Raw genomic sequence first — 56,894 nt, 5'->3', positions numbered from 1 at the left:
ATGTCGATGTCCATGGGTTCCTCCTCTCGGGGTGGCGTGGTGTGCGGGGTGGCCGCGTGCCGTCGCGGGCACGCGGGCGGGTTCCCTCCGCGGTCAGGGGCGGTCCGCCATCCAGGGGCGCGGGCCGCCGTGGTCGAGCCGCAGGAGGAAGCTGATGACGCCGGCGGTTCCGGTCTGGTAGCCGGCGGTGAAGGCGCTCGCGCCCTCGTCCGGGACGAGGCGCAGGCCCCCCACGACCGCGTGCCGTGCGTACAGCACCGTGGCCAGGTCCTCGGCCCAGGCGCGGTAGGGACCCTCCGGCCGGGCCGCCGCGAGGTCGAGCAGGAACTCGCCGTCCCCGGCGAGGCCGTGGCAGACGGCGGTGGGGGAGGTCCAGGCGGCGGCGCGGACCGACTGGGCCGCTTCCTGCGCGAGCCGGAGGTGGCGTTCCTCGCCGGTGGCCTGCCCCAGCCGCAGCAGGAAGGTGCCGACGCCGGAGGAGCCGCTGCACCAGTGGTAGATCAGTCCGGTGCCGGGCTTCTCGTCCAGGTCGGAGCGCCAGCGGGCGCCGACCTGGCCGCGTTCGGCCTCGGCCGCCAGGGTGTCGCCGGCCATGACCGCCAGGTCCAGGGCGGACCGCTGTCCGGTCGCGTCGGCCGCGGCCAGCAGGAACGCGCCGATCCCGGCGACGCCGTGCGCGAACCCGAGGTGCCGGATGCCCGCCAGCTTGGAGTCGAAGTCCGGGGGCACCTGCCAGACCACCCGGTCCGCGGTGCGGTCGGCGGCGGCGACCAGCGCGTCGGCGCACCGCGCGACCCGTTCCAGGAACTCCCGCCGCCCGGTGGCCTGCCAGAACTTGAGGTGGGCGAGCCCGGAGCCGGCCGCCCCGTGGCAGATGTCCGGGTTGGGCCACACCACCGGGAGCGAGAGCGCCAGGTCGGTGGCGTGCGCGGCGAGCGTGTCGTCGCCGAGGTGCCGGGCGGCGTCGTACAGGGCCCAGGCGGTGCCGGCGCGGCCGAAGTAGAGGCCGGGCAGCAGTTGCGGCACCTCCGTACGGCGCCGGTCGATCCAGGCCGCGACGCGCCGGACGGCGACCCGCAACTCCTCCCGGTCCAGCGCCCGGTCGGCCCGCACCAGGGTGCCCAGCACGCCGGCCGCGCCGTACTGCACGTTGCACGGGTCGGTGCCGTCGCCGAACGCGCTGCCGGACCAGAGGCGTTGGGCCGGGCCCTCGGGGTCGGCCATGCCCCTCAGCAGGTGGGTGAGGCCGTCGTCCACCAGCCCGGCCCGGATCTCGCGGCCCGCGGTGGGGCGGTCGGGTCGGCCGCCGCGCGACCAGACCGGGACCGGCACGGTCTCCGTCTCGGCCGCGTCTCCCGCGGTCTCCGCGGTGGTCGGCCCGGCGTCAGTCGCCGCACCAGCGGCTGCCTCGGTCACCTCGGCTGCCCCGGTCGCCCGGGCTGTCCCGGCTGCCGCGTCCGCGAGGAACCCGGCCAGCCGGGCCGACGTCCAGCGGTCCTCCGGGCGTTCGGCCATCAGGCCGAGGATCGCCGGGGTGAGCAGCCGGGCGGCCGGACGCTCCTCACCGAGCAGGGAGAGCACCAGGGCGATGCGCTCGCCTGCCGTGCGGCCGGCGGGGGCGTACGGTCTGTGCGAGCCGTGCGCGCCCTGCGGGTCGTCCGAGCTGTCCGAGCTGTCCGAGCTGTCCGGGGCGAAGGACGGCGGTATCCCGGTGGCCAGGAAGTACAGCACGCCGCCGAGGGCGTAGCGGTCGACCTCCGTCCCGAACGCGGGCCCGACCCGCGGCTCCGCGGTCTGCTCGGGCGCGCCGAACCCGGGGGTGTGCACGCGCAGGATACGGGTGCCGGGGGTGGTGGCCCACTCCGCGTCGATCAGCACCAGCCGGTCCTCCGGCGTGACCATGATGTTGTTCGGCGTGAAGTCCTGGTAGACGACGCCGCGTCGGTGCACCTCGTCGAGCAGCGCACGCAGCTTCTCCGCCAGCGCCAGCACCTGCGGGACGGGGATGAACCCGGGCTCGGCTCGCCGGTCGGTGACCCAGGAGGCGAGCGCCTGCCCGGGCACCAGGCTCTGCACCAGGAAGGCGTGGCCGTCCTCCTCGAAGAGGTCGACCAGCTCGGTGCAGAGCCCGGTGAGCGCGGTGAGGTTGGCGGCCTCCCGGCGCAGGCAGGCCCGGGCGTCCTCGCCGGTCACGTTCACCGCCACGTGCGCGCGGGCCTGCTTGACGATGACCTCGGCCCCGGTGCGCTGGTCCAGTGCCCGGTACACCCCGCCGCGGGCCGAGTGCCGGATCGCCTCCCGCACGACGAACCGGTCCGCCAGCAGCACCGGTTTGGCGCTCTGCGCGGTGGCCGGACGTCCCGGGCCGCCGGGGAACGGCAACTCCGCCCAGGGCGGCGGGCTGAACCACGCCTTGCGGTGGTCGTCCACCAGCGTCCCGTCCGGGGCCCGCAGGCGTACGTCGAAGGAGCCGTCGTTGCCCAGCACCCGTACGCCGTGGAAGCCGCCGTAGCGGTAGTGCACCAGGCCGCCCTTGCGGTAGGGGCGGTCGGAGAGGATGGCCGGGCCGGGCAGCCCGGCGGTCGCGTCGTCCAACCGGGCGGCGAGTTCCCGCAGTTGGTCGTCGTCCCGCGGATACGCGGTGATGATCTTGCCGCACTGGGCGCGGTCGTGGTTGCCGGAGGTCATCTCCTCCACGGTCTGCAGGTCCCGGGCGGTCTTGAAGGCGCATCCGGCCCGGACCAGTACCCCGGCGGCCCGGTGCAGGACCTCCGGCGCGGACAGCCGGGTCGCCGAGAGGTGCAGCTTCCACCCCTGCACCCGGGGTTCGTGCTGCGGAGGAGTCACCCGGCACCAGACGCCGTCCTCTTCGACCTGCCAGTCTTCCTCGTCCAGCGCGGTGAGCACGGAGCGCACCACGTCCCGCAGAGAAAATGTGAGCAAGAGGACCCACTCCCAACGCCCGGCTGACGGAGCCGGACGCCCGGCTCGCGAACGGGTCCACTCTCGCCGCGGCCGGCGGCGCCGAGCATTGGGGGAATCCCTATGCTCGGCGCCGCCGGCGGCCCCGGGTGCAGGCCGTCAGCGTCGGGCCGTCAGTGTCAGACCGTCAGCGTCAGGCCGTCAGTTCACGGACCCACCGCTCGGGCCCGGTTCCCGCGGCAGGGCGATCCCGCCGGCACTGGCGAACGGCCGGCCTTCGGTCGCCGACGTGGCGGTGAGCCCCCGCCCCTGACGGCCGCGACGATGCGTCCGACCCGGCATCGGGCCAGGTCGGACGCGTCCTGCGGCTTTGGCCGCGGTGCCGGGCACCGCTGCCCGCAATGGGCCGATACCGGCCGCGGCGAATTCCTTCCGGCCGGTCCGAGATGCCGAGTATCCAAGGGCTCCTGCCCCTTTCCGTGAATGGCCGCACCGGCAGCCATTCCTGGCGGCACAAGGGCGCGCCTGAGCGCGGGGGAAGCCGAGCCGTCCCTCTTCTGGACATGGGATGACCTGCTAGTATCCCGGCGGGAGCAGGGGAAGGCGTGGTTCGATCGATGTCGCTGACCGACAAGGCAATCGCCCGGATAAGGGAACTCATTCGGTCCGGCGAATTGTCACCCGGTGGCAAACTGCCGCCGGAACAGCAGTTGGCGGCCGAGTTGGGCCTTTCCCGGAACCTGACGCGGGAGGCGGTCAAGGCCCTTGTCGTCGCGCGCGTCCTGGAGATCAGGCGCGGAGACGGGACCTACGTGACCAGCCTGGAACCGGCCCTGCTGCTGGAGGGCATCGGCTCCGCGGTCGAACTCCTCCGCAGCGACACGGTGCTGGAAGTGACCGAGGTGCGCAGGCTGTTCGAGCCCGCCGCGACCGGGCTGGCCGCCGGCCGGATCTCCGATGGGCAACTCCTCGACGTCAGACGGCACCTCGACGCCATGATCCGGGCGCGCGACGACGTGGAGCTTCTGAACGAGCACGACGCCGCCTTCCACCGCGCGGTGATCGCGGCCGCCGGGAACGCCACGCTGGCCAGCCTGCTGGACGGCATCTCCAGTCGTACCATCCGTTCCCGCGTGTGGCGCGGGATGGTCGACGACAACGCCGCGGGCCAGGCCGTCGCCGAACACGAGGCGATCTACGCGGCCCTGGAGACGAGGGACCCGGTCATGGCGCAGGCCGCGGCCCTGATGCACGTGAGCACGACCGAGCAGTGGCTGCGCCGCCACCTGGGTTCCGGGAGCGCCGACCGGCCCGCCACCGAGGAGTAGCCGTACGGCAGCCCCTTGGCGGGCCCGGTCGCGGCAGCCCGGGCACGCGGTCATGTGGGCACGCGGGCACACGGTCACGAGGGGGCCGTCCTCCGATGCGACGACCGCCTTGCGTCCGGCCTCCGGATAGACTGCTTGCAGAATGTGCATGGAAGTTGCAGAGGAGACCGGAATGGCGGCAGAACAGGGGACCAACCAGAGCGTGGAGCGGGCCGCCGCCGTGCTCCGGGCCCTCGCCGAGGGGCGGCCGGAGCGCCGGGTGTCCGATGTGGCCGCCGGCGCCGGGCTGGGTGCGTCCACAGCCTCGCGCCTGCTGGCCACCCTCGAACAACTCGACCTGGTGGAACGCGACCCGGTCAGCGGCCTGTACCGGCTGAGCCTGGGTACGGTGTCGCTGGCCGCCGTCGCGCTCAACGCCGACCCGGTGCACCGGGCCTCCCGCGTGGTGCTGCAGGCGCTGGCCGCACGGACGGGTCTCGGCGCCAATGTCGGCATCCGGCGCGGCGGCGAACTGATGTTCCTCGCCAACTTCGAAGGCGCGCGCACACCGCGGGCCTATACGCAGGCCGGCCACACCGCGCCGCTGCACGCGACGGCGATGGGCAAGTGCCTGCTGTCCCGGATGACCGGGGCCGAGCGCCGGGACCTGCTCGGCCCCGACCTGGAAGCCCCGACCGAGCACACGATCACCTCCCACGACCGGCTCGACTCCGTGGTGGACGAGGTGCGCCGTACCGGCTACGCCACCGAGGCCGAGGAACGCGCCCTCGGCCGCGCCTCGGTGGCCGCACCCGTCAGGGACGCCGCGGACCAGGTGGTGGCGGCCGTCTCGCTGTGGGGCCCGGCCTCGCTGCTCGCCGAGGAGAACGAGGGAGCCGGCCGGAGCGGTGACCTGACCCGCCAGGTCATCGAGGCGGCCGACGCGGTCAGCCAGGCGCTCGGCGCACACTGACCCGGCCGGTCCGGCAGGTCCCGTCACTTCTGGCAGGTCCCGTCACTCCTGGCGGCTCCGGTCAGTCCCGGTAGGCCCGGACCGCGAACAGGTGCGCGCGGGGCGCGCCGTGCGTGGCGTCCACCACCACGCGCAGGGCGGTCGTCCGCAGCGGTTCGTCGGTGAAGCGGTGCACCCGGTGGCGGCGGCGGTTGCCCTCGACGACGGCCGCGGTCCGCCACCCTCCGTCGGCGGTGCGGGCCAGCAGGCGGTAGTCGCGCACCAGTTCCGGCATCACCTCGAACGGGGTGCGGTGCCGGTGCAGGTTGTTGAGGTACTCGTCCACGTCGTCGTCCCACACCAGGTGGACCGTCCGCAGCTCCTGCTCGCCGTCCCATTCGAGCTGGAGGTGCTCGCTGCCGCGGCCCGACCCGGCAGTGGTCTGCGAGACCCACATCTGGGGTCCGCCGTAGGGCCGTTGGTAGCCGCCGACCGCCTTCGTGGGCGCGAAGGCGGAGGTTTCGGGGGAGACCCGGAAGCAGAACGAGCGCCGGCGCAACTCGCGGGCGGACCACTCCACGAGCGGCTGGCCGCGCTCCTCGGGTATGTCGTGATCGACGGCGGCGTCACCGTCCGCCTTGCGGCGCAGGGCGAGCACCCCCTCGGTCCGGTCCGGCACCAGGTACAAGGCGACACCCGGGGCCGCGCGCACCACGAGGACAACGTTCGCGGGCGACGCCGGGCGGTAGGGGAGAGGCGCCGTCACCCAGCCGGGGCCGCCTGGCGGCACCGCCACCCGGGTGCCGGCCAGGCGCTCCAGCGGGACCCCGTTCTCCGGCAGGAGGGTGCCCCACAACTCCACGGTCAGGTCGGCGCCGCCGGCGGCGGACACCAGGAGGTCGACCGACTCCAGCGCCGGATCGACGGGCAGCAGGATGCCGATGTCACGCTCCAGGGCGAACGGTTCGCAGCCGTCGCCCGGCGCGGGCTCGGCCGCCAGCCGGCGAAGGTGCGAGGACGCGGTGACCCGGGTGGCCGTACGGGCGAGGTCCGCGGGGTCGGTGTTGGCGACGCCCATGACCGACGCGTCCTGGCGCAGCAGCACCTGGCCCACCAGGTCCGTGTGCTCGGTCGCCAGCGTGCGCGGGCTCAGCTTCTCCGCGACGCACAGGGCCGCCGCCGTACCCGCCGCCTCGCCCAGCGTCGCGCAGGTGGCCATGACACGGGTGGCGCCGAACGCGATGTGCGTGGCGGAGATGTTCCGGCCGGCGAAGAACAGGTTGCCGACGTTCGCCGAGTACAGGCAGCGCAGCGGGATGTGGAAGACCCCGTTCGCGTACCGCTGCCGGGCGCCGGGCCCCTCCGCGTACATCCCCTGCACCGGGTGGAGGTCCACCGACCAGCCGCCGAAGGCGATCCGGTCGGCGAACTGCCGCTGCTCCAGGATGTCCTGCTGGGTCAGCACGTGGTCACCGGCGAAGCGGCGGTACTCCCTCTTGCCGGGCACGCTGCCCGCCCACTCCAGGACGAGGTCGTCGGCGTCGAACTCGCCGGAGTTCTTGATGTGGTCCCAGATGCCGGCGATGACGGCGGACAACTCGTCGCGGATGCGCTCGTTGTCGTGGACGGTGTCCAGTTCCCCGCCCCACTCGACCCACCAGTAGTCGCAGCCGTTGTCACCGGTGCGCAGCACGCGGTTGCGCAGGATGGGTGTCGTCGCCAGGTCCTTGGCGTAGCTCGGGGGCACGAACTTCACCGGCCGGTCGGCCTTCTTGGTGTAGAAGAGCAGCGTGGAGCCGAGCAGTGCCCCGTCGGCCTCCTCGGGGGCCCACGGCTCACCGAATTCGCGGCGTGCCTCCCGCCCCAACCGGTACCGGGCGCCGGCGAGATGGCCCACCAGACCGTCGCCCGTGCAGTCCAGGAACTGCTCGCCGGTGAAGGTGAGGACGCGCTCGGAGCCCATCATCCAGCCGGTGACCGAGCGAACGGCGCGGGCGTCCTCGGGGCCGTCCGCCTCGACCTCGCGTACGTCCGTGTTGAGGTAGAGGTCGATCAGCGGCTCGGCACGGACCGCGTCCAGGACGACCTGGTCCCAGTAGTACGGATTGCCCTCGGGATTGCGGAACTGGTTCTCCGTGTACAGCTCGCCCATGATGCCGCTCTCCCGGGCGAACCGCTGTACCCCGTGAGCCGTCGCGCCGCAGACCCACACCCGGACCTCGCTGCTGCTGTTGCCCCCCAGCACGGGCCGGTTGTGGACCAGTGCCACCCGCGAGCCCAGCCGGGCGGCGGCGATCGCGCCGCACACGCCGGCGAGTCCGCCGCCGATCACGACGATGTCGTGGTGGTGGTGTTCGTGCCGCATGGTGCTGTGCTCCCTCACGTCGGCGGCGCGCCCACTGTCACCATCACTGCAACTGGCATCCATATAACGCGCTCGATGTGCACAGTATGCATCCGAGCGAACGGTCTCCGGTAGTGGGTGCGTGCGATGCCGGTCAGGTCGTCGCCGCCCGTGCCTCGGCCCGGTCGTATCGCCGTACGCCGGCGGCGCATCGGGGTCGGCACCGGGCCGCGAGGCGGGCGAGCCATGGGATGAATCCACCGGCGCCCGCCCTTCGTTCGGCACGTGGGCAGGGGAAGCCCTCTACGCGCGGCCGGAGAAAGACGACTTAATGGGATGTTATGACCAATCCGCGAGAACCCTCTTGCCGAGAAGCGGATTTGGACATGGGATGTCACCGGCGGCGGCTGCTGGGTCAGGTGGACGCGTTGCACGCGGAAACCCCTCATGTGCATGTGACATGCAGAAGCGGAGGGATTTTGCTGTCGGATTGGTTGACAGCATCCGTCGGCGGCACCTAGCGTCCTGGCCGTTCCGGATATTCGCAGATTGCGACATGTACCCAAGAGAGGTCCTATGTCGGACCAGACCGTTCTCGAACCGGGCGGCACACGGCCGGCCGGAGCCGCGTCGTCGCGCGGCCTACGCGGCGACTTCGGCTTCGTCGCCCTGCTCGTCCTGCCGGGACTCGCCCTGTTCCTCGCCATCGTGGCCTACCCGCTCGTCGCGTCCATCGTGAGCGGCTTCTTTCGGCAGAGCCTCGTCACCCCGGGGCGCAGCTTCGTCGGACTGCGCAACTTCCGTGCCGTGCTGGACGGGGACTTCTGGCCGGCGCTGGAACGCACAGTGGTCTTCACCGCCGGCACCACCGCGCTGTCCTTCGTCCTCGGACTGGGCCTGGCACTCGCCCTCAACACCGGTATCCGGGGGCGAGCGGTGCTGCGCGGGGTCTTCCTCCTGCCCTGGGTCATGCCGAGCGTCGTCGTCTCGTTCCTGTGGCTGTGGATCTTCAACGCCAACTACGGTGTCCTCAACGGCGTCCTGCTCGACCTGCACCTCATCGACCACAGCGTCGCCTGGCTCGCCCGGCCCGGCACCGCCATGATCGCGGTCATCGTCGCCAAGAGCTGGGCCAGCTTCCCCTGGATGATGGTCATGCTGCTCGCCGGGCTGCAGACCGTGCCCGGCGAACTGTACGAGGCGGCGGCCATGGACGGCGCGGGAGCCGTACGGCGCTTCTTCTCCCTCACGGTGCCGCACCTGCGCCCGATCGCGGGCATCGTGCTGCTGCTGGAGTTCATCTGGAACTTCCAGCACTTCGACACCATTTACGTGCTCACCGGCGGCGGACCCGCCAAGGCCACCACCACGCTGGCCGTGGATCTCTACCAGACGGCGTTCACCGGCTTCGACGTCGGACGGGCCGGGGCGCTGGGCGCGCTGTGGATGGTCATCCTGCTGGTGCTGACCGCGGGATACGTGTGGCTGAGCGAGCGAGGAGCATCGCGATGACCGTGGCCTTCAGCAGTGCGGCGACCGAAACACGCGAGGTGGCCGGGAAGGAGCCCGGCGCCCGGCGCCGCCGACGCGGAGGTCGCGCCGACCTCCGACGCCAGCGCGTGGCGGCATGGGCGGCCGTCGCCGTCATCGGCTGCTTCGGGCTGCTGCCCGTCTACTGGTTCGTCGTGACGGCGATCACGCCCGACGGAGCCGTCTTCAGGTTCCCGCCGCGGCTGTTCCCGACATCGGTGACGTTCAGTCACTTCACCAGTCTGGGTCACAACGCGCAGCTGCTGCGGTATCTGCTCAACAGCGCGATCGTGTCCCTCAGCACCGCGGTGCTCAGCGTCATCGTGGCCGCCTACATGGCCTACGCGTTCTCGAAGTTCCGCTTCCGCGGCCGGTCGACGCTGATGTACACGATCCTCGCGTCCCAGATGTTCCCGCAGGCACTGCTGCTGGTGACGCTGTACGCACTCTTCAACGCCTACCACCTTCTCAACACCTATTTCGCGCTGATCCTGTCGTTCTCCACGTTCACGCTGCCGCTCTGCGTGTGGATGCTCAAGGGCTTCTTCGACGGCATCCCGGACTCCCTCATCGAGTCGGCGCGGATCGACGGGGCCTCGCGCTGGCGGACGCTGCACTCGGTGGTCCTGCCGCTGACCCGACCGGGTCTGATCGCGGCCGGACTGTTCGCGTTCGTCCGCGGCTGGAACGACTTCATCTTCGCGCTCACCTTGTCAGGACCCAGGACACAGACCCTGCCACCGGGCCTGGTCAACACCTACATCGGCGAATTCCAGACCTCCTGGGCCGATCTGATGGCGGCTTCGCTCGCGGTGTCCGTCCCGGTCGTCGTGGCCTTCGCCTTCCTGCAGCGCTACCTGGTCGCCGGACTCACCTCCGGCGCCGTCAAAGGCTGAAAAGAATCCTGATCGGAGAACCACCATGGGCACCGAAACCCTACTCACCCGACGGTCGCTGCTCGGCCTGATCGGGTCGGCGACCGGGGCGGCCCTCGTGGGCGCCTGCGCGCCCAGCAGCAGCGGGAGCACCCACGGCGACGCACAGGCCACCGGCTTCGGCTTCACCGGCTGGTCGCTGAACGAGGCGTCGTCGAAGGACGCCCTCAACTCCCTGCTCGCCACGTGGGCCGGCAACAACCACGTGAAGCTCAGAAAGACGGCGTTCCCCTACGACAACTACCTGAGCCAGTTCACACTCCAGGCGCGTGGCGGCGAGTTGAGCGGCGCGGCGCAGATGGACATCGCCTGGCTCGGCCAGGCCGCGGCCCTCGGCAGACTCGTGGACCTGGGCACCCCCGCCGCCCAGGGCGGCTACACCCCGGCCGCGCTGACCAGCGGCAAGGCCGACGGCGTGCAGTACGGACTGCCGTGGACCACTGCCTCGATCGGCCTGATCGCGAACCAGGACATGCTCGACCAGGTCGGTGCCAAGTCGCCGCCGGCCACGATCGACGACTTCGAAGCCCTGCTCACCGAACTCAAGGCGACCGGTGTCACGCCGTACGCCGGCTCGACCAAGGTCACGCAGCTGAAGGACATCGAGCCGTGGATCTGGACCTTCGGCGGCAGCATCATCGCCGACGGCAAGGTGACCCTCGGCGACGACGGCAGCGTCGAAGCAGTGACCTGGTACAAGAAGCTCTACGACAAGAAACTCATCGCGCCGGACGTCGACCGCTTCGACGCACGCGCGCTGTTCGCACAGAAGAAGGCCGCGATCTACGACGACGCGATCAGCGGCCGTGGAGCCGTCGCCGCGGCCTCCAGCGACAAGGAACTGGCGAAGAAGCTGACCCCCGTTCCGCGGCCGGTCGTGCACGCGGGGGACACCCCGCAGGCCATGCTCTGGGGCCACGTCCTGGTGGTGTTCAAGGGCACGGGCTCGGACAGGGCCACACAGCTTGCCTCATGGCTGACCACTGACCAGGCCGCCCTCACCACCTGGTTCGAGAAGACGTCGTACCCGCCGGCCACCTCCGCCGGACTTGCTCGGCCCGATGTCGCCAAGGACACCTACACCTCCCGGTGGTCGTCCCTGATCACCAAGACGGCGCGCCCCGGGCCGTTCTGGGGCTATCCGAAGGGCGCGCAGATGGACACCGCGCTCGCGACCCAGGTCCAGGCGGCGCTCACCGGGCAGGCCAGCCCGAAGCACGCCATGCAGCAAGCCGCGTCCGACATCAAGGCACTCATGAGCTCCTGATCGAGATTCATGAGGTTCGGCACCTGGAATCCCCTCCACCCTCCCAGAAGGGACCTTTTCCCATGTCCACCAGCACACGCTCCCCCAAGTGGCGCGCCGTGGTGCGCAGACCGAGCAGGATGCTCCCGCTCCTCGCGGGGTTCGGGCTGCTCGCGCTCACCGGCACGGCGGTCGCGTCGGCGGCCCCGTCGGACGCCGCCCACCCGGCCCTCCAGCACGGCGCTGCCGCCCTGCCTGTGGGCGGCGGCTACACCCTCGCCTTCGACGACGAGTTCAACGGGACATCGGTCGACACCTCGAAGTGGAACTACCGCACCGACCAGAAGGCGAAGAGCGCGCAACTGCCGGAAAACGTCACCGAGGGCGACGGCCACCTGCGGATCAACGTCAAGAAGCAGACGGTCGGGGACTTCGCCTACACTGGCGGGGGAGTGGTCAGCAAGCAGAAACTCCGGTACGGCTACTACGAGGTGCGCGCGCGTACGACGGCCGGCGCGGGCTGGCACAGCGCGTTCTGGGCCCAGGCCGGTGACGGCAGCGACACCTACAACGCCGACCGGCGCACCGAGATCGACGGCTTCGAAGTGGACTCCTCGACGCCGAGCACGATCCGGCACAACATCATCCCGTGGTTTCCGGCGGTCTCCGGATACAACCCGACCAGCAACAACTACACCTTGCCGTTCGACACCTCCGCCGCCTGGCACACCTACGGCTTCGAGTGGACCGAGCAGCACGTCGCGTTCTACGTGGACGGCAAGCTCGCCTACGAGGCCCCGTACCCGGCATCCATCGACACCCATGATCCGCTCAACATCTGGCTGACCGACATCGCCACCCAGACCGTCGACGACTCGGCGCTGCCCGGCCACTGCGACTTCGACTACGTGCGCTACTACCAGCGCGACTACTACGTCGACAACGCCACCGGGACCGGGTACAGCGAGACGGGGTCCTGGGCCGACAGCAACCAGACCGGCTACACCGCGGGCACCAAGAGCCGCTACGCGACGCGGCCCGGCGCGACCGCGACCTGGCGGCCGGACCTGCTGGCCGCGGGGAAGTACCACGTGTACCTCTACAAGGAGGCCAGCCAGACCGCGGCCGACCCGGACCAGACGGTCGAGGTGGGAGACGGGCACCGGGTGCACAGCAGCGTCGTCAACGGGACCATCGGTGCCACCGGCTGGCTGGACCTGGGCACTTACCAGTTCGGCCGCGGTACGTCCGGATACGTCAAGCTCACCGGTAGCGCGGCGTACTCGCGCGCCAACGCGGTGAAGTTCGTCCGGCAGGTGCCGTGATGGCGAGGTCCCGGGTCCGATCCCCGAAGACGCCGCCGCCGTTGGCCGGTGGCATGCGCCGCGGACCGGTGCAGATCGGGCTGGACCTGATGGCCTGACCGGCCTGACCGGCGGCCACCCGCCCGCTGTCAGCGCGCGGGTGGCGGCCCGCTGCTCCTGCGGACGACGAGTTCGGACTGCACGGTGGAGCGCGCCCACGGGCGCGGCGCGCTCTCCAACTGGTCGAGCATGAGGGCAAGGCACCGACGGCCGATCTCGGCGAAGTCGTGCCGCACCGTGGACAGCGGCGGGATCGTGTGCGAGGACTCGGGGATGTCGTCCGTGCCGACCACACTGACCTGCTCGGGGACCGGGCGGCCGGCTTCGTGCATCGCGCGCAGCACCCCCATGGCCATCTGGTCGTTGGCGGCGAAGACGGCGGTGACGTCGGGGTCCGCGGCCAACTCCCGGCCCAGGACGTATCCCGAGGTGGCGCTCCAGTCGCCGACCAGGACACGCGGTTCCGGTGCTCCCGCGGCACGCAGGGCCGATCGCCAGCCGGCGGCCCGCCCCTCGGCCGCGATCGAGTCCGGCGGGCCGGCGATGTGCCGCACGGTCCGGTGGCCGAGGTGCAGCAGGTAGTCGACGGCCTGCCGGGCGACCTGCTCCTCGTCCACCGTGACGACGGGCACGGACTCGTCGAAGCTCATGTCGAGCATGACCAGCGGCACCTTGTGCGAGGCGTCGGCGAGCGCGCGGGCCACCGGCGTCCGGGACGCGATCACGATGATCCCGTCCACGGACTGGCCGATGAGCCTCAGCACGGCGTCGGTGACCGCGGCACGGGTCAGCGCGCTGAGCGGGATCGCCGTCACGAAGTACCCGCGGTCGCGGGCCGCTCCGCTGATCGCGTGCAGGGTTGCCGCAGGGCCGTAGCTGACGGCGTCGGACGTGATCACCCCGAGCGTGCGGGTGCGGCCGGTGGTCAGGGCGCGCGCCGAGTGGTTGGGCTGGTAGCCCAGTTCGGCGGCCGCGGCGAGCACCTTCTGGCGGGTCTCGGGCCTGACGTTCGAACTGTTGTTGAAGACCCGCGACACGGTCTGTTTGGAGACCCCCGCACGTTCGGCGACGTCCACCATGATGGCGCCGCTGCGTCCGGTCCCGGCGCCTTCGTCGGCTGCGGACACCCCCCGCATCGCTGTCCTCCTCGCGCTCCCGGGCGCTGGGCGCGCCCCTTGTCGACATGTTACCGGGACCATGTGCATGGTCAATCGAGCCGCTTCCGACCGGCCGCGGAAGGGGTCCTCGGATGTGCGGAAAAGCGCACAAAATGGTGCCGCGCCGGGAGGGTTCGTCCGAGCGGACCGTCGCCGGACGGCGGCCGCTCCGTGTCATTCGGATGACGACGATGTTGCGCAGACATCTTGACTGCGGTGATTGTTCCCGGGAACACTCGGCCGCAAGCCGGTCAGGAGCCGCAGCTTCCGCACCTCCCTTCCGCGTGTCCGGCCTCCCTCCTCATGGCCTCCCCATGACCCTCGACGCGACGTCCCGAGGGCCCCCGTCCCCTCTTCGCCCGGCCGTATCGAGCCGGTGTTCCCGAAAGGCAGGACCCCATGTCCAGGAGTCTTCCCGCCCCTCCCGGAGCTCCCGTCCGGCGCTGTCCGAACGGCTCGGACCTCCCACCTCACGGCCGGCGCTCTCTCCGTGACGGGAGACAGCCGTGAGCGCGTCCGCCTTCCGCCCGCGCGCGGTCCTGGCCGTGCTCGCCCTGCTCGCGGCACTGTCGGCCGCGGGCCTGGCACGGCCCGCCGCGGTCCACGCGGCTGCTCCGACCCCGCAGTACGCCCTGACCTTCGACGACGAGTTCAACGGCACCGCGGTCGACACGTCGGTGTGGAACCACCGCACGGACGTCCGCGGGAACAGCGCGCAGCGCGCGGAGAACGTCTCGGAGTCCGGCGGCGCGATGCACATCGCGCTCAAGGCCGAGAGCTACAACGGCAAGTCGTTCACCGGCGGCGGTCTGGTGAGCAAGGCGAAGTTCCGCTACGGCTACTACGAGACCCGGATGAGGCTCAACACCGGGCCCGGCTGGCACAGCGCCTTCTGGTCCACCTGCGGCGCGGGACATGACATCTTCTCCGACTGCAAGCCGCGTCCCAGTGAGATCGACGGCTTCGAGATCGACTCCGCGAGCCCGCGCGACATCCGGATGAACGCCTACGGCACCACCACGTCCACCACGGGCAACTACGACATGGGCTTCGACAGTTCGGCCGGCTGGCACACCTACGGCTACGACTACGAGGAGACCGGGGTGAGCCAGTACATCGACGGCGTGCTGACCAGGACCATCCCGTTCAGCGCCGCCGACAACGTCCAGGACTGGGTAAATCTCTGGCTGACCACCATCGCCTTCAACAACACCCCGGACCCGGCGCAGTTGCCCGCCACCGTCGACTGGGACTACGTGCGCTACTACCAGCAGGGCTACTACGTCGACAACGACGGCCCGACCCAGGCCGGTTACTCCGAGAGCGGGCCCGGCTGGGCGACCAGTTCGCTGCCCGGCTTCGCCCACTCCACCTCGCGCTACAGCTGCTCGCCGGGCGTGCGGGCGTCGTGGACTTTCACCCCGCCGGCCGGCGGGACGTACCGCGTCGACACCTGGAACATCGTCGACCCGGCCAGCCCCCCGGACATCGCGTACACCGTCTCTCCGGCGGAGGCGGGCCCGCACACGGTCGCGGGCCGGAGCGGCACCACCGGCTGGGTGACGCTGGGCACCGACCGGTTGCCGGCGGGGACGACGCAGACGGTGACCGCCACCGGTTCCGGCACCGGCTGCCTGCGCGCCGACTCCGTGCGGTTCGTCCGCGTCGCATGACGCTCCTCGCCCCTTCCGGGACCACCCCGGGCGCGGGCCCATCCCCTCTCAGGAGAGACACCATGCACAGCACCAGAAGATCGCCGTACTGGCGCCGGGCCGGGCGGGCGGTCGCCGTGGCCACCGTGGTCGCGGCAGCGGCCGCGGGCCTGACCGCCGCGCCCGCGAGCGCCGCGTCGGCGCGGGTCCGCTACGTGGCCACCAGCGGCAGCGACTCGGCGGCCGGCACGGCACGCGCGCCCTTCCGCACCATCCAGAAGTGCGCGGACACCGCGGCCCCGGGGGACACCTGCCTGATCGCGGGCGGCACCTACCGCGAGACGGTCACCCCGCCGCGGTCCGGGACCGCCGCCGCGCCGATCACCTTCGCGGCGGCTCCCGGGGCCGAGGTGACCGTCGACGGAACCGACCGCGTCGACGGCTGGACGCTGGACAGCGGCCACATCTACAAGGCGCCGGTGACGCTGGCCGGGAGTGCCGCGGCGCCCTACTCGTCGACCGAGTACCCGTCCGACGGCGACCTGTGGGCCAACCAGATCTTCTCCTCCGGCACGGTCGTCCCCGAGGCCGCCTATCCCGCGGCCTCCAGCGACCCCTGGGCCGACTCCTTCGTCACCTCGGGGTGGAAGTCCACCCGCTCAGGTGCCGGAGCGACCTGCTCCACACCTCCGTGCACCGCCGCGCTGACCGGCACGCTCAGCTACCCGGGGTTCCCCGCGCTGGGTGACCTGACCGGGGCCACCGTCTACCTGGCCGGTGCCTGGGTCGCCAACTCGGCCACCGTGACCAGCGGGGATCTGGACGGCACGAACAAGACCCTCAGCCTCGGCTTCCCCGGCAGCGACGGCCACAACGAACCCGGTGGCAGCTCGACCGGCTTCCGCCTGGTCGGCAAGAAGTCACTGCTGACCGGCCCCGACGCCTGGTACTACGACCCGGGAGCCCACGAGCTGTACATGTGGGCGCCCGACGGCGGCGCACCTTCGGGCATCACCGCGAAGAAGCGCAACTACGGCTTCGACCTGAACGGCCGCAGCGGCATCACCGTACGCGGCATCGGCCTGTTCGCCACCTCCGTGACCACGGACGACGGCAGTTCGCACGACGTGCTGGACGGCATCACCGCCCGGTACACCTCCACCTGGCAGACCTCCCAGTACGACAGCGGCCTCCCGTACGACGGGGTCTACGACGCCAACCACCACTTCGACAGCGGCATCCTGCTGCACGGCACCGACAACGTGCTGCGCGACAGCACGCTGCAGTACTCGATGGGCAACGGCGTCTCGGTCAAGGGCACCGGCCACGTCATCACCGACAACCTCATCACCGACGTGGCCTACGGAGGCACCTACACCGCCGCGATCGCGGTGGAGGTGGGCGCCCGAGACGTCGCGATCACGCACAACACCATGCACACGACCGGACGCGACGTGATCAACATGAACACCAACGCGTATCCGAACGCCGGTTACACCGACCTGCGCATCGCCTACAACGACATGTACGACTACGCCAAGGTCAACTACGACCTCGGGGCGGTCTACACCTGCTGCAACACCGCCTACACCGGCACCCGGATCGACCACAACTGGCTGCACGACCCGGCGCAGACCGGCAACGGCCTGCACTTCGACAACGGCAGCTACGACCTGAACGCCGACCACAACGTCGCCTGGAACCTGCACGGCGGCAACGGCATGTCCTTCGGCGGCTTCGTCCAGTCCGGGAAGAACCTGCCCTACCTCGAAGGGCACATCACCGACAACACCTTCGTCTCCGCCGGCGGCAAGACCATCAGCAACTACTACGCCAACCCGTCGGACGACGCCCGCACGGTGCTGCGCAACAACATCCTCGACGGCTACCGCCCCGCCGACCAGACCTACTTCTCCATTCCCGGCGGCACTCCGGACGAGAGCAACGACCTCGTCACCACCCACAGCCTGGACGGCGGCGCCCCCGATCCCCGGTACGTCGATCCCGAGCACGGGGGCTACGCCCTCCAGCCCGCCTCCCCGGCGGTCGACGCCGGAGCCGTCGTGCCGGGTGTGACCGACGGCTACGCCGGAAGAGCTCCCGACCAGGGGGCCTACGAGTCGGGCCAGACCCCCTGGGTCCCCGGCTGCACCTTCGCCGGGTGCGGGGACAGCGCGAACACGCCCACCGTGCTGGTCTCCCGGCAGAGCGGCAAGACCGTGGGCATCGGTCGCGGCAGCGCGGTCGAGCAGCAGACCGGGAGCACCGCGGCGGGCCAGCAGTGGAAGACCGTCGCACTGGGCAACGGCCAGGTGCGCCTGGTCAACCGCGCCGACGGCACCTGCCTGGACGCCCGCGGCGGTGCGCGGGCCCGCGGGGCCGCGATCACGCGGCACCGGTGCGGATCGGGGACGGACCAGCAGTGGACCGTCAAGGACGCCGGCGGCTACGTGCGACTGGTCGCGCGGCGCAGCGGCAACTGCCTGGACGTCAAGGGCGGGTCGCGCGCGGACGGCGCCGCCCTCATCCAGTGGCCCTGCGGCACGCAGGCCGATCAGCAGTGGACGCTGCAGAACGTGTCCTGACGAGAACGCCGTGCCGGGCCGGCCCCGTTCGCCCCGCCGGCACGAGCCGCGAGGTCCCCGCCGGCGGCGGGGGCCTCGTCGTCGTGGGCCACCGGAACACCGCGCCGCCGGACCACCGCGCCGCCGTGCCGCCGGCGGCCGGGTGGAGCGGCCCGCCTCCGCCGTCCGGCCGGCCGGCATCCGGCAGAGCCTTGGCCGTACGAGGTATTGCACAGGGAACGGGCTTCTCGTATATATGCTTAGCAGCCTAGTTGTTAAGGAAGGGTCGACCGTGATCCCACCGCGTCGCTCAACACCGGCGGCATCCACCGCCGCAGACCCGGGAGTTCCCCGTGGTCTCTCCCGCCGAGCAGCACTGAAGGGCCTGGCGGCCGCGGGAATCCTCTCCGCCGCGGGGGAGGTGTTCCTCGCCGCCCCGGCCGGCGCCGCGACCGGGGTCCCGCTCCCGCTCATCCCGCCGCTGCCCGACACCGTCTCCGGTGTGCGCACCCCCACGGTTCCGCTCACGACGGGCTGGCGGTACACCACGAGCCCGCCGGCGTCGTTCTGGGCGAAGGGCACCGACACCTCGTCGTGGCATCCGATCGCCGTGCCCGGTGAACCGGCGCTCCAGGGCGAGACCGTGCCGTCGAACACGGAGTGCGCCTACGCCGTATCCGTCGCCATCCCGGCCGACTTCGCCGGCAAGCGGGTCATGCTGCGGTTCGACGGCGTCTACAGCGACGCCCGCCTGTGGGTGAACGGCACGCTGGTGCGCACGCACGACGGCGGATTCACCACCTGGTACGCCGACATCACCGCACTGGTCACCCCGGGGCGGCAGGCCGTGGTCACCGTCGGCGTCACCGACCGGCCGACGAGCATCGCGGACCAGTCCGAGTACGCGCACCACATCATCGGCGGCATCCTGCGCGACGTCACCCTCGTCGCCGTACCGAAGGCGTACCTCACGCGGCTGCACGCGGACACGACGTTCGACGCCACGTTCACCGACGCCAAGCTCGCCGTCACCGTGGCCGCCGACCTGCCGGCGGGTGCCGGCGGCACGGTGCGACTGGCACTCGTGGACCCGCGAGGGCACGCGGTGGCGATCTCTCCCTCGACCGTGGCACTGACCGCGGCCGCGCCGCAGGCCACCGCCGTGATCCCGGTCAAGGCGCCGAGCAAGTGGGACGCGGAGCACCCCGACCTCTACACCCTGCGCGCCACCTTCCAGGCCCAGGGCACGACCCAGACGGTGAGCAAGGCGATCGGATTCCGTCAGGTCGCCGTGCAGGGCAACCAACTGCTGGTCAACGGCGCTCCGGTGCACCTGCTGGGCGTCTGCCACCACACGATCACCGAGAAGATGGGCCGTTCGACGACATCGGCGATGGAGGAACAGGCCCTTCGCGCCTACAAGGACGCCAACTGCAACTTCATCCGCACCTCGCACTATCCCCCGACGCCCGCCATGCTCGACTGGGCGGACCGGCTGGGCCTGTACGTCGAGGTGGAGGCGCCGGTCTGCTTCCAGTACGACACCGTCGACGACCCCGCCTACACCGACCAGTACATGGCGCAGTTCGCGGAGATGGTGGAACGCGACCGCAGCCACGCGGCGGTCATCGAGTGGTCGCTGGGCAACGAGAGCGGCATGGGCCGCAACTTCGCCGCGGAGAACACCTACGCCCACCAGACCGACACCAGCCGGCCGACCGTCTTCGAGGACGCGTCGCAGAACAACGGCGGCACCCAGGCCGACATCTACAGCGGGCACTACCCGAGCCTCGGCACCGCGAACGGCAACTCCGCCCAGCCGATCCAGTACGACGAGTTCGCCCACTGCCCGTGCTACATCGTGGACACGCTGCGCACCGACCCCGGGGTACGCGACTTCTGGGGCCACAGCATCGCGAAGCTCGCCGCCAGGTTCCGTGCCACCAGCGGCGTGGTGGGCGGTGCGATCTGGGCCGCGATCGACGACGTGTACCACCTGCCGTCCGGGCCGGTCGGCTACGGCGAGTGGGGCATCATCGACCTGTGGCGGCGGCACAAGCCGGAGCACTGGCTGACCAAGAAGGCGTACTCGCCGGTGCAGATCGCCGACGGGGTGCTGACCGGGCTGACCCCGGGCGGCAGCGTCCCGGTCACGGTGGCCAACTGGCACGACCACAGCAACCTGGGCGAGTTGACCATCGCGTGGCAGATCGGCACCCGCTCCGGCAAGCTGACCGGCGTCGACATCCCGCCGAGGAAGAGCGGAACGCTCACCGTCCCGAAGGGTCCCTGGTCGGCCGGCGACGTGCTGCACCTGACCTTCAGCCGCGGCTCGTCGGTGGTGGACGAGTACCGCCTGTGGCTGAACAGCCGTAGGACGCCCGTCTTCACGCCGGTCGGCGGCACCGCTCCCACGGTCCACGAGACGGCGGACACCATCACCGTCAGCGGGGTCGACGCACCGTTCACCGTCGTCTTCGACAAGGCGGCCGGACGGCTGACGGAGGCGACGGCCCACGACGCGCAGGTCCTGATCGGCGGCCCGGACCTGGTCATCTCCCGCGCGGTGCCCGGGGCCTGGACGGGGGGCTCGGCGACGGTGGCGACCAGCGGCGGGCAGGCCGTCGTCACGCTGAAGGGCCGGTTCGGGGCGGTCGACACCACGATCCAGGTGGCCGTCGACGGGCGGGGGCTGCTGACGACCACGTACACGCTCGCCGATCCGCCGACCGGCCAGGTCAGTGATGTGGGCGTCTCCTACACGCTCGCCGACGGCACCGACACCTTCACCTGGCAGCGGGACGGCCAGTGGACGGCCTACCCCGACGACCACATCGGCCGTACCACCGGCACCGCGACGAAGGCGCGGGCGTCGGGCACGGACGGCTACCGGACCCAGCCGACGTGGTCGTGGGGCCAGGACACCCACAGCTACTTCCTGTTCGGCAAGGACGGTGCGGCGCAGTGGACCAACGACTTCCGCAGCACCAAGACGGGGGTGCGGCTGGCCAAGGCGACCTCCGGCGCGTCAGGGCCGGGCGTGCAGGTCGAGTCGGACGGCACGGACGCGGTGCGGCTGGCGCCGGTGGAGCCGGAGCTGATCGACGACGCGTCCTCGCAGGTCGTCTACACCGGCACCTGGACCCACGCCGGCACCGACTCGGGCTACACCAGCGGTGACCTGTTCGGCACGGAGTCCTTCTCGAACACCGCCGGCGACACCGCGACGCTGGCCTTCACCGGCACCGGGGTCGCGCTGTACTCGGCGCTGGCGGACAACCTCGGCATCGTCAAGGTCTCCGTGGACGGCGCCGTCAAGGCCACGGTGGACCTGTACGGATCGGGCAAGACCCCGGGCCGGCTGGTGTTCCGCAGCGACCCGCTGCCCCGCGGCAGCCACACCCTCACCGTGGAGTGCACCGGCACCAAGAACGCGGCGTCCAGCGGGACCTACGCCCTCGTCGACGCGTTCCGGGTCATCGACCCGGTCATCGACGACGCCTCGGACCGGGTGGTGTACGCGGGGGAGTGGACCCACGCGGACGCCTCCCAGAGCTGGACCCAGGATGACCTCGACCGGACCGAGTCGTTCAGCCGGAAGGCCGGGGACACCGCGCACGCGGACTTCTGGGGCAACGGCGTCCGCGTGATCTGCCCGAAGGGGCCGACCCAGGGCATCGCGGAGATCAGCGTCGACGGCGGCGCGGCCACCCGCGTGGACCTCTACGCCGCGGCCAAGAACGCCGCCCAGAAGGTCTTCGAGCTCGCGAACCTGCCGGAAGGCCGGCACACGGTGTCGGTACGGGTCACGGGCGACAGGAACACGGCGGCGAGCGACACCTTCGTGTCGCTGGACGCCTTCGAGGTGCTCAGCGCCGACCCGTTCGCCGCCCAGGAGCCGGGCGTCCGGCTCATCACCAGCGCGCGGATCAACTACCCCGACCTCGGTTGGGGCAACTACACCGATCCGGCGATCACCCTGGCCGCGAACTTCAGCGCCACCACCCGGATGCGGCTGCTGGGCTCGTAGCCCGGCGCCGGACCTAGGGAAGGCCGAGGTCGTGGCTGGTCTCCGCGAGGTGGCCGGTCATGGCCTCGGCCGCCGCCGCGCCGTCCCCGGAGGCGATGGCGTCGAGGATGCGCTGATGCCCCTCGATCGTGGCGTCCTGTCCGGTGCCGCGCTGCTCGCGACCCTGGTAGCTGGCCCGGCGGGCGTCGAGCAGCACGCCGTTCATGGCCGCCAGCAGGAAGGAGAACACCTCGGACCGCGCCAGGTTGGCCACCGCCTGGTGGAAGGCGAGGTCGCCGGCGATGAAGGCGTCGCGGTCCCCGACCGCGCCCCGCATGGTCTCCAGCGCCTCCGCCGCCTCGGCCACCGTGCCCTCGCCCGCGGCGACGCACGCCGCGGCGCGCTGCGCGAGTTCGCCCTCCAGCACCCTTCGGGTGTCGAGCAGGTCCCGCAGGTCCATCGACTTCTGGCTGAGCCGGAATTCGAGGATCTGAGCCAGCACGGCGGGCGAGGGGGTGGCCACCGTCGCGCGCTTGCCCTGGCTGGACGCGAGGACGCCGCGCGCCACCAGCGTGCGGATGGCCTCGCGGACCACCAGCCGGTTCACGCCGTGCCGTTCGGCGAGTTCGCCCTCGGCCGGGATCTCGTCACCGGCACGCAGCTGGCGCTGCTTGATCTCCGAGATGATCTCCCGGACCACGTGGTCGCTCAGGGTGGTACGTGCGAACGTCATGCGCGCGCCTCCAGACCGCACTTGGCGTCCGGGCACGCCTGGTAGGGGTGTCGCGAGGCACAGCGGCCGACCGTCTTCACAGCCGCCATATTGCCATGTCGCCGGGCGCCGGGGCGCCCGACGGCCGGCGGGCTGTTCCGCGGTGCGCCGGGGACCGCGCCGGGGACACCCCTGTGCTGATGCGCCTTCATCCGATTCCCTCTCCGTTCGGCTTCCCCGGCGGCCCGGCCCCCAGGTCGGGACGCCGGGGAAGCCGCTTCGACGAAAGCCCGTGACGAGCTCCTGTCCCTACGCTTGACAGCATAGCTGCTAAGCAGCACGATGCATCTCACCACGGACCGGGCGAACCCCCCGCGCGCTCCGCCCGAACGGTCCCCCCATGGCCGAACCGCAGCACCTTTCGTCCCCGGTCAGGGGCTCACACACTCACTGGAGCCAGGATGCCCATCTCGCGAACCCGCTGTGTCACCGCCGTCACGGGCGCGGTGGTCGCCCTCGGACTCGCCGCGTGTTCCAGCGGCCAGACCTCCGTCAGCGCCACCCCCACGGTCGCCCCGGTGCACGGCCGGATCACGCTCACCTATCTGCAGAAGCAGGGCGACCAGCAGTACTTCATCGACGAGGCGGCGGGCGCCAAGGCGAAGGCCGCGGCCCTGGGGATCGGCCTGAAGGTGGTCAACCTCGGCAGCGACGCCAACAAGACCGTCAGCGAGGTCCAGTCGGCGATCGCGCAGAAGAGCAACGGCCTGATCGTCGTGGTGCCGGACCCGTCCGTCGGCCCCCAGGTCGTGCAGATGGCCGGCGACGCCAAGATCGCCCTGCTGACCTCGGACGACCAGATCTGCACCACGGGTCCCGACCCCGCCAAGTGCCCCAAGGCCGACCTGGTGCCCCGGATCGGCTTCTCCGGCGCCCAGATGGGCGACCAGGTCGGCAAGCGGGCGGCCGCGGAGTTCAAGAAGGCCGGCTGGAGCGCCGGCGACACCCGGGTGATCTCCGCGTGGGAGCAGGACGTGACGGTCTGCGGTGACCGCGTCAAGGCCGCGCAGAAGGCGTTCGACGCGGCGGCCGGGGCGAAGGTGCAGACGATCAACGTGGCCACGGACAACACCCCGACCAACGCCCAGGACAAGGTCGCCGCGACGATCACCGCGCACACCGACGTCAAGCACTGGCTGATCTGGGGCTGCAACGACGAGAACGTCCAGGGCGGTGTCACCGCCATGCAGAACGCCGGGGTCAGCGCGGACAACGTGATCGGCGTGGGCCTGGGCGCCTACCTGGCCTGCAAGGACTGGGGCTCCGGCAAGCCGTCGGGCATGAAGGCTGCACTCCTCCTCGACGGCCGGGACGTCGGCGCGGTGGCCGTCCAGACGATGTACGACAAGCTGAAGAAGGGCAAGGCGTTCCCGCAGGAGGCGTTCGCCCCCACCACCATGGTCGACCCGGCCAACTGGCGGTCCACCGGGGCGAAGTGCAGCTGATCCGATGACCGCCTCCACCGCTCACCGGCCACCGTCCGACGACGGCCTGACCGCCCACGCGATCACCAAGCGCTTCGGCGCCGTCCACGCGCTGCGGGACGTCACCCTCACCTTCCCCCCTGGCCGCGTCACCGCGCTGATGGGCGAGAACGGGGCGGGGAAGTCCACGCTGCTGCGCATCCTGACCGGAGACCACCGCCCGACCGACGGGCGGGTGCTCCTCGACGGGCGGGTCCTGGACCTGAACTCGCCGACCGACGCCCGCCGGGCCGGCATCCGGATCATCCCGCAGGAACCCGAGATCATCCCGCATGTCTCGGTGGCGGAGAACGTCTACGCCGGGTCCCTCCCGCGCAGGGCCGGCCGCCGCCTCGACCGGGCCGAGCTGCGCCGCCGGATCACCGCCGACCTGGCCCGCCTCGGGTTCGACAAGGTCCTCGACGCCGACCTGCTCGGCTCGGAACTCACCGCCGCCCAGCGGCAGTTGGTGGAGATCCTGCGGGCGCTGACCGGCACCCACCGGGCACGGATCATCGCCTTCGACGAGCCGACGTCCTCGCTGTCGGACCAGGAGGTCGACGCGCTCTTCGCGCTGATCGGCCGGCTGCGGGACGAGGGCGTCGCCGTCATCTACGTCTCGCACCGGATGAAGGAGATCTTTCGGCTCGCCGACCGTGTCGCCGTGCTGCGCGACGGCGCGGTGGCCGGTGTCGTGGACGCGGCGGACACCACCGAAGCCGCCCTGGTCCGCCTGATGGTGGGCCGTGACCTGACCACCCTGTTCGCCCGCGAGCGGGTGGCCACCGACCGCGTCGTCCTCGACGTCGAGCGGCTCAGCACCGACGACGTCCACGACGTCAGCCTCCAGGTCAGGGCCGGCGAAGTGGTCGCGCTGGCCGGCCTCATCGGAGCCGGGCGCTCCGAACTCGCCCTCGCGCTGGCCGGCGACGCACCCGTGCGCGCCGGGAGCCTGCGGATCGAGGGCCGGCCGCTGCGGCTGCGCGGCCCCCGCGACGCGATCCGCGCCGGGATCGGACTGGCCCCCGAGGAGCGCAAGGCCCAGGCGCTGTTCCTCCAGCGCACCATCCGCGACAACACGACCCTGGTCAGCCTCGCCCGCCTGCGCAGGTGGCGCTTCGTCGACACGGGCGCGGAGCGGGAGTTGGCCCAGCGGTACGCCGACCGGCTGCGGGTGCGCGCGCCCTCGATCGAGGTCGACGTCCGGACGCTCTCCGGCGGCAACCAGCAGAAGGTCGTGCTGGCCCGATGGCTCGCCCGCAAGCCCGCGCTGCTCATCCTCGACGAGCCCACCCGGGGCGTCGACGTCGGCGCGAAGGCCGAGATCTACCACATCATCGCCGAACTCGCCCGGGAGGGCACCGCGATCCTGGTCGTGTCCTCCGAGCTTCCCGAGGTGCTCGGTCTGGCCGACCGGGTGGTCGTGATGCAGAACGGCCGCGTCACCGGGCAACTCGACCGCGCCGACGCCACCGAGGAGGCCATCCTCGCCCTCGCCATGGCCGACGACCTGGCCCCGCCCGAACCCGACGCCGAACCCGAACCCGACGCCGAACCCGAACCCGACGCCGGACCAGAAACCGACCCCGAACCCGAACCCGACGCCCAACCCGACGCCGGACCAGAATCCGATCCCGAACCCGCCCCCGGCGGGCGGACGGCACCATCCGACAGCAACGACGCCGCCTCCGGAGGAATCCGATGACCGCCGCCCCCTCCACCGCCGACCCCCGGTCCGACGACATCGACGCCCTGCCGTCGCCGGCCACCAGGTCGCAGCGGTGGCTCGCCCGGGCCGGCGGCCAGAACCTCGGCCTGCTGGGCGCGATGGCCGTGGTGCTGGCCCTGTTCGGCACCCTCAACTCGAACTACCTCAGCTGGGACAACATCCAGGTCATCGCCGAGGCGGTGACGATCTCCGGCCTGCTGGCCGTCGTCCAGACCGTCGTGATCATCTGCGGCGCGCTCGACATCTCGGTGGGCTCCCAGGCCGGCCTCGCCTCCGTCACCAGCGCGATGGTCTTCACCTCCTGGGGCTCCAACGCCTTCCTGGGCATGGGCGTCGCGATCGCCATCGGCGCCGTGATCGGCCTGCTGAACGGCGTGATCATCGTCTACGGCCGGGTCAACTCGGTCATCGCCACCCTGGCCGGCCTGGCCGCCTACAAGGGCGTGGCCCAACTGGTCTCCGACGGGCGCGCCCAGGGATACGTCCTCAACAACTCCGTGTTCGTCTTCCTCGGCCGCGGCAAGATCGCCGGTATCCCCGTCATGGTCTGGCTGCTGATCGTGGCCGCCGTCGCCGTCCACATCCTGCTCAAGCAGACCGACATCGGCCGCAACATCTACGCCATCGGCGGCAACGACACCGCCGCGCGGCTGGCCGGCATCAACCTCAACAAGTACCTGATCGCCGTCTACGCCCTCAGCGGCATGGTCGCCGCCGTGGCCGGCATCCTCCTGACCGCCCGCACCGGTTCCGGCCAGCCGACGTCCGGAAGCGACGGACTCGAACTCCAGGCCATCACCGCCGCGGCCCTGGGCGGTTGCGCGCTGAAGGGCGGCAAGGGCGGGGTCGGGGGCACCCTGCTCGCCGTCGCCCTGCTCGGAGCGCTGCAGAACGGCCTCACCGTCCAGGGCGTCAACGCCTTCTGGCAGAACATCGCGCAGGGGCTGCTGCTGGTCGCCGCCGTCGTCATCCAGCAGCGCCGCACCGGCGAGCGGGCGGTGGGCCTGCCGGCGTAGGCGCGGCAGCACCTGCCGCGCCCTCTTCCGCATCGGCGCCCTCTTCCGCGACCTCGTCCGCCACGGCAAGCCGGCCTGCTTCAGGCCGGCTTGCCGTGGTCGGCGAAGTACGCGTCGAGCCATCGGCGTGCCGTGGTGACGTGCACGTACGCCGCGCACTCGGCGCCGTGGGCGTCGCCGGCCTCGATCGCGCTGAGGATGTTGTGGTGGTGCTGGATGGTGAGGTCCACCGCGTTGTCGCTGACGATGCCGCCCCACAGCCGCAGCCGTACGGTCCTGCTGGACAGGCCGTCGAGCAGGCTGATCAGCGTCTGGTTGCCGGTGGCCCGGACGATCTCCGCGTGGAACTCCAGATCGCTGTGGACCAGGCCCTCGATCGAGCGCTGCCGGGTGTGCCGTTCGTAGGTGTCGCGGATGCGGTCCAGGTTCTCGGGGGTCATCCGTGTGACGGCCAGCCGGGTCGCCGCCGGTTCGAGGAGCTCGCGGGTCTCGATCACCTCCCGGAGCGTCTCGTCGCGCATCACCTCCACGGCGAAGGCGATGCCTTCGAGGAGCTGGGCCGGTTGCAGGGAACTGACGTACGTCCCCGAGCCGTGCCGGACGTCGAGCACGCGCATCTGCTCCAGGACCCGGACCGCCTCGCGCAGCGAGCTGCGGGAGACGCCCAACTGCTCGGCGAAGTCGGACTCCTGGGGGAGCCGGTCCCCGGGACGCAGACGTCCTTCGATGATCAGCTTCCGGACCTCGGCGACGACGCCGTCGATGACAGCCACTGGCCATCCCTCCTGTGCCATGAGTGAACGTACGGCACCTGGTGTGAGTGCCGTGGTCGACTGCGGAAAGTTCTCCGATGACTTGGTGATCGAACGTTGACATCAACGCCATCGAGGTGTCACATAGGCGCTTAGCGTACACGAGAGGTCGGAGAACTTTCTCTCGATGGGCGCCATCGACCCCCTCACCTCTGAGGAAGAGAACCCTATGAAAACCAGACGCGCGGTCGCACCCCTTCTCGCGGCGACCAGCTTGCTGCTCGCCGCGTGCGGCGGGCACAACGGGGCCGGTGCGAACGTCAAGCAGCAGGCGTCCGCTCCGATCACCATCTGGGTCGACGACACCCGGACGAAGCCCGCGCAGGAGTACGCCGCGGCCCACCCGGAACTGAAGGCCACCGTCAAGTCCGTGGACAACACGCACGGGAACATCCCGGCCCAGGTCGCCCTCGCGGTCAAGGCCGGCAAGGACGTGCCGGACGCGGTCTTCCTGAGCTACCCGGACGAGCTGGCCAACATGCTGGTCAACCCCGTGAACTACGCGCTCCCGCTCAACGGCGTGGTCGGCTCGGACGTCCTGGGCGGATTCGCGAAGGGGTCCACGGCGGCCTGCACGTTCGACGGCAAGACGTACTGCCTGCCGAACGACCTCGCGCAGACCGTCCTCTACTACAACAAGCCGCTCTTCGCGAAGTTCGGCTACACCGTGCCGAAGACGTTCGACGAGTGGCTCGCGCTCGGCCTGCGGGTCGGCAAGGAACACCCCGGCTACTCCCTGGGGTCGGTGAACAGCCGGTACGGACTGAACGGCTACTACGGCTCCAGCGGCTGCGCCTTCAACGAGTCGAGTTCTCCGACCACCGTCACCATCGACGTGAAGTCGCCCGCGTGCACCAGGGTCGACGACGTGGTCGGGCCGCTCCTCGCCAACAGGACGCTCTCGAAGCTGGACCCGTTCGACGCGGCGTACACCCCGGTCGTCAAGAACGACAAGCTGCTCGCGACGATCTCCCCCGCGTGGATGGGCGACTACGGGATCAAGCCGACCTCACCGAAGAAGGGCCAGTGGGCGGTCGCGCCCATGCCGACCTGGAAGGGCGCCGCGACCAACGCCTCGGGCACCGCGGGCGGCGGCATCTGGGTGGTCTCGGCGAAGTCGAAGAACAAGGCGGCCGCGGCCAAGTTCGCCACCGGCATGGCGACCGACCCCAAGGTCCAGGCGGCCTCGTCCGGGTACCCCGCCTACACCGCGGACGCCGACATCTGGCTGAAGCAGGTCGCGAAGGACGACTGGTACGCCGAGGACCCCTCGGCGGTGTACCGGGACGCCGCGGGGAAGATCTCCCCGACCCTCGGCTTCGTCCGCTTCCAGGTCCAGGCGGAGGACGCCTTCAACGCCACCATCCTCAAGAGCGGGGGCCACGACATCGGCGCCGCCCTGGAGAAGTTCGGCGAGCAGCTGACCAAGGCCGCGCGGTCGGCGTCCTACAGCGTCAAGGGCGACTAGCGGATGGCACCGCTGTCCTCCTCCGCGGTGCGCGGCCGGTCCGGGAGCCGGTCCCGGGGCCGCACCCGGAGCCAGGCCCGCAGCCGGTTCCGCAGCCGCACCGCGGGAGTCTCCTTCGTCCTTCCGTACCTCGCCGCCCTGGTCCTCTTCGGCCTCGTGCCCACCGTCTACGGCATCGCCACCTCGTTCTCGGTGACGCCCGTGATCGGCGACTCCTACACGAGCCTGACGGAGAACTACTCGGCGGTCCTCAGCGACTACCGGACCCTGCGGGCGGCGCAGAACGTCGGCTCCTACCTGCTGATCTGGCTGCCGTCGATGCTGGTGGTCGTCTTCGCCGTCGCGCTGGCCATGGACGCGCGGCGTACCCGGTTCGCCGCCCTGACCCGGTTCGTCTCCTACGTTCCCGGAGCGGTCACCGGCGCGGCCTCCGCCCTGCTCTGGCTCTTCATGTTCTCGCCCGCGGCCAGCCCGGCCAGTGCGATCCTCCGTCCGTTCGCCGGCGACTCCGGAACCGTCATCAGCGACGGCTCGCTGCCGGTGATCCTGTCGGTGATGGGCATCGCCGCCGGCGCGGGCGGCTGGATCGTGCTGCTCTACGGCGCGCTCACGGACATCTCGCGGGATGTGCTGGAGGCCGCCGAACTCGACGGCGCCGGCGCGTGGCACGTCGTGTGGCACATCAAGCTGCCGATGCTGCGCAGCTACATCGGCTTCATCTTCATCGTCTCCCTGGCCAACGGGTTCCAGGTCTTCGTCGAACCCCAGGTGCTCGGCGCGGGCGCCCGCGGCCAGGTCGACAGCACCTGGTCGCTGAACCAGCTCGTCTTCTCCTACGCCACCGGAGAGTCGAACTACGGTCGCGCGTCGGCGCTTTCGGTACTGCTGCTCGTCGTCACGGTGACGGCCGCGGTCATCGTGATCAGGAAGACCCGTTTCTACTCGAAGGATGCGGCATGAGCACGCTGTCCTCCTCGTCGGCGGAGCGAAAAGGAGTGCGGACCGCGTTCGGCTCCTTCGGCCGCAACGTCCTGCTGTCGATGACCGTGCTGTTCTTCGGCGTCCCGATCGTCTGGCTGCTGCTCGCGCCCACCAAGACCCGCGACCAGCTGACGGGCGACCAGCCGCTGTCGTTCGGCAGCCTGTCCCACGTGGGGTCCGCCTGGTCGCACGTCTTCGGCTACGACCACGGCATCTTCGGTACCTGGCTGGGCAATTCCGCCCTCATCAGCGTAGCCGCCGTGGCGCTGGCGCTGGTCACGTGCGTCCCCGCCGGATACGGGCTGGCGAAGTTCGCCTTCGTCGGCCGCACCACGATGCTGTTCCTGACCCTGGTCACGATGATCGTGCCCCAGGCGGCGCTGATCCTCCCGCTCTACCTGGAGATGTCGGCGGCCGACCTGACGAACTCGCTGTGGGCGGTGATCCTGCCCCTGTCGTTCTACCCCTTCGGGGTCTACATCGTGTACCTGCACGCGATGGCCTCGGTGCCGAACTCGCTGATCGAGGCCGGCCGGCTCGATGGTGCCTCGGAATGGCGGATATTCCTCCGCATCTACGCGCCCATCGCCCGGCCCGCGATCGCGATGGTCGCGTTCTTCTCGTTCGTCACGGCCTGGAACACCTTCTTCCTGCCGTACATCATGAACACCGACCCGCAGCTCGCCAACGTGCAGACCGGCCTCCAGCTGCTCGTGCGCAACACCAACGCCCTCGGCGGCGCGAACTTCACCGGAATCCCGGTGCGCGAACCCGAGGTCGCGCTCGCGGCCCTGATCTCCATCTCCCCGATCCTGTTGATCTTCGTCTTCGCGCAGCGTTTTCTGGTCGCCGGTCAGAAAGCGGGAGCGGAGAAGGAATGAACACCCCAGAAAGGCCCAACCGCTGTGATAACTGACGTCCGTACCCTGTGCGCCACCCGGCTGCACACGCGAGAAGACCAGTGGGCGACTGACCGTTATCGCAGTGTCAAAGCGGATGCGGCCATCGTCGTGGTGGAGACCGACGACGGTGTGACCGGGGTCGGGGAGGCCTGCTCCTACGGCAATCCGCGGCAGATCGCGGAATGGGTGCGGTGGTACCGCGGCAGCCTGGTGGGCGCCGACCTCGACGACTTCTCCGTCGTGCCACGCCCCACCGGGACCGCCCTGGAGCACGCGGTGGGCTCGGCACACGACTTCGCCGTGGCCGGCATCGACTGCGCGCTGTGGGACGCCCGCGGCCGCGCGGCCGGAAAGCCGGTGGCGCGGCTCCTCGATCCGGCGGTGTCCACGACCGCGGTCGACGTCTACGCCTCGGGCGGCGTGCGCTACGACTGGCATGACGACCCCCGCACGCTCGTCGCCGACGTCCTCGGCCATGTCGAGGCCGGCTACCGGACGGTGAAGTTCCGGCTCGGCACCGCGTGGCACTGGGACCGGGTCACCCCTGCCCGCTTCCTCGCGCTGTACGACGAGGTGCGCGACGCCGTCGGCGATCGCGCCGGGCTGGCGGTCGACGCGAACAGCAGGCTGTCCCGCGCCGAGGCCCGGGAGCTCGCGGAGGGCCTGGCGGCACGCGGGACCCTGTGGCTGGAGGAGCCCCTCGGCAAGGACGACATCGAGGGCTACGAGGAGTTGACGTCATCGGTCGACCTGCGGATCAGCGGCGGCGAGTCCTTCACCACCATCGAGCAGTTCCGGCCGTGGATCGAGCGCGGCTGCTTCGACATCGTCCAGCCCGACGCCGGAGTGTGCGGCATCAGCGAGGTCATGCGGGTCGGACGGATCGCCGCCGACGCCGGTATCTCCCTGATCCCGCACTCGTGGCACAACGGCCTGATGCTGATGGCCAACGCCCACGCCGTCGCCGCGCTCCCGAACGCCCCCATGGTCGAGGAGTGCATGGTGCAGGGCCCGTTGAGGTGGGGCATCGTGCAGGGCGGATCGCGGGTCAAGGACGGCACGGTCTCCGTGGCGGAGTCGCCGGGCCTCGGCGTCGACGTCGTCGACGACCTCGAGGAGCAGTACCCGTACGTCGAGGGCCACTACAGCGTGGAGGTGTACCGATGACCGGTTCCTCCGCTCCCGCGGGAGCGATCCAGCCGTCCGGCGTCGGCCCGGACGGAATCCCGGAGTACACGATCCACGGGGCGTGGACCCTGCCGGTCAAGGGCCCCGCCGTCCCGCCGCTGGACCCGGGCCTGGTCGAGGCGTTCCGGACGGTGACCGCCGCCACCGCGTCGGCGAAGCTGCACCAGATGGGGATCACCAAGACCTTCCTGCAAGGCCCCCGGACCAACAAGCCCGGTCGCAGGGTCGTCGGCCGGGCGGTCACCTTGCAGTTCATGCCGATGCGGGAGGACGTCTACACCGACGCCGGCGTCACGCAGGAGTACGTCGAGCGGGCGACCGCGCTGTGGGCGGTCCTCGACTTCATCGAGCCCGGCGATGTGCTGGTCGTCCAGGCGTACGGGTCGCTGCGCAGCGGGGTGGTCGGCGAGATGCTCGCCCGGCACCTCCACAACCGCGGCGGCCTCGGTCTCGTCGCGGACGGGGGCATCCGGGACTCGGAGAAGCTGGACGGACTCGACGTACCGATCTGGTCCCTCGGCCCGACACCTCACTACGCCTCCCAAGGGGAGCTGCTGCCCTGGGGCTACCACGTGCCGGTGGCGGTCGGCGGCGCCCTGGTCCTCCCCGGGGACCTCATCGTGGCCGACGACGACGGGGCGGTGGTGGTGCCGGTGGCGAAGGCCGCCGAACTGGCGGCGGCCAGCGCCGTCCACGAGGCGTGGGAGGACTTCTCCCGCGAGAAGCTGGCGCTGGGCGGCGCGCTGCGCCGCTACTACCCGCTCGACGACGTCGGCCGCGCCGAGTACGAGGCGTGGGAGGCCGCGGGACGGCCCCCGCTCAGCGCCTGACCACGCTCAACGTCCTGACCACGACGCCGGAGTGGCGAGCGTCTCGCCCGCCGCTCCGGCGAACTGCTCCGGGCCCACCATGGTCCAGATCAAGGGGAGGAGCTCGTCGGAGCCCTCCCCTTCCTCCAGCAGCGCGGCGATGGTCCGGTCCCACTCGGGGTCGATCGGGCCGAGCCCGAGGATGCGCTCCACCATGACCTCGTAGCGGTCCTCGGACTCGATCAGGTGGAAGAGGCCGCGTCCGTCACGCCAGATCTGCCATCGGACCACGCCGCAGGTGTGCAGTGCCCGGAGCACCGCCGGCGGAACGGCGGCGTGGACGGATGCGTACCGGGCCTCCATCCCCGGGCGCAGCCGGGTGCGCCGGCCGGTCACATGGACCGCTCTGCCGGCCGGTTCGGTGTCGGGATTCCGCACCAGTGTTCCTTTCGCTGTGGAGTCCGCGAACCGGGGCGGCGCGGAGGAGGTCTCCCCGCGCGCCGCCCCGGTCCTTGTGCGGGTGGTCGGTCGGTTCGCCGCGGAACCGCCGGGGTCGGTCGTCACTTGATCGGCTGGAGCGTGAACTCCATGGTGCCGACCTCGCCGCAGGTGTGCTGGATGAGGTCGGCGCCGTCGGCGGTGTGCCTGCTGCCCGCCGGCGGCCGAGCCGTCACCGCCCGGGGACACGTAGGACACGGAGCCGACCGCCTGGGCGGACTGGGGAGCCATCCCCCATGGCGGCCGGGGAAAGCGCCCTCGTGACGGCTGCCACGAGGGCGCGACGGGGCGCGAGGCGTACGGTCCTACGGCCGTCCGCGCCGGGGCACGAGCCGCTGCTCGTCGAGGTCGTCCCACAAGGCGTCGGGGATACGCGTCCCGACCCGGGCGACGTTCTCGTGGACCTGCTCGGGGCTGTCGGCGCCCACGACCACCGCGGTCACGTGCGCGTCGAGGAGGGGGTACCGCAGGGCAGCCGCGGGGAGTTCGACACCGTGGGCGAGGCAGACCGCCTCGATCCGCCGCGCGCGGGCGAGCACGTCGGCGGGCACCTGGTGGTAGTCGAACGTGGCGTCCTCGCGCGGCGACCGGGCCAGCAGCCCGCTGTGGAAGACGGCGGCGGCGACCATCACCGTGCCGTGCCGCGCGCACGCGGAGTCCAGATCGGGCACCGCGCTGTTGTCGAGGAGCGTGTACCGGTTCGCGACCATGACGACATCGGCCAGGCCGGTCTCGACCGTGGCGACCAGGGTGCCCGGGTCCATCGAGCCGGCGCCGATCGAGGTGACCAGACCCTCCTCGCGCAGGCCGGCCAGGGCGGCCATGCCGCGGGGAACCGCCTGGGCGTCGTCCGAGCGCTCCGGGTCGTGGAGGTAGAGGACGTCGACCCGGTCCGTTCCGAGCCGGCCGAGCGAGTCCTCGAGGCCGGCCCGGATGTCGTCCGGGCCGAACCCCCAGGTCCTGCCGTACCGCGCGGGAACCACGAACCCCTCGGGGTCCGTTGACCGGCCGTCCCACCGCGGGTCCTCCCGCAGCAGCCGCCCCACCTTCGTGGACAGGGTGAACTCCGAGCGCGGCTTGGTCGCCAGAAAGCGGCCCAGCCTGCGCTCGGAGAGGCCGAGCCCGTAGTGGGGTGCCGTGTCGAAGTGCCGTACGCCGGCGGCCCACGCCGCTTCGAGCGCGCGCTCGACCTCCTCGTCGGAGCGGACCCGGAACATGTTGCCGAACGGCGCGCACCCGAGGCCGAGTCGCGGCAGTCCGGCGCGCTCGGCCGCCGGTGGGGTGTGGCGGCGGTCCGCCATGGTGCCCTCCTGAAGTGTGCTCGCGTGTCTGGGCGAAGAGGTAGGACATCTTCGGCCCGGCGCTGGACAGTATGCCGGTAGTTGACGCTATCGGCAGCCCCTGAGGTCCCAAGAGATACGATCTCTCGGGCGGTCGTTCTGGGACATGGCGCACCTTGGCAGCGCACCTGACTGGGCGTCAGGGGGTCGCGGGTACGAATCCTGTCCTCCCGATCGGCGTCGACGGTGAACGAGCCCCGCGCTCGGCCTAGCGCAGCGTCGTCCCGGCGGGCTGGTCGAGGAGCGCGAGGTCCGCGCGCGTGGGCAGGCCCTCCCAGTCGCCGCGGCCGGCGACGGCGAAGGCGCCGGTGGACGCGGCCCGTTGGAGCCTGGCTGCCAGGTCCAGCCCGTCGAGCAGCGCCGAGAGGTAGCCGGCGACGAAGGCGTCGCCGGCGCCGATCACGTCGTCGACCCGGACCGGGCGGGCGGCGACGCTGACGGTGCCGTGGGCGTCGGTCGCGCTCGCGCCGTCGCCGCCACGGGTGACCACCACCTCGCGCCGTCCGCGGGCGACCAGCGCGGCGACCGCGTCGCTCTCGTCCAGCCCGGGATCGTCGCTGACCAGGTGCAGTTCGTCGGCGGACGCGACGAGCAGGTCGGCGGTGCGGGCCAGCGGCAGCAGGAGCCTCCTGGCCCGCTCCGGATTCCACAACCCGGCACGGTAGTTGACGTCCAGGCAGACCAGGGCGCCCAGTTCCCCGGCGCGCGTCGCCGCCGCCGCCGCGGCCTCGGCGGCCGAAGGACCGAGGGCCGGGGTGATTCCGGTCAGGTGCAGGACGCGCAGCCCGGGCCGCAGGGCGGGCAGCACATCCTCGGGCCGGATGGTCGATCCGGCCGATCCCGCACGGTAGTAGGCGACTTTGGCGAGGTCCCCGATGCTGTCCTCGCGGACCAGGAGGCCGGTGGCGCGTCCGTCGGTGTCGACGCGCGCGTGGGTGACGTCGACCTCTTCGGCGCGCAGGGTGCGCAGCACCAGCGTGCCGAACGCGTCGTCCCCGACGCGTCCCACCCATCCGACCCGGTGGCCGAGCCGGGCGAGGCCGATCGCGACGTTGGACTCCGCGCCGGCGACGGACAGTTCCATCGCCGGGCCGAGCCTGATCGGGCCGGTGGCGCGCAGCGCGGCCATGGTCTCCCCGATGGTGACGACCTCAGGGCCGCCGGCGGCGGTCATGCCGTGACCTCCTCGGCCAGCGCGCTGCGCCAGTGGGCGACGCGCCGGCGCAGCGCGGCCAGGTCCCCGCCGTGGGCCGCGTCGCCGACGAGTGGGGTGCCGGCGCCGACGGCCACGGCTCCGGCGGCGAGGAAGGCGCGCGCCGCGCGGGCGTCGACACCTCCCACGGGCACGAACGGGATCGCCGGAAAGGGATCGCGCAGCGCCCTGAGATACGAGGGGCCGCCGAGCGAGGCGGGGAAGAGCTTGACCGCGAGCGCTCCGCACTCGTGCGCGGCGACGACCTCGCTGGGCGTCAGGGCGCCGATCAGCGTGGGCAGTTCCAGTGGCATGGCCTCGCGCAGGTCGTTGCCGAGCCCGGGGGTGACGAGGAAGCCCGCCCCCGCGTCGGCGGCCTTCGCGGCGTCGGCCGCGGTCAGGACGGTGCCGGCGCCGAGGTGGGCGCCGGGGCCGAGTTCCCGGCGGGCCTGCCGGATCACCCACAGCGCGTCGGTGGTGGTGAGCGAGACCTCGGCGCAGGTGATGCCCTCCTCGGCGAGGGTGACCACCGTGCGCAGCGCGGCCTGGCGATCGCTTCCGCGCACGATGGCGACGGTCCGGTGCGGCAGTTCGGTCGGATTCATGGCGGCCCCTTGTGCGGCGGTGTGGTCCCCGACGGCTCTGCCGGCTCGTCGATTGCTTGACAGCATAGCTGCCAAGTGCCATCGTCCTGTCGTATTCGCTATGACGGACTCCATGGCCGTGCCTTCGCTGCCGGGAGCGGTCGGATCGAGCGACCACTCCGTTCAGGAGAGTGGACCCCAGAAAACCGGAAGGTGTGGCGGCGATGCGTGACCGGATCACCACGAAACGCGCGGGCAGGTCTCTTGTGGGGAGCCGGACATGAGCCCCCTGCGGAGTTCGGCCTGGTGGGACGAGCCCGGCAAGGCCGGCTTCATCGCCCGCCACCACATGCGCCAACTCGGGCTCACCCGAGACCAGTTGCGCGGGAAGCCGGTGGTGGGCATCTGCAACAGCTGGTCCGAACTGTCCCCGTGCAACGCGCACCTGCGGGTGCTGGCCGAATCCGTGCGCCGCGGGATCACCGCCGCGGGCGGCCTGGCCCTGGAGTTCCCGACGATGTCCATCGGCGAGCCCCTGATGCGGCCCACGTCGATGATGTTCCGCAACCTGATGAGCATGGACGTCGAGGAGACCATCCGCGCCAACCCCCTGGACGCGGTGGTGCTCCTTGGCGGCTGCGACAAGACGCTGCCCGCGCAGCTCATGGGAGCGGTGAGCGTCGACCTGCCTGCCATCGCGCTGTCCGGCGGCCCGATGCTGACCGGACGCTTCCGGGGCCGGACGGTCGGCTCCGGCACCGACATCTGGCGGATGAGCGAGGAGTTGCGCGCAGGCCGCATCACGCAGTCCGACTTCGACGAGTTCGAAGGCTGCCTCGCCCGCTCGGCCGGCCACTGCATGACGATGGGCACCGCCTCCACCATGGGCTGCGTCACCGAAGCCCTCGGGCTCTCGCTGCCCGGCGCCGCCGCCCTGCCCGCCGCCGACGCCCGCCGCGCCCAACTCGCCGAGGAGTCCGGCGCCCGCGCGGTCGAACTCGCCCGCGAGGGACTGCGCCCGTCGGACATCCTCACCGAGAGGGCCTTCACCAACGCCGTCGTCGTCAACGCCGCCATCGGCGGCTCGACCAACGCGGTACTGCACCTGCTCGCGATCGCGGGCCGGGCGGGCGTGCCCCTCACACTCGACGACATCGACACCCTGGGCCGCCGGGTGCCGCTGCTCGCCGACCTGATGCCCAGCGGCCGCTTCCTCATGGAGGACTTCGCCTACGCCGGCGGCCTTCCCGCGCTCATGGCCGAACTCGGCGATCTGCTGGACCACGACGCGCCGACCGTCAACGGGCGGACCCTCGGCGCGAACATCCAAGGCCATCAGGTCTGGAACCGCGAGGTGATCCGCCCGGTCGACGATCCCGTCCAGCCCGTCGGCAGCGGCACCGTGGTGCTGCGCGGGAACCTGGCACCGGACGGCGCGGTGCTCAAGCAGTCCGCGGCCTCGCCGCACCTGCTCCGCCACCGCGGCCCCGCCCTGGTCTTCGACGACATCGAGGAGTACCTGCGCGCCGCCGACGACCCCGACCTGCCGGTGGACGCCGGCACGGTCCTCGTCGTCCGCAACCTCGGCCCGCGCGGCTACCCGGGCATGCCCGAACTCGGCAACCTGCCCATGCCCGCCAAGCTGCTGGCCGCGGGCGTCACCGACATGGTCCGCATCTCCGACGCGCGGATGAGCGGCACCGCCTACGGCACCGTCATCCTGCACGTGGCACCGGAGTCCTCCGTCGGAGGGCCGCTCGCCCTGGTACGCACCGGCGACACGATCGAACTCGACGTCGCCGCCCGCAGCCTGCGCGTGGACGTCACCGACACCGAACTCGCCGAACGCCGCGCCGCGTGGACCGCCCCGCAGCGCACGGACACCCGCGGCTGGACGCGGCTGTACGTCGACCGCGTCCTGCAAGCCGACCGCGGCGTCGACCTCGACTTCCTGGTCGGCGGGTCCGGCGACCAGCCCGGAAAGGTGCCCTTCTGATGAGCGTGCCCCCGACCACCGGCGCCGACCTGCTGCGCGGGGTGATGCCCGTCCTCGAAGTGCCCTTCACCGCGGGCGGCGACCTCGACCTCGACAGCTTCGACCGCCTGGTGCGCCACGTCCTGGACACCGGCGTCACCGCCGTCATGTTCCCCGGCTTCGCCAGCGAGTTCCACAAGCTGAGCGACGCCGAACGGGACCTGCTCACCGCCCGCCTGCTCGACCTCACCTCGGCCCGCCCCGACGTGGCGGCCGTGGTGTCGATCCCCGACCACGCCACCCGCCTCGCGGTCGAGCGCGCCACCGCCGCCGTGGACGCCGGCGCCGACGCGATCAACCTCCTGCCGCCGCACTTCCTCGCCCCTCCGGCCGACGAGGTGCGCCGGCACGTGACGGCGATCCTGACCGCTGTCGCCCCCACGCCCGTGGTCCTCCAGTACGCCCCCGCGCAGACCGGGTCGTCCTTCACCGCGGACGCCCTGCGCGCCCTGGCCGCGGACCACCCGAACCTGGTGGCCGTCAAGATCGAGACGCCGCTGCCGGGCCGGCTCGCGGAGGACCTCGCGGCCGGCACCCCGGGCTTGCGCTCCTTCACCGGCTACGCCGGACTCCAACTGGCCGACGGGCTGCGGCGGGGCGTCGACGGCGTGCAGCCGGGATGCTCCTTCACGGAGATCTACCAGGAGATCTGGCGGCTGTGGCATTCCGGCGACGAGGCCCAGGCCCTGCGCCTCCACGCCCGCCTGGTGCCCTACCTTGCGTACTGGATGCAGGAGGTGGAGTTGATCATCATGGTGGAGAAGGTCGTCTCGGCCCGCCGCGGACTCATCGACGACCCCCATTGCCGCCATCCGGCGCGCAGCCTGGACCCGCAGGAGATCGGCGGCATCGACCGGTTCCTGGCCGAGTTCGACGCGCTCCTGCGGCCCCGGCGGAACAGGAGCGCATCATGACGGATCTCACCGGCCACCGCGTACTCGTCACGGGTGCCGCACGGGGGATCGGCGCGGCCGTCGCGGCCGCGGTCGTCGACGCCGGCGGCCGCGCCGGCCTGCTGGACATCGACGCGGACGGCGTCCGGGCGACCGCCCGCCGCCTCGGCGCGTCGGCCGCGTCGGCCCCCTGCGACATCACCGACGAGGAGCAGGTCGCCGCGGCGGTGGCGGCACTGAGCGCGGAACTCGGCCCCTTCACCGGGCTGGTCAACAACGCCGGGCGCAACTCCTACGCCGACCCGGTCGCGATGACGACCAGCCAGTGGGACGAGGTGTTCGGCGTCGACCTCAAGGGGGCCTGGCTCACCGCCCGCGCCGTGCTGCCCCCCATGCTCGACGCCCGACGCGGCTCGATCGTCAACATCGCCTCCATGCACGCCAGCCTCACCTGCCCGGGGATGTTCCCGTACGCCGCGGCCAAGTCCGGCCTGGTCGGCCTCACCCGCAGCCTCGCACTGGAGGTCGGCCCGCAAGGGGTACGGGTCAACGCGGTCAGCCCCGGCTACATCGAGACCGACCTGCTCGCGGAGTACTTCGCGCAGAGCGCGCCGGAGGTGCGCCAGGACGCGCTGGACAAGCACATCCTCGGCCGGCTCGGCACGCCCGCGGACGTCGCCGCCGTGGTGGTCTTCCTGCTCTCCGACGCGGCAGGCTTCGTCACCGGCGCGGACTGGCCGGTGGACGGCGGCGTGTCCGCCCGGTTCGCCTGAACTCCCCACCGGGCCACCGGCCGGCGGCCACCGCGTGCCGCCGGCCGGTGGGCGCCCGGCTGTGGGGCGCCCCTCCTCAGCCGCCGGCCCGGCCCTCCGGACCCGCGCCCGCCGGTTGCCGGTGCAGCAGGCGGCCCACGGCCTTGCTGACGCCGGCGTAGTGGTGGTCGTTCTCGATCTCGCCGGCCACCGTGTACTCCCGCATCACCATGATGCGGTCGGCGAGCGAGGCGCTCTACCTCAACGACGGGTCGTTCTGGAACGGCACCGCAGACCAGGGTGGCGACGCTGGTGAGGGCCAGGAAGTGCTAGCGGCGGTGGGGACGTCGGCTGTGACAGAGTTGGCGGATGGATCTGGGCCAGGGTTGGGCGGCCGTTCTCGCCGGCGGCATCGGCATGGTCGGGGCGCTCGGCGGGTCGCTGGTCGGCGGCTGGGCGGCCGTTCGGGGCGCGCGGGACGCGGCCGGCGCTGAACGCGGAGGCGATCCGGCGGCAGGTCGCCGACCAGGCGATGAGCGAGCATCGGCACTGGGTGCGGCAGGAGAGGCAGAAGGCGTACCGAGAGGTGCTGGACGCCTACGCCGGGGTGACGCCGCTTATGGGCCATCCATGAGTCGCTGGCGTCGCAGGACGAGAGCGAATGGCCGGGACGGCTGGACTTGACCGAGCAGTTCGATGTTTTGAACTCGGCCTGCAGCCGACTGGTTCTGCTCGGCCCGGCGCCCGTCGCGGAGGCAGGGAACGCCCTGAGCATCGTGCTGCACGAGGTCGAGAGGAGTTTCATGCAGCTGGTGGCCATCGGGCCCGGTACGCCGCTGTCCGGGAGCGACCGGGACCGGGCGGTGGCGTCGATGCGGACGGCGGTGAAGGAGCTGCGGGTCGCCTACATCGCATTCATGAGGGCAAGTCAGCGGGTGCTCATAGACGCAGTGGTGGTCGACGGGACCGTGGAAGGCACGGGCTAGGAAGCACCTCGTTCGGTGAGTCCGCGGTAGCAGATCAGCGTGCGGGCGGTGCCGGTGAAGGCCAGGAAGTGTTCGGCTTCGCGTTCGTAGCGGCGGTGGAGACGGCGGCAGCCGGCGAGCCGGGACGTGGTGCGCTCCACGGGCCAGCGGTGGCGGCCGAGTCATTGGGAGGACTCCACGCCCTTGCGGGCGACACGCGCGCGGTGATGCCGCGTTGCTGTAACCATCGACGCAGGTGGTCGTGGTCGTAGCCCTTGTCGGCGTGCAGCTTGCCGGGTTTGCGCCGGGCCCGGCCGCGGCGGGAGCCGGTCGGCGCGATGCCCTTCACCAGCGGGATAAGGGCCTTGCCGTCGTGCAGTTTGGCCGCAGAGATCGCCACAGCCAGGGGCAGACCGCCCCGATCGGTGATCAAGTGGACCCTCGAGCCGTACTTGCACCGATCGACGGGATTCGGGCCCGGCAGGTCACTTTTTACAAGGCCCGCATGTTGACCGAGTCGATCGCGCATCGAGACCGGCCCAACTCGCCGCGCGCCCAGTTCGTCCAGGACCAGGCGGTGGGGCTTGGCCCAGATGTGGACCGCCACGACGACCGCCGACTTCAACGACGCGCGCAACCGCTACCGCAACACCAGCGGGAAGATCGCCGGTTAAGCGGTCGGCATCTTTGCCAACGTCAACGGCGGTTCGGGGCGGAACTGGCATCCGGCGGGCAAGGCCTGTCTGTGCACCACCCTGTTCGACCGCTACCAGTACACCCAGGACGCCGCCTATCCGGCGAAGATCCGCCCCCCGCGGCGGGACCGGCCGCACGCGGAGGGCACGGTTTGGCGGGAGTTTGGTGAGGTTCTGGAGGGCCCGCCGAAGGTGAGGAAGCACGTTCCGTTTCCCACTCCAGGAGGTCAGCGATGAAGAAGATCGTGATCCGCAAGGCCGGTCCCGTCCGTCTCACGACCGCGGGCTGCCACACCTACCCGACTGCCTGATCCAGGCCGAGGGTACGCCGCCGTCCAGCAGCCTGCTGCCGGGCGGCGGCGCGCGCCCCCCATCTGCCAGCGGGGCACATCGCCCCTGCGGACGGCCGCGGAGAAGCGAGGTCGAGCGGTGCCGGAACAGATCACCAGCAGTCAGGGCACGAGCAGTCAGGTCACCAGCAGTCAGGGCACGAGCGGTCAGGCGCCCGGCGGCCCGGCCGTCAGCAGCGAGGCCACCACCGGTCAGGCCGTCGACGGACAGGCCACCGGTCAGAGCACGCGGAAGCCGATCCTCTTCCACCCGCTGGTCTATCTCGAAGACGGCGACGGTGTGACGATCGGCCGGGCGGACATCGACTCGTACGCGATCTTCCCGCCGGACGGCGCCCAACTCGTGCGCTGGCTCGAAGGCGGCGCGACCGCCGACGAGGCCGCCCGCCGCTACCGCGACACCTACGGTGAGAGCGCGGACGTCGAGGACGTCCTGGCGGCGCTGGAGGAACTGGGCTTCACCAGGACCGTCGACGAGGAGCCCGCCGAGACGGCCCCGCTGCGGTGGCAGCGCCTGGGCCGGGCGACGTTCTCGCCGTACGCCTGGTTCTGCTACGCGGCACTGGCGGTGACCGCCGTGGTGCTGATGGCGCGTTCGCCCAGCCTGGTGCCGCGCTCGCACGACCTCGTCTTCAGCTCGTACTACTCCCTGGTGAACCTGACGCTGCTGGTCGCGGTCACCCCGCTGATCGCGCTGCACGAGATCTTCCACGCGCTGGCCGGCCGCCGGCTCGCCATCCGCTCACGGCTGTCGATCTCCTACCGCTTCTACTTCCTGGTGGTCGAGACCGCCCTCGACGGGCTGGTGGCGGTGCCCCGGCGCAAGCGGTACCTGCCGATCCTCGCGGGCATGCTCGCCGATGTCCTGGTGCTGTGCGCGCTGGTGGTCCTCGCCGACGTCCTCGGTGGGACGGGCAGCCACCCGTCCCTGGCCGGCCGGGTCTGCCTGGGCGTGGCCTTCGCCACCTTCACCCGCCTGCTCTGGCAGTTCTTCTTCTACCTGCGCACCGACATCTACGTCCTGATCACCACCATGCTCGGCAACGTGGACCTGCACGGCGTCGCCCTGCGGACCCTGCGCAACCGGGTCAACCGCCTCCTCGGCCGGCGCGACAAGATCACCGACCTGAGCACGGCGCATCCGGTGGACCTCAAGGCGGCCCGCTGGTACGCGTGGCTCGTGCTGGCCGGCTACACCATCAGCCTCAGCACCACGCTCTTCGCGCTGCTGCCGGTCTTCGTGCACATGTGCGTGAACTCCGTGGAGCGCTTCACCTCGGGCGGGGCGAGCGCCCTGCGGCTGCTGGACTCGGTGGTCTTCCTGGTCCTGCTGCTCACGCAGACGCTGCTCCCGCTGTGGATCGCCCTCAGGGACCGCGCCCGCCGCCGATCCGAAGCCGTCCACGTCGTCGCCTGACGGCCGCACGCCCGGAGCACAGCTCACCTCGTCGCTCGAAAGGCAGGCTCATGAGTAGCCACTACTGGATACAGGCGCCGTTGCGCGCCGACCGTGACCGGCTGATCAGGGGTCTGTCGCTGCCGCCCCTGCTCGCGACGGTCAGCGCGCACCGCCACCTGCGCGGACCGTACACGGCCGTCGGGACCCTCCTGCGGGCGATCGCCCCGGAGGCGCTGCGGCGCGACCCGGAACTCGCGCGGCGGCACCGCATCGAACTCCAGGAGACGACACCCGAACTGGCCGGCCTGGTACCGGCGATCCACCGGCCCCTGGAGGCGAGCGCCACCGGGCCGGTCGCGGTCAGCCGGTACCCCGCGCGACTGCACTCGCTGCGCATCTCGCACGGCCTGGTCGACTTCCTCGAAAGCCACCTCGGCGGCCTCGGCGGGGCCCCGCAGACGCTGGTGGTGCACGATGTCGAACACGCCGACGCCACCGACCAGGAGTTCCTGGCCGTGCTGCTGCGACGGGTCCCCGCCCGGCTGCTGACCGTCGTGGTCGCCACCGGCCCCGACACACCGCCGTCGCGGCCGGGCCCGATCTCCGAGGACCTGCCCCGGGCCCTGCTCGCCCACACCGAGCGGATCACCGCGCCCGGCCGGATGCCGGAGCCCGCCGCGGCCCGACCGGCCGCCGCCGCCCCCACGCCGGACGAACTCGCCCGCGCCTACACCGAGTCCGACGGCGTCGCGGACGACCCGGCGACGGTCGCGGCGTACGAAGCCCTGGACCCGGCAAGCCGCGCGGCGCTGCACGACGCCCGCGCCGCCGTACTGGCCCCCATGACCGAGGCCCAACCGTCCCTGCGGCTGGGCGCCTTGGCCTACCACCTGGAACGCGGCAGTGACCGCGGCACCGCCGGCGTCGAGGCACTGCGCTGGGCGCAGACCCGCTGCAAGTACCTCGGTCTGTACGGGACCGCGGTGGAGTACGGCGAGCGCGGGCTGCTGCTGGTGGAGGCGGCGCAACAGCCCGACGCCTGGTGGGAGTTCACCCGGGACACCGCGGTCTCGCTCGCGGCGGCGGGCCGGGCCGAGGAGTCCGCGGCCCTCCAGGACGCCGCCCGGCGCACCAGCATCGACCCGGCCGTGCACATGAAACTCGCCTACGAGACCGGCATGCTCTACGCCCGCCACTTCAGCCCGGACAAGCGCGATCCGGGGCTGGCCAGGGCCTGGATCAACCAGGCGATCGCCATCGCCTCGGTGCTGGAGGACCCGCAGGAGCGTACGTTCTTCTCCGTCTTCAACCGCAACGGGCTCGCCCTCGTCGCCACCCGCACCGGCGGCACCGACGAGGCGCTGAAGCTGCTCGACGAGGGCATCGAGCGGCTGGACAGGGAACTCGGCCTCGGCGAGCGCAGCTGGCACCGGGTGGGGCTGCGCTACAACCGGGCCCAGGTCCACACGATGAGCGGCCGGCTGGAGGAGGCACTGGCGGACTACGCCATCGTGATGGCCATCGACGACGACTTCTCCGACCACTACTTCAACCGCGGCAACATCCTGCGCCGCCTGGGCCGCACCGAGGAGGCGCTCGCCGACTACGAGCACGCGCTGACGCTGGAACCGCCCTTCCCCGAGGCGCACTACAACTGCGGTGACGCCCGGCTGGAGCTCGGGGACATCGAGGGCGCGCTCGCCGAGTTCGACCGCACCCTGGTGCTGGACCCCGGCAACGTGGACGCGCTGTTGAACCGGGCGGGGGTGCACGCCGAACTCGGCGACCCGCAGGCCGCGCTGCGCGATGTCGCGGCGGGCCTCGACGTGGACCCCGGCAACGCCCATCTACTCACGCTCAAGGGCCGGTTGCTGGCCGAGCAGGGCGAATCGGGACCCGCGCTCGACGCGCTCGGCGCGGCTCTGGAAAGCGCCCCCGACCTCGCCGAGGCGTGGGCGGTCAGGGCCGAGATCGCCTTCGGCGCGGGCGATCTGGACCGGGCGACGGCCGACTTCGACCGGGCGGTCGGAATCGGCGGCGGCGCCGCCATCCGCTACAACCGGGGCCTGGTGCACGAGGCGGCGGGCCGCTTCGCCGACGCCGTGAGCGACTTCGCGGCCGTACTGGAGGAGACCGACGACGAGGAAGCCCGGGTCCACCACGCCTCGTGCCTGCGCGCCGAGCGGGCCGGGGTGTAGGCGGTGCCGCCGGGAGGGGACGCGGCGCTGACCGCGGTCTTCACCGAGAGCATGGCCCGGCTCGCGTCCGCGGTGGCCGTGGTCACCGTACGGCGGGCCGACGGCGCGCCGTGCGGGCTGCTGGTCTCCTCGGTCTGCTCCTACAGCGTGGCGCCGCCCTCCGTGCTGGTCGCCGTCGCCGAGTCCGCCCGCGCCTGCCCGGCGCTGGCGGTCGTCGGCGCGGCCTTCGGCGTCCATCTGCTGAGCGCCGCGGACCGCGCGACGGCCGAGCTCTTCGCCCGCCGGGGAGCGGACAAGTTCGCCCACACGCGGTGGAGTTGGGACGGGCCGGTGCCGCGTCTCGCGGACGTGCCGTCGTATCTGCGGTGTGTGTCCACCGCGGTCCTCCACCACGGCGACCACGCCGTGGTGGTCGGCGAGGTGGTGCGCTGCGTGCCGGCACCGGCGGAGGACGATCCCCTGGTCCACTACCGGCGGCGGTTCGGGTGGCGGCTGGCGGCGCCGGAGGACCAGGGGGGCGCCGCGAGGGCGGGGGAGGTCGCGGGGGAGCGGGACCAGGTGGCGGCGCCACGGTGACCGGGCCCCTGTCGTCGCGGATGTCTCCGTCCCGGTCAGCGTCTTCGTCGCCGCCGGCGCGCGGAGGCCCGCCCTTGCCCGGAGTTCCGCCCTCGCCCGGGTCCTCGTCCTCGTCCCCGTCCCCGTCCCCGTGCCGCGGTCCGTCAGCGGCAGTGCAGATGCCCGGTCCCGTAGGGCTCGCGCGCTTCCAGGGCGACGAGTTGGGCCGCTCTGAGCCCCGGGCCGGGTTCGATGCCGAGTTCCGCGATCATCATGCCGCGCACCCGGGCGTAGACCGTGAGCGCCTCGGCACGGCGGCCGACCCGGCACAGCGCCCGGATCAACTGCTCGTGCAGCGACTCCCGCAGCGGATGGGCGGCGCACAACTCGTGCAGCTCACCGATGACATCGCTGATCTCGTGGCTCCTGCCCCGGCACAGCACCACGTCGATGCTGTCGCCGAGCGCCGAGAGGCGTTCCTCCTCCAACCGCACGGCGTAGGAGCCGAGTCGGCCGGAGTGCTCCAGGTCGGCGAACGGGTGCCCGCGCCAGAGTGCCAGCGCCTGGCGGAGCGCCTCGCCCGCCTGCCGACATCGTCCTTCGGCCAGGTGGCGGCGGCCGGCCGCGGTGAGGGTGCGGAACCGGTCGAGGTCGAGTTCGCCCGGTGCCACCCGCATCCGGTAGCCGTTCGCCTCGGTGCGCAGCACCGGATGGTGCCGCGGGTCGCGGTGTGCGGCACCATGCTCGGGGTCCAGGGCGCGGCGCAGTCCGGAGACGTACATCTGCAGGGTCGCGGCGGCGGCCTGCGGCGGGCGCGATCCCCACAGCCCCTCGATCAACCGGTGGGTCGGGACGGGAGCGTTGGCGGACAGCAGCAACAGGGCCAGCAGGGCCCGCTGTTTGAGCGCGCTGGGGGTGCGGGGCAGGCCGTTCCGGAGCATCGTCACCGGTCCCAGCACGAAATAGCGTGGGCCTTCCGCTCTCGCTGCGGGGAGGATTCCGGGTGACGCTGGAGTGAGCTGACTGACCACGGCGGTCTCCGAATTCTACGAACCGGTCTGATCGTTGCGGCAGAGCTGATCCGATCGATATGCGCGCGCGGACGACGTGCGGAGAACATCCCTAGGCGAGGGCGGGAACCGAGGGGGCGACTTCTCGCCGATAAGGCGGGCCGGAGTTCATGTCACGGCCATGGGAACCAATAGCCCGGGAAATCCGCCCCGCGGGCGCGGCCGGCGGGTGAAGGGCGGGCCGACGCAGCACGTGCGAGGCGGTGCGGTGCCACGGAGGAACGCACGGCGCGCACGGAACGATGTGCCGGCCACAGTGCCCTCCCTCGAAAGAGACGTTCCCCGTGTGAGCTGATGTGGATGGAACTCTTCCACATGCCAGCCATCGCACAAAGCTGGATTCAAGACAAAAGAAGATTTGCGCCATTCCTGATATTCGATCTTGGCGGAGCGCCAACTCCCCTCGTGGGCAGCCCATTTCGTGGCCCGGAAAATCCTCGGCGGCAATGGTCGGAGGTTCCGGATGCGCTGTCCGCTGTCTCGAAATACGGCAATCCGAGCGCCGGGCCGGTGGCCGCCGGGCCGGCCGTCGAACGCCCGCTCGACCCGCGCGGGGGGCTCGTTCACCGCAGTGCGAGCAGCATTCCCACCGAGCCGACGACGAGCACCGCGTCGACCAGAAGCTCGAAGGTGCGTACGCGAAGCCGCCGCACGACCCACTTGCCGCACATGGCGCCGGTGAGCAGGGCCACCCCGATGACGAGGCCGCGGGCGACGACGGGGGGCGCGAGGACGCCGGCGGTGTCGAACGTCGCGAGCTTGCCCGTGTAGAGCAGCACCGCGCTCGCCGCCTCGGAACCCAGGAACGCGCCGCCGGTCATCCCGTATCCGGTGAACACCGGCACGCTGAGCGGCCCGGTGGACAGGACCAGCCCGGTGAGGAAGCCGACGAACGCCCCCGCGAGCGCCATGTGCCACAGCCGGACACGCACGCGTGAGCGCCGGATCAGGCGACGGATCGGGATCATCGCCAGGAAGAACCCGGCCAGGAAGACATCGACGGCGGCCGGGGGGATCGTCAGCAGGGTGTGGGCGCCGAGCACAGCGCCGGGCACGCCGGTCAGCGCGTACGCGAGCACCGGCCGCCAGCGGATCTCGCGCCACCAGGCGATCACCCGCCCGAGGTTGCCGAACACCGAGGCGATCGCCATCACCGGTACGGCGACCCGCGGCCCGTACAGCACGACGAGCACCGGCAGGAGGACCAGCGAGGAGCCGGTGCCGACGACGCCACCGAGCACACCGGCGGCGAGGGCGAGGCACGAGAGAAGGGACAGCGCGAGCATGCGGAAGGACCGTTTCTGTCCCGTCGCGGGCGCGAGCGGAACCGATCCTCCAGGCTTTTGTCCTTTGAGATGACCGCGCCCCGGTCGGCGGTGCGCGGTGGCGCCGCTCGGACCAGCCGTGCCACCCGGCACCGGAACCCTAGGCGCTGTCGGGCACGATGCTAGCGCCATGACGGGAAAGGTGCACCGGTTCGCGGCGCCCGGCACGGCACCCGCTGCGTTGGCGGAGGATCGTCCTATTGCGCCCGCTACGAGGACGATCCTCCGCCTTGCGACGCAACGGGGAGCCGGCGGGCGGATCTCGGGGCCGTCGGCCACCCGTTTTCCGTGGGAGGAAAAGGGCTGTTGGCGAGGTTCGGGCCGGTGCCAGCCTGGGTGCGTCCGAGTACGAATCCTCACTATGGGGGAGGAAGTCATGCGTGTGAACAAACGGATCACCGGCGTTCTCGCTGCCTGCTGTCTGGGCGGTGCCGCCGTCCTGGTGAGCGCCGGCAGCGCACAGGCCGCGACGAACTGCACGCTGGGCGGGGGAGGCCATCCTGACTGGCACACCTGCCACAACGTCGTCGGCGCCACGGTGTACGGCGGCCAGGGACCCAGCTCGAAGACCGACGGCACGGTGAACCTCAACGTGGTGTCCGGCCACCTGAACAGCAACCCCAGCTGGTTCGAGTGCAGGATCGACAACGGCCCCTGGAACGGCGGCGGCCCGCACCCCAACCGCTGGCTGTACACGGAGTCCGACGACGGCGGCTGGGGATGGGTCGCCGACACGGACATCTCCGACGAGACCAACCCGGTGCTGGGCTGCGGCGAGTTCGCGTAGCCGGCTCCGGCGGTACTGCCCGGCGCGGCTCCGCGCCACCCGGTCGCGGACCGGTCCCGGTCAGGCCGACGTCTCTGGTGACCTGGTCAGGAGGAAGACGCGGATCGCGCGGTCGGGGGCCCGCGTGGCGTAGGCGTCGTACGCGGGCCAGTACGCCGCGACCTTCTCCCACGCGCTCCGGCGCTCCTCGCCGGTGAGCAGCCGCGCGGTCACCGCCGTCGTACGGCCGCGGGCGGTCACCTCCGCCCGCGGCTGGGCGAGCAGGTTCGCGGACCAGCCCGGGTGGCGGTCGCCGCCCCAGTTGGAGCCGACCACGACGAGGCCGCCGCCGTGGCGGACGTACAGCACGGGGACCTGCCGGGGCTGCCCGCTGTGCCGGCCGGTCGTCGTCAGCAGCAGGGTGGACAGACCCGCCGCCGCTCCCACTCCGACCCGGCCACGGCTCAGGGCCAGCAGAACGCGGTCGGCGGGGGCCAGGAAGCGACCCAGGGCCGCCCAGGCCCGCGTGGCGCCCGGCTTCATGAGCAGCTTCCGTATCTTCGGCACAGCGGAGGCTAACACGCGTCCGCGCGGCCCGAGTGCCGGTACGGGAACCGTCTCCGCCGGCCGGCCGGCTTCGGCACGCCACGGGAGAGGCCGGAGATATATTCCAGGCGGAGAACAGGAGAACAGCAGAACTCAGCGAGGCGGTCGCAGTGGCGCAGGACCGGAAGTCGGGGCGGGCGGGGCGGAGCGCGGTGCAGCAGGGCATCCGCGAGGCGCTCGCGGCCGGAGACATGGTGCCCGGCCAGCGGCTGGTGGAGCAGGAGTTGTCGGACGGGTTCGGCGTCACCCGCAGTTCGGTCCGCGAGGCTCTCCAGGAGCTGGCCGCCGAGGGGCTGGTGGAGCTGGTGCCGAACCGGGGTGCGCGGGTGCGCGTGGTGTCGGTCGAGGACGCCGTGCTGATCACGGAGTGCCGCGCGGCGCTCGAAGTCCTGTGCGCGCGGCGGGCGGCCGTCCACGCGACGGCCGAGGACCGCACGGCGCTCCTCGACGTCGGGGAGCGCATGCGCGCGGCCGTCGCCGAAGGAGATCTGGACACCTACTCCGCCCTCAACCGCCGCCTGCACGAGCGCGTGGCCGCCGCGAGCGGTCAGACGGTGGCCGAGTCGCTGCTCGACCGGCTCAGCGCCCAGATGGTGCGTCACCAGTTCCGCCTCGCCGCCCGCGCCGGCCGCCCCGCCAGGTCGCTGCCCCAGCATCTGGCGATCATCGACGCGGTCGTGGCCGGGGACCCGGACGCCGCGCAGGAGGCGACGCGGGCGCATCTCGACAGCGTGCTGGAGGAGTTGCGAGCGACCGCTGACGGTGCTGCCTCGTCCGTCCTCGGCTGAGACGGAGCTGAGGCGGGGGCGGGGGCGGGGGCCGGGACGGGGGGCGCGCGTGGGGTGGGCCGCATCGCGAGGCGGAACCGGAAGCGCGCCATCTGCGGGTGGGGCCGCTCCAGTTGGCGCTGGGCGACGGCCCGGCCGGGGGACTCGATGACGAGCTCGTGCGGGCCGCGGTTGAGCGTGGAGTAGGTCGCGAAGGCCCCTTCGGCGACCGCCGTACGCAGGCGCTCGCCGACCTCGACCATCGCGGCGCGCTGCTCCTCGTTCGCGGTCCCGGCCGCTGTCCGCGCGCACAGGCGCTCCAGCGCGGAGGCACCCGGTGATCTTGGGGGCCTCCTCGACCGAGACCACCCTGACCCGGGCGCCCCGGTTCGGCACTGGCCCACCGGCCCACCGGCCCACCGGCCCACCAGGTCGTCGGAGGCGAGGTCGAGCAGCGCCTCGCGCACGAAGCCGCGGGTTGCCCCCGGCCGGTCGGCCGGGTCCTGCTCCACCAGCCGTTGCCCCGGCATGAGTTCGCCGACCCACAGGGCGCGCCGGATCTGGGCGCCGACGTGGCGCCGCCAGACCGCCCCCTTCCTTCGCGTGCTGGTCGCCTGTCGCCGCTTCCTCTCTCATGGGTCCCGCTCTCATGGGTCCCGCGCGGCTCGCAGGCCGCCGGCCCCAGGTCGACTCCCGTGGATCGCCCAGCCGGTTGCCGACTTTACCGTTGGCAATATTGTCAGCAATATGATGGACGACTAGCATGCGGAGCGCGACACGACAGACGAACGCCCGCCCCCAGCAGCCCTCACGACCAGCGAGGAGAGGCCGCGTTGATCATCGACTGCCACGGCCACTACACGACCGCTCCCGTCGCACTGGGCGAGTGGCGCGAGCGCCAGATCCGGGCCCTGGCCGGCTCCGGTGAGCCGCCGCGGCCCTCCGACCTGCGGACCGGCGACGACGAGATCCGCGCGACCATCGAGGCCAACCAGCTGCGGCGAATGGACGAGCGCGGCATCGACCTGACGGTCTTCTCCCCGCGTGCCTCGTTCATGGCCCACCACATCGGCGACTTCGCCGTGTCGGAGGCATGGGCGCGGTGCTGCAACGACCTGTGCGCGCGTGTCGCCGAGCTGTTCCCCGACCGCTTCGCGCCCGCCGCGATGCTGCCGCAGTCACCCGGGGCCGCCCCGGCCGGCTGCGTCCCCGAACTCGTCCGCGCGGTCGAGGAGTTGGGCGCCGTCGCGGTCAACCTCAACCCCGACCCCTCCGGCGGCCACTGGACGGCGCCGCCGCTGACCGACCGCTCCTGGTACCCGCTCTACGAGAAGATCGTCGAACTCGACGTACCGGTGATGGTGCACGTGAGCACCAGCGACAACCCCGCGTTCCACACCACCGGCGCGCACTACCTCAACGCCGGCACCACCGCCGTCATGCAGCTGATCCAGGGCGACCTGTTCGCCGACTTCCCCACGCTGCGGCTGGTCATCCCGCACGGCGGCGGCGCGGTCCCGTACCACTGGGGCCGCTTCCGCGGCCTGGCCCAGGCGCTCGGCCGGCCGGAGCCGGCCGAACACCTCCTGGGCAACGTTTACTTCGACACCTGCGTCTACCACCAGCCGGGCATCGACCTGCTGTTGAAGGTGATCCCGCACGCCAACGTGCTCTTCGCCTCGGAGATGATCGGCGCGGTCCGCGGCATCGACCCGGACACCGGGCACCACTTCGACGACACCCGCCGCTACGTCGAGCGGGCGGGCCTGTCTGCCGCGGACCTCGCGGCGATCACCGAGGGCAACGCCCGACTCGTCTATCCCCGGCTCGACGCGCGCCTGCGCGCGGCAGGACGTTGAGCCGCGCCCCGGCCCGACGGCACGTCAGGCCGGCCCGTGACAGAAATGCGTCACCGAACCACGGGAGAAAGGAAGAAGCATGCGAGAACTCGGCGTCGTCCACACGTCGATCGATCGAGCGAGCCGATCCCGGGGCCGTGGCGCGGCTGTCCGCACCGGGCGTGGCGACCGTGCACGAGGCGATGGGCCGGCACGGCCTGACGCACCCCTCCCTCCGCCCGATCCACCCCGGCGCCCGCCTGTGCGGCACCGCGCTGACGGTGCCGAGGCGCAACACATTCCGATCCGCCGGCAGATGACCGTCGAGGGAATTCCCGCGCTGCGCCGCGCATGTGAACGCCTCCCGCGCACCCGCGCGCCGCTCGACCACCGCGCGCGCCCCGACCTGTCCGACGGCGCGCCGTGCCGGCGGTCCAGGGCGCTGTCCGAGCTCGCCGGGTTCGCCGGCTCGCCTCTGAAACCGACCCGCCGGGCGAGCGGCGCCGCCCGGCACGGCGCCTCCACGGTGCCGGACTTCCTGGCCGCGCTGCTGTCCGCAGCCGGCTCCGCGCGTCTGATGTGGGCATCCGGCTTCCCCGCAGCGGAGGGCGAGCCGGCCGATCCGCCCTGCCCGGCTCGTGAGTCGCCGGTGAGCCTGCCGGCCGCGGACGCCGAGGCCGTCTTCGGCGGCACCGCCGAGCGCTTCTCCTGGGGCGTGCGGACGAGGACGAAGGAGAACGGCGATGCGTGAGTTCCGGCTGCGTACCGCGCTGGGCGCCCACCCCATTGGCGACCTGCTGCGCGCGGGCACGTTCACCGATCCTGCCGTCGGCCTGGACTTCGTCCAAGTGGCGCCGATCCACCGGGCGTTCGCGCCGATGGTGCGCGAGCAGGCGTACGACGTCAGCGAACTGGCCATCGTCACCGCACTGCAGGCGATCGCCTACGGCCACCCGATCGCGGTGCTGCCCGTCGTGGTGGCCGCGCGGTTCCAGCGCGGATGCCTGATCGCGCACCGCTCGCGGCCGATCACCGACCCGACCGGGCTGCGCGGCCGCCGGATCGGCGTGCGCTCCTACACCCAGACCACCGGGATGTGGGTGCGCGGCCACCTCGCCGAGGACTTCGGGCTGGCCGCCGAGGAGTCGCACTGGGTCACCCAGGACGAGGCGCACGTCCCTGAGTACGACGACCCGCGGTTCGTGGAGCGCACGCTGTCCGGCAGCCTCGTCGAGGCACTGCGCTCCGGCGAGGTCGACGCGGCGGTCCTCGGCAACGACCTTCCCGGCGGGGAGGAGTTCGTCCCCGTGATCGACCGGGCCGCCGAGCGGGACCGGGCGTGGTGCGCCGCCCACGGGTACGCCCCGGTCAACCACCTCGTGGCCGTCTCGACGGCGACCCTGGAGCGCGAGCCGGCGGCCGTGCGCGGCGCGTACGCGCTGCTGTGCCGGGCGGAGGAGGCCGCCGCGGGTCAGGCCGCCGCCGGGCAGGCGCCGGCTCACCCGGCCGACGAGCCACGGCTCACGATGTCGGGCCTGGAACGGCTGAACCGCCCGATCGAGGAGATCGCCGCCGCCTGCCTCGCCCAGGGACTGCTGCCCCGCCCGCTCGGCGCCGACGAGGTCTTCGAGCCGTTCCGCCGCCTGCTGGGCGCCCCACCGGCCGGGACCTGACCCGGCCACGTCCGCCGAGGTGGCGGCGCGTCCTCCCCGACCCGAGCGGCTCCGCGTCGACCGTGTGCGCCCACCACCGGACGGCGGCACCCACCACCGGACGGCGGCACCCGACAACTGGACGGCGGTGCCCGGTGATCCCCGCCGGGCCGGCCAGGGGAGGCCGTCCACGGTCCGGCTTCAGCAGTCGAACACCCACCAGCAGATGTCGTTGCGCAGCCGCTGGTCATCGAGGACGAGCTCGCGGATCGCCTCCGGGAGCCGGGCGCGCTGCCACCGGCACTCGACTCGTCCCGCGGCCTCGCTCTCGCCTTCCGGTGCCGCCGCACGTGCGGCCTTGATCGCGTAGGCGGCCGCGCCGAGCTCGTGCGCGGCGACGTGGGCGACCACCCCGGCCTGGCCGGCGGCGTACGCGGCGTGCCGGGGCGCCCCACGCAGATCCCTGGCCGTCCCCATCGCGTGCCCGCCCGCCGCGCGGGCGCGCATCATCCCGACCTCGCCACGTACCCAGGCCCGGGCGTGCTCGATCGCCTGGCGCGGTCGCGGGTCGTCGGGCCGGGCCGACTCGAAGAGGCCGAGGACGTGCTCCGCGCAGGCGGCGGCCCACAGCGCGAGGAGGCGGTGATCCGCGTCGGTGAGCGTCCCACCACGGCGGATCGTCACGAAGCGGGGGTCGCGGGCCTTCGGGAGGATCACGACGTGCCCTCCCCCCTGTCCGCATCGGCGCCGCTCGCTTCGACGGGCCCTGGTGGCCGGTCAACCGCCTGGCGCAGGGAACGGTCCAGAGCGCCCATCAGCCGGGCGACGCGACTGCTGCCGCCCGGCGCGGGCGGGTAGCGGCACAGCACATCGATGAGCATCGGTGTCGCAAGCCGCCGCGACCGTTCCAGCAGGGCGTCTCCGATCGCGGGATCACCACCCGCCGCCACCTCCCCGATCCGCGCGGCGCTCGCGCCGGCCCGCAGGATGTGGCCGACCTGGCCGGCCTGGGCGATGGGGTGCAGGTACGCGGCCGATGCGGCGTCACCGGCGGATCGCGCGGCCAGGCGCGCGGCTTCGGAGGGCGCGGACCGGGCGGCCCGATGAGCGTCGATGGAGGCGACGCGCTGCAGTTTCGTCCGGCCGGCACCGTTGATGAACACCCAGGCCGCCTCGATCGCCGCACGGGGGCGCGGATCATCGGGAACGGCCTGCTCGAAGACCGGCAGGACGCCCTCCGCGTGCCGCACCACGTAACGCGCCACGACGCGCAGTTCGTCCATCGTCAGATCGAAGTCCCCGGACACGGTGTGCGTGCTCTGCGCCATGGCCCCGAATCGTAACCCTGAACGCACCGGCGCCACGGTTCCGTCGACCGGCTCCCTTCCGGTCAGGCGGCCCACGGCCGGGAGCGGCGGAAGGAGATCCGGTGCTCCGAGGCGGGGCCGCTGGTGGCCGGCGGTGGGGCGGTTCGGGCACTCACCCCATGACCCGGCTGTTACGAGACGGTGACGAGGCGTCCACAACGCAATCGTGCGATCGGCCGTCTTATCCGGTGAGACCACACCAACGGCACTTATCACGCCTTTGGTTGATACCGCGAAGTTTCACAAGGGAACGGACAGACTCATGGTCATCACCAAGCGGAACTCCCTGCGCGTCGCCGCCCTCGGAGTCCTCACCGCGGCCTCCCTCGCCGTGGCCGGCACCGCGATGGCGGCCACCCCGGCCGCGCACGCCGCGCCCCCGGCCGCCGCGCAGTCGGCGGCGCCTGCCAAGGCCGCCATCACCGCCACGCCGTCGGTCACCTCGGTCGCCGCCTGGAAGCAGTTCCGGGTCACGGGCAAGACCACCGGTCTGAAGGCCGGCAGCAAGGTGACACTCCAGCAGAAGCAGCACGGCAAGTGGGTCTCCCTGCCCGCCTCCGCGCCCATCACCCGCAGCGGCTCCTACTCCCTGGGCGTCGAACTCGGCCTGAAGGGCAAGAACGACCTGCGCATCGTCAGCGGCAGCACGGCCTCCCCGGTGTTCCACGTCACCGTCCGCTAGAAAGCCCGCGCCGGGGACGCCCGCGGCGGTCGAGAAGGGCACCCCGGACCGGGTTCCCGACCCACCGGGCACCCGATTACGCGCCGGGCCCGGCGGCACTTGAGGTGCCGCCGGGCCCGGCCGGGGCCCGCCCCCGGGGGGCGGCGGGGGGCCAAATGCCGGACGGGGGAGGACCGTGCCCCCCCCGCCCCCGCCCCCCAGAGCGTGGGGGTGTTTTTCCGCAACCCCCCCCGCGCGCCCGAG

General features: G+C 72.0%; 46 protein-coding genes and 3 pseudogenes (1 of these 49 running past the window's edge). 31 read left to right on the top strand and 18 right to left on the bottom strand.

From position 1 onward, the window contains the following. Nucleotides 1-14 carry the beginning of an ALQxL family class IV lanthipeptide gene (locus ACIPAE_RS35240; RefSeq protein ID WP_328472820.1) on the bottom strand. It extends 115 nt beyond the left edge of the window, so the window shows 14 of its 129 coding nt (coding positions 1-14); it begins with the start codon at nt 12-14; its stop codon lies beyond the left edge, outside the window. A 79-nt stretch (nt 15-93) separates the two neighbouring features. Beyond that, nucleotides 94-2,943 (bottom strand): class IV lanthionine synthetase LanL, encoded by a 2,850-nt coding sequence (lanL, locus tag ACIPAE_RS35235; RefSeq protein WP_402450932.1) that lies wholly within the window; start codon nt 2,941-2,943, stop codon nt 94-96. 596 nt (nt 2,944-3,539) lie between these two features. Here lanL and ACIPAE_RS35230 point away from each other — a divergent pair. Continuing rightward, on the top strand, nt 3,540-4,250 hold the full coding sequence (locus ACIPAE_RS35230) for a FadR/GntR family transcriptional regulator (protein WP_366412957.1): 711 nt from the start codon (nt 3,540-3,542) through the stop codon (nt 4,248-4,250). A 172-nt stretch (nt 4,251-4,422) separates the two neighbouring features. Next, complete coding sequence (locus ACIPAE_RS35225) at nt 4,423-5,202, top strand: IclR family transcriptional regulator (RefSeq protein WP_402450929.1); 780 nt, start codon at nt 4,423-4,425, stop codon at nt 5,200-5,202. A 61-nt stretch (nt 5,203-5,263) separates the two neighbouring features. Here the strand turns inward: ACIPAE_RS35225 and ACIPAE_RS35220 are convergent, their stop codons facing one another. Then, a complete protein-coding gene (locus ACIPAE_RS35220; protein ID WP_402450926.1) occupies nt 5,264-7,546 on the bottom strand; it encodes an FAD-dependent oxidoreductase in 2,283 nt (760 codons plus the stop codon). 555 nt (nt 7,547-8,101) lie between these two features. Between ACIPAE_RS35220 and ACIPAE_RS35215 the strand changes: the two genes are divergently transcribed. The 4 genes from ACIPAE_RS35215 to ACIPAE_RS35200 all read left to right on the top strand — a co-directional run bounded on the left by ACIPAE_RS35215 (nt 8,102) and on the right by ACIPAE_RS35200 (nt 12,561). After that, the gene (locus ACIPAE_RS35215) at nt 8,102-9,037 is read left to right on the top strand and encodes a sugar ABC transporter permease (RefSeq protein WP_366412959.1); all 936 of its coding nucleotides are present in this window, start codon (nt 8,102-8,104) and stop codon (nt 9,035-9,037) included. Next, on the top strand, nt 9,034-9,951 hold the full coding sequence (locus ACIPAE_RS35210; RefSeq protein WP_402450922.1) for a carbohydrate ABC transporter permease: 918 nt from the start codon (nt 9,034-9,036) through the stop codon (nt 9,949-9,951). The genes ACIPAE_RS35215 and ACIPAE_RS35210 overlap by 4 nt, the downstream gene beginning before the upstream one ends. A 25-nt stretch (nt 9,952-9,976) precedes the next feature. After that, nucleotides 9,977-11,257 (top strand): ABC transporter substrate-binding protein, encoded by a 1,281-nt coding sequence (locus ACIPAE_RS35205; RefSeq protein WP_402450919.1) that lies wholly within the window; start codon nt 9,977-9,979, stop codon nt 11,255-11,257. 62 nt (nt 11,258-11,319) lie between these two features. Further along, nucleotides 11,320-12,561 (top strand): family 16 glycosylhydrolase, encoded by a 1,242-nt coding sequence (locus ACIPAE_RS35200; protein WP_402450916.1) that lies wholly within the window; start codon nt 11,320-11,322, stop codon nt 12,559-12,561. Between the two features lie 128 nt (nt 12,562-12,689). Here the strand turns inward: ACIPAE_RS35200 and ACIPAE_RS35195 are convergent, their stop codons facing one another. Beyond that, on the bottom strand, nt 12,690-13,736 hold the full coding sequence (locus ACIPAE_RS35195) for a LacI family DNA-binding transcriptional regulator (protein WP_366412963.1): 1,047 nt from the start codon (nt 13,734-13,736) through the stop codon (nt 12,690-12,692). Between the two features lie 527 nt (nt 13,737-14,263). On the opposite strand from ACIPAE_RS35195, the gene ACIPAE_RS35190 reads away from it, so the two are divergent. The 3 genes from ACIPAE_RS35190 (at nt 14,264) to ACIPAE_RS35180 (ending at nt 22,003) form a co-directional block, all read left to right on the top strand. Further along, complete coding sequence (locus ACIPAE_RS35190) at nt 14,264-15,430, top strand: family 16 glycosylhydrolase (RefSeq protein WP_402450912.1); 1,167 nt, start codon at nt 14,264-14,266, stop codon at nt 15,428-15,430. 62 nt (nt 15,431-15,492) lie between these two features. After that, nucleotides 15,493-17,994: an RICIN domain-containing protein gene (locus ACIPAE_RS35185; RefSeq protein ID WP_402450910.1), complete on the top strand. Its 2,502-nt coding sequence runs from the start codon at nt 15,493-15,495 to the stop codon at nt 17,992-17,994. 271 nt (nt 17,995-18,265) lie between these two features. Continuing rightward, entirely contained in the window at nt 18,266-22,003 is a 3,738-nt protein-coding gene (locus ACIPAE_RS35180; RefSeq protein ID WP_402450907.1) for a glycoside hydrolase family 2 TIM barrel-domain containing protein, read from the top strand. Nucleotides 22,004-22,016: 13 nt separating this feature from the next. Here ACIPAE_RS35180 and ACIPAE_RS35175 read toward each other — a convergent pair whose 3' ends face one another. Continuing rightward, nucleotides 22,017-22,715 (bottom strand): FadR/GntR family transcriptional regulator, encoded by a 699-nt coding sequence (locus tag ACIPAE_RS35175; protein ID WP_402450904.1) that lies wholly within the window; start codon nt 22,713-22,715, stop codon nt 22,017-22,019. A gap of 440 nt (nt 22,716-23,155) precedes the next feature. Here ACIPAE_RS35175 and ACIPAE_RS35170 point away from each other — a divergent pair, with 440 nt between their 5' ends. Genes ACIPAE_RS35170 through ACIPAE_RS35160 form a run of 3 tightly spaced genes read left to right on the top strand, consistent with a single transcriptional unit; the run spans nt 23,156 to nt 26,962 of the window. Beyond that, nucleotides 23,156-24,199 (top strand): substrate-binding domain-containing protein, encoded by a 1,044-nt coding sequence (locus ACIPAE_RS35170; RefSeq protein ID WP_366412967.1) that lies wholly within the window; start codon nt 23,156-23,158, stop codon nt 24,197-24,199. A gap of 4 nt (nt 24,200-24,203) precedes the next feature. Beyond that, the gene (locus ACIPAE_RS35165) at nt 24,204-25,922 is read left to right on the top strand and encodes an ATP-binding cassette domain-containing protein (protein WP_402450902.1); all 1,719 of its coding nucleotides are present in this window, start codon (nt 24,204-24,206) and stop codon (nt 25,920-25,922) included. Next, complete coding sequence (locus ACIPAE_RS35160; RefSeq protein WP_402450900.1) at nt 25,919-26,962, top strand: ABC transporter permease; 1,044 nt, start codon at nt 25,919-25,921, stop codon at nt 26,960-26,962. Before ACIPAE_RS35165 ends, ACIPAE_RS35160 begins: the two co-directional genes overlap by 4 nt. Before the next feature lie 80 nt (nt 26,963-27,042). Here ACIPAE_RS35160 and ACIPAE_RS35155 read toward each other — a convergent pair whose 3' ends face one another. Beyond that, complete coding sequence (locus tag ACIPAE_RS35155) at nt 27,043-27,735, bottom strand: FadR/GntR family transcriptional regulator (RefSeq protein ID WP_402450897.1); 693 nt, start codon at nt 27,733-27,735, stop codon at nt 27,043-27,045. 208 nt (nt 27,736-27,943) lie between these two features. On the opposite strand from ACIPAE_RS35155, the gene ACIPAE_RS35150 reads away from it, so the two are divergent. The 5 genes from ACIPAE_RS35150 to ACIPAE_RS35130 are packed head-to-tail and all read left to right on the top strand — an operon-like array spanning nt 27,944 to nt 33,143. Further along, complete coding sequence (locus tag ACIPAE_RS35150) at nt 27,944-29,242, top strand: ABC transporter substrate-binding protein (RefSeq protein ID WP_402450894.1); 1,299 nt, start codon at nt 27,944-27,946, stop codon at nt 29,240-29,242. Nucleotides 29,243-29,245: 3 nt separating this feature from the next. After that, nucleotides 29,246-30,202, top strand: coding sequence for a carbohydrate ABC transporter permease (locus ACIPAE_RS35145; RefSeq protein WP_402450892.1), 957 nt, complete (start codon nt 29,246-29,248; stop codon nt 30,200-30,202). Then, nucleotides 30,199-31,104, top strand: coding sequence for a carbohydrate ABC transporter permease (locus tag ACIPAE_RS35140; protein ID WP_366412973.1), 906 nt, complete (start codon nt 30,199-30,201; stop codon nt 31,102-31,104). Before ACIPAE_RS35145 ends, ACIPAE_RS35140 begins: the two co-directional genes overlap by 4 nt. A 24-nt stretch (nt 31,105-31,128) precedes the next feature. Beyond that, complete coding sequence (locus ACIPAE_RS35135) at nt 31,129-32,292, top strand: mandelate racemase/muconate lactonizing enzyme family protein (protein ID WP_402450889.1); 1,164 nt, start codon at nt 31,129-31,131, stop codon at nt 32,290-32,292. Continuing rightward, entirely contained in the window at nt 32,289-33,143 is an 855-nt protein-coding gene (locus ACIPAE_RS35130; protein ID WP_402450887.1) for a ribonuclease activity regulator RraA, read from the top strand. The genes ACIPAE_RS35135 and ACIPAE_RS35130 overlap by 4 nt, the downstream gene beginning before the upstream one ends. A gap of 6 nt (nt 33,144-33,149) precedes the next feature. On the opposite strand, the gene ACIPAE_RS35125 is transcribed toward ACIPAE_RS35130, so the two are convergent. From ACIPAE_RS35125 to ACIPAE_RS35110, 4 genes are all read right to left on the bottom strand, one after another. After that, entirely contained in the window at nt 33,150-33,560 is a 411-nt protein-coding gene (locus ACIPAE_RS35125) for an L-rhamnose mutarotase (protein WP_366412976.1), read from the bottom strand. 365 nt (nt 33,561-33,925) lie between these two features. After that, on the bottom strand, nt 33,926-34,921 hold the full coding sequence (locus tag ACIPAE_RS35120; protein ID WP_402450884.1) for an aldo/keto reductase: 996 nt from the start codon (nt 34,919-34,921) through the stop codon (nt 33,926-33,928). A gap of 247 nt (nt 34,922-35,168) precedes the next feature. Continuing rightward, nucleotides 35,169-36,134, bottom strand: coding sequence for a sugar kinase (locus tag ACIPAE_RS35115; RefSeq protein ID WP_402450882.1), 966 nt, complete (start codon nt 36,132-36,134; stop codon nt 35,169-35,171). Beyond that, nucleotides 36,131-36,757, bottom strand: coding sequence for a bifunctional 4-hydroxy-2-oxoglutarate aldolase/2-dehydro-3-deoxy-phosphogluconate aldolase (locus ACIPAE_RS35110; protein ID WP_402450879.1), 627 nt, complete (start codon nt 36,755-36,757; stop codon nt 36,131-36,133). The genes ACIPAE_RS35115 and ACIPAE_RS35110 overlap by 4 nt, the downstream gene beginning before the upstream one ends. 259 nt (nt 36,758-37,016) lie before the next feature. Between ACIPAE_RS35110 and ACIPAE_RS35105 the strand changes: the two genes are divergently transcribed. From ACIPAE_RS35105 to ACIPAE_RS35095, 3 genes are read left to right on the top strand one after another with little or no spacing between them, the layout of a single operon-like run. Further along, nucleotides 37,017-38,732 carry an IlvD/Edd family dehydratase gene (locus ACIPAE_RS35105; protein WP_329361868.1) on the top strand — a complete coding sequence of 572 codons (1,716 nt, stop codon included), beginning with the start codon at nt 37,017-37,019 and terminating at the stop codon, nt 38,730-38,732. Then, a complete protein-coding gene (locus ACIPAE_RS35100; protein WP_402450876.1) occupies nt 38,732-39,685 on the top strand; it encodes a dihydrodipicolinate synthase family protein in 954 nt (317 codons plus the stop codon). The genes ACIPAE_RS35105 and ACIPAE_RS35100 overlap by 1 nt, the downstream gene beginning before the upstream one ends. Continuing rightward, the gene (locus ACIPAE_RS35095; RefSeq protein WP_402450875.1) at nt 39,682-40,437 is read left to right on the top strand and encodes an SDR family NAD(P)-dependent oxidoreductase; all 756 of its coding nucleotides are present in this window, start codon (nt 39,682-39,684) and stop codon (nt 40,435-40,437) included. Before ACIPAE_RS35100 ends, ACIPAE_RS35095 begins: the two co-directional genes overlap by 4 nt. Before the next feature lie 76 nt (nt 40,438-40,513). On the opposite strand, the gene ACIPAE_RS35090 is transcribed toward ACIPAE_RS35095, so the two are convergent. Continuing rightward, nucleotides 40,514-40,648: a hypothetical protein gene (locus ACIPAE_RS35090; protein ID WP_402450873.1), complete on the bottom strand. Its 135-nt coding sequence runs from the start codon at nt 40,646-40,648 to the stop codon at nt 40,514-40,516. A gap of 448 nt (nt 40,649-41,096) precedes the next feature. On the opposite strand from ACIPAE_RS35090, the gene ACIPAE_RS35085 reads away from it, so the two are divergent. Further along, nucleotides 41,097-41,402, top strand: a complete 306-nt coding sequence (locus ACIPAE_RS35085; RefSeq protein WP_402450872.1) for a hypothetical protein — start codon at nt 41,097-41,099, stop codon at nt 41,400-41,402. On the opposite strand, the pseudogene ACIPAE_RS35080 reads toward ACIPAE_RS35085, so the two are convergent. Next, nucleotides 41,399-41,976, bottom strand: a pseudogene (locus ACIPAE_RS35080) (IS5 family transposase); the annotation flags it as partial. The gene ACIPAE_RS35085 and the pseudogene ACIPAE_RS35080 overlap by 4 nt on opposite strands. A 529-nt stretch (nt 41,977-42,505) precedes the next feature. Here ACIPAE_RS35080 and ACIPAE_RS35075 point away from each other — a divergent pair. The 3 genes from ACIPAE_RS35075 to ACIPAE_RS35065 are packed head-to-tail and all read left to right on the top strand — an operon-like array spanning nt 42,506 to nt 46,599. Further along, nucleotides 42,506-43,843, top strand: coding sequence for a hypothetical protein (locus ACIPAE_RS35075; protein ID WP_402450870.1), 1,338 nt, complete (start codon nt 42,506-42,508; stop codon nt 43,841-43,843). 50 nt (nt 43,844-43,893) lie between these two features. Continuing rightward, a complete protein-coding gene (locus ACIPAE_RS35070; RefSeq protein WP_402450868.1) occupies nt 43,894-46,023 on the top strand; it encodes a tetratricopeptide repeat protein in 2,130 nt (709 codons plus the stop codon). Nucleotides 46,024-46,026: 3 nt separating this feature from the next. Beyond that, a complete protein-coding gene (locus tag ACIPAE_RS35065) occupies nt 46,027-46,599 on the top strand; it encodes a flavin reductase family protein (RefSeq protein WP_329361845.1) in 573 nt (190 codons plus the stop codon). A gap of 143 nt (nt 46,600-46,742) precedes the next feature. Here the strand turns inward: ACIPAE_RS35065 and ACIPAE_RS35060 are convergent, their stop codons facing one another. Together ACIPAE_RS35060 and ACIPAE_RS35055 are read right to left on the bottom strand one after the other, a co-directional pair. Next, complete coding sequence (locus ACIPAE_RS35060) at nt 46,743-47,519, bottom strand: AfsR/SARP family transcriptional regulator (protein ID WP_329373624.1); 777 nt, start codon at nt 47,517-47,519, stop codon at nt 46,743-46,745. 692 nt (nt 47,520-48,211) lie between these two features. Then, complete coding sequence (locus tag ACIPAE_RS35055; protein WP_402450865.1) at nt 48,212-48,934, bottom strand: sulfite exporter TauE/SafE family protein; 723 nt, start codon at nt 48,932-48,934, stop codon at nt 48,212-48,214. Between the two features lie 415 nt (nt 48,935-49,349). Here ACIPAE_RS35055 and ACIPAE_RS35050 point away from each other — a divergent pair, with 415 nt between their 5' ends. Continuing rightward, the gene (locus ACIPAE_RS35050) at nt 49,350-49,760 is read left to right on the top strand and encodes a hypothetical protein (protein WP_402450862.1); all 411 of its coding nucleotides are present in this window, start codon (nt 49,350-49,352) and stop codon (nt 49,758-49,760) included. 60 nt (nt 49,761-49,820) lie between these two features. Here ACIPAE_RS35050 and ACIPAE_RS35045 read toward each other — a convergent pair whose 3' ends face one another. Beyond that, nucleotides 49,821-50,306, bottom strand: a complete 486-nt coding sequence (locus tag ACIPAE_RS35045) for a nitroreductase family deazaflavin-dependent oxidoreductase (RefSeq protein ID WP_329361841.1) — start codon at nt 50,304-50,306, stop codon at nt 49,821-49,823. A gap of 149 nt (nt 50,307-50,455) precedes the next feature. Here ACIPAE_RS35045 and ACIPAE_RS35040 point away from each other — a divergent pair, with 149 nt between their 5' ends. Further along, nucleotides 50,456-51,133, top strand: coding sequence for a GntR family transcriptional regulator (locus ACIPAE_RS35040; protein ID WP_402450860.1), 678 nt, complete (start codon nt 50,456-50,458; stop codon nt 51,131-51,133). Nucleotides 51,134-51,198: 65 nt separating this feature from the next. Here ACIPAE_RS35040 and ACIPAE_RS35035 read toward each other — a convergent pair. Then, a pseudogene (locus ACIPAE_RS35035) lies at nt 51,199-51,678 on the bottom strand (FCD domain-containing protein); the annotation flags it as partial. A 267-nt stretch (nt 51,679-51,945) separates the two neighbouring features. Here ACIPAE_RS35035 and ACIPAE_RS35030 point away from each other — a divergent pair. The 4 genes and pseudogenes from ACIPAE_RS35030 to ACIPAE_RS35015 all read left to right on the top strand — a co-directional run bounded on the left by ACIPAE_RS35030 (nt 51,946) and on the right by ACIPAE_RS35015 (nt 54,623). Beyond that, complete coding sequence (locus ACIPAE_RS35030; RefSeq protein ID WP_402450858.1) at nt 51,946-52,971, top strand: amidohydrolase family protein; 1,026 nt, start codon at nt 51,946-51,948, stop codon at nt 52,969-52,971. A 79-nt stretch (nt 52,972-53,050) separates the two neighbouring features. Next, nucleotides 53,051-53,234, top strand: a pseudogene (locus tag ACIPAE_RS35025) (4-carboxy-4-hydroxy-2-oxoadipate aldolase/oxaloacetate decarboxylase); the annotation flags it as partial. 32 nt (nt 53,235-53,266) lie between these two features. Next, entirely contained in the window at nt 53,267-53,701 is a 435-nt protein-coding gene (locus ACIPAE_RS35020; RefSeq protein ID WP_402450856.1) for an amidohydrolase family protein, read from the top strand. Next, nucleotides 53,694-54,623: a hypothetical protein gene (locus ACIPAE_RS35015; RefSeq protein WP_402450854.1), complete on the top strand. Its 930-nt coding sequence runs from the start codon at nt 53,694-53,696 to the stop codon at nt 54,621-54,623. The genes ACIPAE_RS35020 and ACIPAE_RS35015 overlap by 8 nt, the downstream gene beginning before the upstream one ends. 180 nt (nt 54,624-54,803) lie before the next feature. Here ACIPAE_RS35015 and ACIPAE_RS35010 read toward each other — a convergent pair whose 3' ends face one another. Together ACIPAE_RS35010 and ACIPAE_RS35005 are read right to left on the bottom strand one after the other, a co-directional pair. Continuing rightward, nucleotides 54,804-55,319, bottom strand: a complete 516-nt coding sequence (locus ACIPAE_RS35010; protein WP_366412997.1) for a putative immunity protein — start codon at nt 55,317-55,319, stop codon at nt 54,804-54,806. Continuing rightward, the gene (locus ACIPAE_RS35005; RefSeq protein ID WP_366412998.1) at nt 55,316-55,930 is read right to left on the bottom strand and encodes a putative immunity protein; all 615 of its coding nucleotides are present in this window, start codon (nt 55,928-55,930) and stop codon (nt 55,316-55,318) included. Before ACIPAE_RS35005 ends, ACIPAE_RS35010 begins: the two co-directional genes overlap by 4 nt. A 301-nt stretch (nt 55,931-56,231) precedes the next feature. On the opposite strand from ACIPAE_RS35005, the gene ACIPAE_RS35000 reads away from it, so the two are divergent. After that, nucleotides 56,232-56,651 (top strand): hypothetical protein, encoded by a 420-nt coding sequence (locus ACIPAE_RS35000; RefSeq protein WP_366412999.1) that lies wholly within the window; start codon nt 56,232-56,234, stop codon nt 56,649-56,651. The last annotated feature ends 243 nt before the right edge of the window (nt 56,652-56,894 follow it).

It is taken from the genome of Streptomyces sp. NPDC087270 (assembly GCF_044744625.1).
GTDB lineage: Bacteria > Actinomycetota > Actinomycetes > Streptomycetales > Streptomycetaceae > Actinacidiphila.
Note: the sequence above shows the minus strand (reverse complement) of the source record. Positions and strands in the feature narration are given on the sequence as shown.

Excerpts from the sequence above, each read along its gene's own strand:
- ACIPAE_RS35100 (WP_402450876.1), top strand. The coding sequence starts at position 38,732 with ATGAGCGTGCCCCCGACCACCGGCGCCGACCTGCTGCGCGGGGTGATG.
- ACIPAE_RS35195 (WP_366412963.1), bottom strand. The coding sequence starts at position 13,736 with ATGCGGGGGGTGTCCGCAGCCGACGAAGGCGCCGGGACCGGACGCAGC.
- ACIPAE_RS35215 (WP_366412959.1), top strand. The coding sequence starts at position 8,102 with ATGTCGGACCAGACCGTTCTCGAACCGGGCGGCACACGGCCGGCCGGA.
- ACIPAE_RS35015 (WP_402450854.1), top strand. The coding sequence starts at position 53,694 with ATGCGTGAGTTCCGGCTGCGTACCGCGCTGGGCGCCCACCCCATTGGC.
- ACIPAE_RS35210 (WP_402450922.1), top strand. The coding sequence starts at position 9,034 with ATGACCGTGGCCTTCAGCAGTGCGGCGACCGAAACACGCGAGGTGGCC.
- ACIPAE_RS35020 (WP_402450856.1), top strand. The coding sequence starts at position 53,267 with ATGACCGTCGAGGGAATTCCCGCGCTGCGCCGCGCATGTGAACGCCTC.
- ACIPAE_RS35120 (WP_402450884.1), bottom strand. The coding sequence starts at position 34,921 with ATGGCGGACCGCCGCCACACCCCACCGGCGGCCGAGCGCGCCGGACTG.
- ACIPAE_RS35230 (WP_366412957.1), top strand. The coding sequence starts at position 3,540 with ATGTCGCTGACCGACAAGGCAATCGCCCGGATAAGGGAACTCATTCGG.
- ACIPAE_RS35095 (WP_402450875.1), top strand. The coding sequence starts at position 39,682 with ATGACGGATCTCACCGGCCACCGCGTACTCGTCACGGGTGCCGCACGG.
- ACIPAE_RS35175 (WP_402450904.1), bottom strand. The coding sequence starts at position 22,715 with ATGACGTTCGCACGTACCACCCTGAGCGACCACGTGGTCCGGGAGATC.
- ACIPAE_RS35145 (WP_402450892.1), top strand. The coding sequence starts at position 29,246 with ATGGCACCGCTGTCCTCCTCCGCGGTGCGCGGCCGGTCCGGGAGCCGG.
- ACIPAE_RS35090 (WP_402450873.1), bottom strand. The coding sequence starts at position 40,648 with ATGGTGATGCGGGAGTACACGGTGGCCGGCGAGATCGAGAACGACCAC.
- ACIPAE_RS35225 (WP_402450929.1), top strand. The coding sequence starts at position 4,423 with ATGGCGGCAGAACAGGGGACCAACCAGAGCGTGGAGCGGGCCGCCGCC.
- ACIPAE_RS35165 (WP_402450902.1), top strand. The coding sequence starts at position 24,204 with ATGACCGCCTCCACCGCTCACCGGCCACCGTCCGACGACGGCCTGACC.
- ACIPAE_RS35110 (WP_402450879.1), bottom strand. The coding sequence starts at position 36,757 with ATGAATCCGACCGAACTGCCGCACCGGACCGTCGCCATCGTGCGCGGA.
- ACIPAE_RS35170 (WP_366412967.1), top strand. The coding sequence starts at position 23,156 with ATGCCCATCTCGCGAACCCGCTGTGTCACCGCCGTCACGGGCGCGGTG.
- ACIPAE_RS35150 (WP_402450894.1), top strand. The coding sequence starts at position 27,944 with ATGAAAACCAGACGCGCGGTCGCACCCCTTCTCGCGGCGACCAGCTTG.
- ACIPAE_RS35070 (WP_402450868.1), top strand. The coding sequence starts at position 43,894 with ATGAGTAGCCACTACTGGATACAGGCGCCGTTGCGCGCCGACCGTGAC.
- ACIPAE_RS35140 (WP_366412973.1), top strand. The coding sequence starts at position 30,199 with ATGAGCACGCTGTCCTCCTCGTCGGCGGAGCGAAAAGGAGTGCGGACC.
- ACIPAE_RS35205 (WP_402450919.1), top strand. The coding sequence starts at position 9,977 with ATGGGCACCGAAACCCTACTCACCCGACGGTCGCTGCTCGGCCTGATC.
- ACIPAE_RS35060 (WP_329373624.1), bottom strand. The coding sequence starts at position 47,519 with ATGCTCCGGAACGGCCTGCCCCGCACCCCCAGCGCGCTCAAACAGCGG.
- ACIPAE_RS35130 (WP_402450887.1), top strand. The coding sequence starts at position 32,289 with ATGACCGGTTCCTCCGCTCCCGCGGGAGCGATCCAGCCGTCCGGCGTC.
- ACIPAE_RS35105 (WP_329361868.1), top strand. The coding sequence starts at position 37,017 with ATGAGCCCCCTGCGGAGTTCGGCCTGGTGGGACGAGCCCGGCAAGGCC.
- ACIPAE_RS35055 (WP_402450865.1), bottom strand. The coding sequence starts at position 48,934 with ATGCTCGCGCTGTCCCTTCTCTCGTGCCTCGCCCTCGCCGCCGGTGTG.
- ACIPAE_RS35000 (WP_366412999.1), top strand. The coding sequence starts at position 56,232 with ATGGTCATCACCAAGCGGAACTCCCTGCGCGTCGCCGCCCTCGGAGTC.
- ACIPAE_RS35050 (WP_402450862.1), top strand. The coding sequence starts at position 49,350 with ATGCGTGTGAACAAACGGATCACCGGCGTTCTCGCTGCCTGCTGTCTG.
- ACIPAE_RS35160 (WP_402450900.1), top strand. The coding sequence starts at position 25,919 with ATGACCGCCGCCCCCTCCACCGCCGACCCCCGGTCCGACGACATCGAC.
- ACIPAE_RS35005 (WP_366412998.1), bottom strand. The coding sequence starts at position 55,930 with ATGGCGCAGAGCACGCACACCGTGTCCGGGGACTTCGATCTGACGATG.
- ACIPAE_RS35200 (WP_402450916.1), top strand. The coding sequence starts at position 11,320 with ATGTCCACCAGCACACGCTCCCCCAAGTGGCGCGCCGTGGTGCGCAGA.
- ACIPAE_RS35115 (WP_402450882.1), bottom strand. The coding sequence starts at position 36,134 with ATGACCGCCGCCGGCGGCCCTGAGGTCGTCACCATCGGGGAGACCATG.
- ACIPAE_RS35220 (WP_402450926.1), bottom strand. The coding sequence starts at position 7,546 with ATGCGGCACGAACACCACCACCACGACATCGTCGTGATCGGCGGCGGA.
- ACIPAE_RS35185 (WP_402450910.1), top strand. The coding sequence starts at position 15,493 with ATGCACAGCACCAGAAGATCGCCGTACTGGCGCCGGGCCGGGCGGGCG.